Genomic DNA, 57671 nt, shown 5'->3' on the forward strand with positions numbered 1-57671 from the left:
GCGTACTAAACAGGATTTTATTGTTGCTAATGTTTGTGTCTTACCTATTAGACACCCGAGAGCAGCAATACAACGGAAGATAGATTGAGTATGCAGTTGCTTGCTAATTCTATTAGACGTTACCCTTGATGTTTTGTTAGCGCAAAACAGCTCTTGCAGATCACTTGCAACATAGAGCATTGATTAGCCCTTTAGAGTTTCGATTCTAAGGGGCTTTTTAATGCCCCTTATTGATGTCTTTCTTTATCTCAAGTTTCTATATCTAAACTTTCTTTATTTAAAGTAAGAAGTATTCAAACATACGTTTGATATTGAATGATTGATCAACTTTTGGCTGAGATTTGACCAATTGTCCAAAATCCGTTTGGATTAAGGTCAACGTCGTGGCGCTTCTGCTACACCAGATTTAGTGCGAAGAATTTAAACCTCCATTTCCAAACTTCGTTTGGATTAAGGCCAACGTCGTGGCGCTTCGCCCACACCAGACGAAAGGGAAACAACAGCATTTCCCTTTTCGATATCCCTTGCCGCCCCAACGAAATTACTCTTTCAAAACGAGTAAGCCTCATGCTTATTCGAAAATAGCTAACGCTTTAGACAGGCCATCCATGGCCAACTAAAGCTAGCCTGACCTCCTGTCAGGCTTACGCTATTTTCTTCAACGCATTTCAGCAATTTCAATGGGGATTTATTGCACCTACAGGTTCGTTTGTATCCACAATTATTTCCTGAAATTATTCTTAGTCTTGAATGCTCAATTTGAACTTCGTTTGTAGACCGAATAGATCCCTGATCTTTTTAGTTCTTTAAGTTGTCAACAATACAGTCAAATCGAAGAGACAATAATCCCAGTGTAGATGCAGCAGCGAGCTTCCAAAACATGGATGTTTTGGCAGAGCTTACAGGGATGTACTTGCTGCGTCTCGCAGTTGTATCTGCACATAAGCCTGCGGCAGGCAATGGATTAAGTTGAGGTGTAGGCCTTAAGTAAATGAGTCAATGTGAATGAGGTTTAAAGTTAGTGGTTGTAACTCGTTTATGCCCCATTAAGTGCTAACTCACGAAACCTAGTGGACTGAAGCTAGTCACGTTTGCCATACATTTTTTAATGTATAAGAAAAATAGAATGCCTAGCCTTGTACCTTAGACCCATCATTAAGTCGCTCCTAGAATTCACTAGATATCCACATGTATGCAAATGATTTAGTGCTTCCCTTAACATTCCTCCATTTAATATCGGTTGCATAGGCTTATCTAACCCTATACTATCAAACTCTAACAAATCAATAACTTGAATGCATAACTACGGAATATGGCATTAAAATTTGCAAGTGGTGCATAGCCTTAGGTATTAGCCGAATGGCACAGCAAATTTTTACAATGGACTAATATAAAATGAAAGTAATAGATGATATATGGTCATCAATTTGGGGCTCCAGTAAAACTAGAGTAACAGACCCATTTGTGGGGACGTTCATAGTTTCATGGGTTATTTGCAATTGGAACTATCTAGCTCTTCTTTTCTTGGGAGAAGGTAGTGCCACCGAAAGAGTAAGTGGCTTCTATATGTACTTATCTCATTCTGAAGTGATAGCTATTAACTCAATTTTCACAGTCCCTTTTTTGTTGACTATTTTATATCTATTCATTTTTCCTTGGATATCGTTGCTTGTAAAGTTTTTGCAAGCGACAGTAAATAATAGATTACATCAGCAAGCTGTTAACGTAGATCTTAGTAAAGTAATTCAACAAGAAGATCTCAATAAAGCTAAGTTAAAAGCTAATCCCGATAAGCAATTTTTAGAACAGAACCTACAGCTAGAAATTGACCGCAAGAAAGAGCTATCGGAGCAGAGAAAGCAAAGAACCTTACGGTTTGAAATCAAAGCTACTGAAGCTGCACTGAGAGCTAAAGAGGCAACAGCAAAAGCTGAGGAAGCTGAAAGTAAGAGAAATAGTGCAAAAATAGATGAAGAGAAGAAGAAGAGTCAAGCTGAATTAGAGCGCCAACGATTTAGTATTAGTAGTGCTGAAGTTAGAGCAACTTTAGCCTCCCATCGCTTTCCGTCAGCTTACCTGTTTATGTCGCTTATTTCTGATAGTGTTAATCAAGATGGAATAACTCTGTCTCTTTCGGCTACTAGCAAGGTAGTAGCTGCAATATTTGGCTATAAGGACTTTGAGTCGTTAATTGGTGATGACAATTTCAACAATGAACATTTTTCGAATGTTGAATATATCTATTACGATGATAGTGAATTAGCTAAAAGACTTGAAGGTATTGTCTCTGAAGAGGGAACAGAAAACGAAGACTTAACATCAGAAATGCTATTCGAGCATATTCGTATGATATTTGAAGAGTTGCCATATAAGTTTGTTGACCTTGATGAGCTAACTCAACTAAGTGTTGAGTTATGTGAAAATGATAGCTTCAGCTTATTGGATTACGAAGGCACGGCTAGTTCACAAGCTGAATCAGATACTGATTTCGATGAGGTATATGTTGAAGGTGCAGAGAATGCAGAATTTAATCATGGCTTTACAGCTAATATCAATGCGTCAGCGAGTGGTTCCCATCGAAAAGAAAGTGATATCACTGGAAGAGACATGTCAATATTAGCCCAAGTTACCAGCTCTGTTGTGCTAGGTGAATATGCTTTGGGCCCACTTGAACTTATACATGTTAACGGAGGTTTAGTTGACTATTGGGAAGATGAAGCACATCAGGATAGCTTGGATCCTAGCTTCGAGGTTGCACTAAAAAAGTATCAAGGATTTAATGAATTTGTTCGCTATATTAGTGAAAATATTAAAGTCGGAGGAAAGTTACCAGCTGAAAGAAAACTGTCCGAGATACTTAATTCAAATAGGTCCGTTATAAGAGAGTCTTTAGCAAGGTTGGAGTCTTTCGGGTTTATTTTTATTGAACATGGTAAATCTACAATTCTAATCAAGGAGCTTCCTGAAATAATATCAGAGGAATTAGTGGAGTAAGTGTAAACTAACTCCTCAAACTTACCTCTCAAGAGTCTCTATTTTCCCCACGATTTTGGTAAGAATTGAAATTTTCATGTTACTGTTACCAGTATTTTTCCGTAGTAGGTTGCCATACTTCCTCTAATGGCAATCTTAAGATTTAGAACCTTGGCACTAACGCATTTTTGTCCAAAAGTGAGTTAGCAATACTCTCAACACAAGTCCCATCCAATAAAAAAGGCGACCAAATGGTCGCCTTTAAGCTGTTAACTCAATACTAGGTTAAGTACAACTTAACCTAACTTAACGCGTGCATTACGGAACATACGCATCCATGGGCTGTCTTCTGCCCACTCGTCTGGGTGCCATGAATTAGCAACGGTTCTGAATACACGCTCTGGATGCGGCATCATAATGGTTACTCGACCGTCTGTTGTCGTTAGTGCAGTAATAGCATTTGGCGAACCATTCGGGTTTTGTGGGTATTGCGTTGCGATTTGACCGTTACCGTCAACATAACGCAGTGCCACTGTACCTGATGCTTCTGCTGCTGCTAGTGCTTCAACAGATTTAAATTCAGCGCGACCTTCGCCGTGTGATACAGCAATTGGCATGCGTGAACCTTCCATTCCTTCAAAGAAGATTGATGGACTCTTTTGCACTTCAACCAAACTCGCACGGGCTTCAAAACGCTCTGAACGGTTACGGACAAAGTGTGGCCAATGCTCACTACCTGGAATGATTTCTTTCAGGTTAGATAACATCTGACAACCATTACATACACCCAGCGCTAATGTCGCATCACGCTCAAAGAACTGAGAGAACTCACTGCGAGCACGATCGTTAAATAAGATTGATTTAGCCCAACCTTCACCAGCGCCCAGTACGTCACCGTATGAGAAGCCACCACAAGCAACTAGGCCTTGGAACTCTTCAAGACTGATACGACCCGATAAGATGTCTGACATATGAACATCGCGGCTTTCAAAACCTGCGCGGTCAAATGCGGCTGCCATTTCAACGTGAGAGTTAACGCCTTGCTCACGAATAATCGCCATCTTAGGTGCTGCGCCTTTTAAGATATAAGGTGCTGCTACATCTTCACTTGGGTTAAAGCCTAATTTAACTGTAAGACCTGGGTCTTTAGCTTGCTGTTTAAGCTCAAATTCTTCTTTGGCGCATTCTGGGTTATCACGCATGGCTTGCATACGGTAAGTGGTTTCTGACCACATAGTGCGAAGCGATACACGCGAATCACTGAATACTGCACGTTCACCGTCAACCACTGTGATGTTATCGTCAGTCGTTAATGTCGCAACGCTATGGCAATCAACGCCAGCGGCGGCAAATTGCGCTTTAATCGCTGCGCTATCTGCTTTAGCCACTTGGATAACCGCACCTAGCTCTTCGTTAAATAAACGTTCAAGGTCGTTACCTTTAAGAGCTGCTAAATCGATGTTTAGGCCAGTGTTACCAGCAAATGCCATTTCCACTAATGTGGTGAATAAGCCACCGTCACTGCGGTCATGGTAAGCCATCACTTTTTGCTCAGCGACTAATGGCTGAATGACTTCGAAGAATCCACGTAAGCTTGCTGCATCGTCCAAATCTGGTGCAACATCACCCAGTTGGCTGAATACTTGTGCTAAACAAGAACCACCTAAACGGTTTTGACCTTTGGCCAAATCAACCAATAACAGCTCAGTCTCGCCTTTATCAGTGCGAAGCTCTGGCGTGACAGTGTGGCGAATATCTTTCACCACACCAAATGCGGTAATAACCAATGACATTGGCGATGTCACTGTTTTGTCTTGACCTGCATCATTCCACGCAGTCTTCATCGACATTGAGTCTTTACCTACTGGAATGGTTAACTCAAGCTCTGGGCAAAGCTCTTCACCGACAGCTTTTACTGCTTCATAAAGACCAGCATCTTCACCTGGGTGACCTGCTGCTGACATCCAGTTAGCTGACAATTTAATGTCTTTGAATGAGCCAATATCAGTACCAGCAATGTTTAAGATTGATTCTGCTACCGCCATACGCGCTGATGCGCCGAAATCAAGTAGTGCAAGCGGTGTACGCTCACCAATCGACATGGCTTCACCGGCGTAGCTGTCAAAGCTTGATGCAGTAACAGCACAATCGGCAACTGGAACCTGCCAAGGGCCAACCATTTGGTCACGGTTAACTAAACCTGTCACTGAACGGTCACCAATGGTGATAAGGAATGATTTATCTGCAACCGTTGGTAAATGTAGGATACGAGAAACCGCATCTTTTACATTTATCTCTGCTTGATTAAGCGCTGGAGATTCAGCTTTAGTTGACACCACATCACGGCTCATTTTAGGCGCCTTGCCTAATAGCACTTCAAGCGGTAAATCAATTGGCTTGTTATCAAAGTGGCTATCTTCAAGGGTTAAGTGCTGCTCTGCTGTTGCATCGCCGACAACTGAAAACGGCGCACGTTCACGCTCACAAATTTTTCTGAAGGTTTCTAAATTCTCTGGCGCAACCGACATAACGTAGCGCTCTTGAGATTCGTTACACCAAATCTCAAGTGGACTCATGCCTGGCTCATCTGAAGGGACATTGCGTAAGTTAAACAATGCGCCACGGTCAGCGTCATTCACAAGCTCAGGGAAGGCATTTGAAAGTCCGCCTGCACCTACATCGTGAATAAATTGAATTGGGTTGTCATCACCCATTTGCCAGCAGCGATCGATCACTTCCTGACAACGACGTTCCATTTCTGGGTTTTCACGTTGTACTGAGGCAAAATCTAAATCTTCGCTTGATTGGCCTGATGCCATTGAAGATGCAGCGCCGCCGCCCAAACCAATGTTCATTGCAGGACCACCTAAAACAATAAGCTTAGCGCCTACGGTGATCTCGCCTTTTTGAACATGATCTTCACGGATGTTACCTAAACCACCAGCAAGCATAATTGGCTTGTGGTAACCACGAACTTCAACACCGTTGTGGCTTGAAACTTCTTGCTCGTAGGTACGGAAGTAACCCACAAGTGCTGGACGACCAAATTCGTTGTTAAATGCTGCGCCACCTAATGGGCCTTCAGTCATAATTTCTAATGGCGTAACAATACGGCTAGGTTTGCCGTAATCGCCTTCCCATGGTTGTACAAACCCTGGAATTTTAAGGTTAGATACACTAAAACCAGTTAAGCCCGCTTTAGGTTTTGAACCTCGACCTGTAGCGCCTTCATCACGAATTTCTCCGCCTGAACCTGTAGCTGCGCCTGGGTATGGGCTAATGGCTGTTGGATGGTTGTGGGTTTCCACTTTCATCAAGATGTGCATTGGCTCAGTGTGATAGTTGTACACGCCGTCTTGATCTGGGAAGAAGCGACCCGCAACGCTACCGTTCATTACCGCAGCGTTATCTTTATAAGCTGACAACACATTGTCTGGAGTAACTTCAAAGGTGTTCTTAATCATTTTAAACAATGATTTAGGTTGCACTTCACCATCAATAGTCCAGTCAGCATTGAAAATTTTATGACGGCAATGTTCTGAGTTCGCTTGAGCGAACATCATTAATTCAATGTCGTTAGGGTTACGGTTTAAGCGAACAAAGTTATCCACTAAATAATCAATTTCGTCTTCTGCTAAAGCCAAACCTAGCTGAACGTTTGCTACTTCTAACGCGCGGCGACCTTCGGCAAGAATATTAATACTCTTAAACGGCAGTGGCTCAGTGCGTTCAAATAACACTGATGCTGCAGCAAACTCTGGTAAAATCACTTCAACCATACGGTCGTGAATTAGGCCTTTAACTTGCGCTAATTGCTCAGTGGTCAGTGAGGCACCAGCAACGTAATAGGCAACACCACGTTCAAGACGTTTTACTTTGCTTAAACCGCAGTTTTTAGCAATGTCAGTTGCTTTTGAAGACCAAGGAGAAATGGTGCCTGGACGAGGAGTAACAAAAAATAATGAACCTTCTGGAGCATGAGATTCAATGGCAGGTCCGTAGGTTAAAATCGTTTCAAGCTGTTGATATTCTTTATCGTCAAGCTTGTCACTGATATCAGCTAAATGGACATACTCAGCGTAGATTTGCTCAACAGGAAGGGCTGCAGTTTCACAGGCCTCCATAAGCTTTTGGATTCTAAAAGCTGAAAGTGCTGGGGCTCCGCGAATGATCTCAATCACGTCAATTCACCTTATGATTATATTGGCAGGGTAAGAATTGGCGCTATTATAGGGAATCACACTTTATAAATCACCTAAGAAGGCTTGCTAGAACAGTGTTTCCCGTTAATGAAAACAATCAAAAATAATCGACTATTTTTAACAGTAATGTTTCAGCAACATTTTATTATTATTTTATTTTTTTAAATTCGATTTTACTAATGAATTCAACCGTATAATTTAACAGCCAATGGCATTCGACTAGGTGAAATAGAAAACTACTGCTACAGTATCTTTATAGAGTTAGATTTTTAAATGAAGCTTTGAAGTACAAATAGGCGACAAGCGAGAGAATTCGTAACTATCAAGTGCGTAATAACGACCAATTACAGCCTCCTGCTTACTCACTTCATTTTTCGAGGGACATGACCAAACTAATAACGATAGCCTCAATTATTTCAATAAGCTTGTTACTTAGCGCTTGCCATCAAGCGAATATGAATGCAACAGAGTTTATTGAACATACGCCTAATCGTACCGTATTAAAGGTAGGGACGCTTTACGGCTCGCAAACCTACCTTAACTCTGATCAAGGTGAAAGTGGCTTTGACTATGAAATGGCGGCTAAGTTTGCCAAGTACCTCGATGTTCCATTAGAAATGGTTCCGTATCATAGTCGAGAGTTGTTGTTTGATGCTCTGCACATGAATGAAATTGATATTGTCGCTGCAGCAATTACAACGACCAATAATCGTCGCGAACAGTTCTTGCTCGGCCCTACCCTATATGAAGTCAATCAAGTACTAATTTACAAATCAGGTAATCTAAAGCCTCGCGACTTTAATAACCTTCAGGGCGACATTATGGTTATACCTGAATCAGCAGCCGTTGAGACCGTCATTAAACTGCAGCAAACCAATCCCAATTTATCTTGGCAGCAAATTTACGATAAAAATAACGAAGAATTGCTCTCTATGGTGGCATCAGGCGAAGTACTCTACACCATTGCCGACTCAAACAGCTTGCTTATTAACCAACGGTATTTACCCGAACTACGAGAAGGTATCGTACTTGATGAAAAAACCGAGGTAGTGTGGTTACTGCCACCGATTAATAGCGATCACTTGTTAAGCTCATTGTTATCTTTTTGGCATATACAAAAGCGAAATGGCACCTTAGAACATTTAAATGAAAAATATTTTGGCCATGTAAAACGCTTTGACTATGTTGATACCCGTGCCTTTATTCGAGCGATTGATAATGTACTGCCTGAATACCAAGCTTTATTTGAAAAATATGCTGGTGATTTAGATTGGCGTAAACTAGCTGCTGCTGGTTATCAAGAATCACATTGGAACCCTAAAGCTCGCTCCCCAACCGGCGTTCGCGGCATGATGATGCTCACCCAACCTACAGCAAGCTCTGTGGGTGTTGATAACCGTTTAGATGCTGAGCAAAGTATTCGCGGTGGGGCGATTTATCTGCAAAAAATGATAGACCGATTGCCTGATTCTATCCCTGATAGTCAGCGAATTTGGTTTGCCCTTGCCTCGTATAACATTGGTTTAGGACATGTAGAAGATGCCCGTAAAATTACCGAAGGTATGGGCAAAGATCCCAGTGCTTGGCGTGATGTTAAACAGGTTTTACCCTTATTACAGCAACGTAAATATTATCAGCACACACGCTACGGTTACGCCAGAGGTAGTGAGGCGGCCCATTATGTTGACAATATTCGCCGCTATTACGATACGTTAGTCTGGGTTGATAACCAGAATAAACAGCAAGATTTGCTAGAAGAAGTTGAAAGTGAACTTGATGATGCAACCAGTCTCAATGCAGAAATTATAGAAAGCTCTGAAGATATTACCAAGTCGTCAGCAAAATAAGGCACCATCGGTGAAGTAAGACTGCCATCGACGAAATAAAGCAGTCATGAACGCAATAAAACAGTCATCAAAACGGTTTATCATCAACCGTATATACATATCTTAAAGTAGGTGAATAATGAGAAAACCGAATATGAATAATAATGCTCGCCGTCGCAGTAGTATTAAATTGAAACAGCGTAGAATGCTAAACCGTCAAAAGCTATTCTTTGCCTTTTTGCAGCAACAAGTCTGATTGCTGCTTTAGCAGCTGTTTAAGTGCTTTTTTCTCATCACGGCGACGTTTAAAAAACTGACTCAATTGACTCGCACACTCTTCAGCTAAAACACCAGAATCCACTGCTAACTGGTGATTAAAGTGCGAGTCTTGCAATAAGTTAATCACACTGCCCGCCGCGCCCGTTTTTAAGTCCTTGGCTCCAAATACTACCCGCTCTATTCGGCTATGGATCATAGCGCCTGCGCACATTGGGCATGGCTCTAAGGTGACATACAAGGTTGCCCCAAGCATGCGGTAATTTTCTAACACTTTGCCAGCCGCTCTTATGCACTGCATTTCCGCATGGGCACTCGGGTCGTGCTCGGTAATACTTAAGTTAAAACCTGATGCAATCATTTGATCATCTTTAACTAAAACGGCACCAACAGGTACTTCGCCCAAGGCTTCAGCTTTCGTCGCCAACCCTATCGCCACACGCATCCACTTCTCATCTTGAGCAGCAAGAATTACTAGCTCCTCAGGTGTTAATGGTTTGGCCTGACTCGCTTGCTGTTTTTGGCTGATATGGGCTTTGTTTTCTAACGTCATTAGTATCTCTTAGGCTTAGCTATGTTTAACTTATTGCATTTAGCTTAATCATTAAATCTTATAGCAAATGGCAATGCATCAACTTCTTTAAATTATACGGCAAACAACAATAAATTTATCCCAATAAAAAAGGCGCCTAAGCGCCTTTTTTCAATCTAATCGGAGGTTATTCCCATTCGATTGTTGCAGGTGGCTTACCTGAAATATCATATACCACACGTGAAATACCGTCGATTTCGTTAATGATGCGGTTAGATACACGACCTAAGAAGTCATATGGTAAGTGTGCCCAATGTGCAGTCATGAAATCTATCGTTTCAACAGCGCGCAATGAAACAACCCAATCGTATTTACGACCATCGCCCATTACGCCAACTGAACGTACTGGTAGGAATACCGTAAATGCTTGGCTGACTTTGTGGTAAAGGTCAGCTTTATGCAGCTCTTCAATAAAGATAGCATCAGCTAAACGTAATAAGTCACAGTATTCTTTTTTCACTTCACCTAAAACACGCACACCTAAACCCGGTCCAGGGAAAGGATGACGGTATAGCATGTCGTATGGCAGGCCTAATTCTAAACCAATTTTACGGACTTCATCTTTAAACAATTCACGTAATGGCTCAACTAATCCCAGTTCCATATCATCTGGCAATCCGCCAACGTTATGGTGAGATTTAATCACATGCGCTTTACCTGTTGCACTACCAGCAGACTCAATCACATCAGGATAAATAGTTCCTTGAGCTAACCACTTAGCATTAACGCATTTCTTTGATTCTTCATCGAAGATATCAACGAATACATGGCCAATGATTTTACGCTTAGCTTCAGGGTCAGCTTCGCCAGCCATTGCGTCTAGGAAACGGTTTTCTGCATCAACGTGAACAATGTTAAGTCCGAAGTGATCGCCAAACATATCCATCACTTGCTCAGCTTCATTCAAACGTAATAAGCCATTATCAACGAATACACACGTTAGCTTGTCACCAATAGCGCGGTGAAGCAGCATAGCCACTACCGATGAATCAACGCCACCTGATAAGCCTAAAATAACTTCGTCATCACCAATTTGCTTTTTCAGACGCTCAATTGCATCTTCAATGATTGATGAAGGTTTCCAGTTGGCATCACAACCACAGATATCAAGGGCGAAATGCTCAAGCATACGCTTACCTTGGCGTGTGTGTGTCACTTCAGGGTGGAATTGTACACCGTAGAATTTTTTGTCTTCATTTGCCATGGCAGCAAAAGGACAAGTTTCGGTTTTAGCGACAGTAACAAAACCTTCTGGAATTTCTGATACCTTGTCACCGTGGCTCATCCATACGTCAAGTAATGGCTTGCCTTCAGCGCTGATAGCATCTTCAATGCTTTTGAATAATGCTGATTCAGTTTGCACTTCAACTTGTGCATAACCAAACTCACCTTCACCCACACCTTGAATAACTTTACCGCCTAATTGCTCAGACATGGTTTGCATGCCGTAACAAATACCCAGTACTGGTATGCCTGCATTAAATACGTATTCAGAAGCGCGAGGCGAATTGTCAGCGGTCACACTTTCAGGGCCACCTGCTAATATGATGCCGTTAGGAGCAAATTCTTTAATTTGCTCTTCAGATACATCCCAAGCCCAAAGCTCACAATAAACACCGATTTCACGAATACGGCGGGCGATTAACTGCGTGTATTGCGATCCAAAGTCTAGGATCAGGATTTTATGCTCATGAATGTTGCTCATGGGATACCTTATATCTGGTTTTGCTTAGAGTAGGTGTACTTCAATCTGCATACCTTAAGCGCTTTATAAATAAATGCGTTAATTACATTATGCAGATTGAAAAAAGGCGACAATCACATTGCCGCCTTTATTTAATTAAGAACCGCTACGGTAATTCGGCGCTTCTTTACTGATAGTTACATCATGGACATGAGACTCACCCATACCTGCCGATGTAATTTTCACGAATTCAGCTTTTTCATTTAATTCTTTAATGGTTGCACAACCAGTAAGACCCATACATGAACGTAAACCGCCCATATGTTGGTGAATGATTTCTTTCAACTTACCTTTGTAAGCAACGCGACCTTCTATACCTTCAGGTACTAATTTGTCAGCAGCGTTATCGCTTTGGAAGTAACGGTCAGATGAACCTTGAGTTTGGGTCATTGCACCTAAAGAACCCATACCGCGGTATGACTTGTATGCACGGCCGTTGTATAACTCAGTTTCGCCCGGCGCTTCTTCAGTACCTGCAAACATTGAGCCTGCCATGATACATGATGCGCCAGCCGCTAATGCTTTAGCTAAATCACCAGAGAATCGAATGCCACCATCTGCAATCACTGGAATATCTAAATGCTTAATTGCTTCTGCAGCATCTGATACGGCTGTAATTTGCGGAACACCAACACCCGTTACGATACGAGTAGTACAAATTGACCCAGGGCCAATACCGACTTTAACTGCATCAACGCCCGCTTCAACTAAGGCTAAAGCACCTTCAGCTGTTGCTACGTTACCGCCAACAATTTGTAAATCAGGGAATGCAGCACGCGTATCACGAATACGTTGTAAAACGCCTTCTGAATGGCCGTGTGAAGAGTCAATTAGCAATACATCGACACCGGCTTTAACCAATGCTTCAACACGTTCTTCGTTGCCAGCACCAGCACCTACAGCAGCACCTACACGTAAGCGACCTAACTCGTCTTTACATGCATTGGGTTTACGTTCTGCTTTTTGGAAATCTTTAACTGTGATTAAGCCTTTTAGCTTGAAGTTGTCATCAACCACTAATACTTTTTCAACACGATGTGAATGCATTAAGGTTTGAACTTCATCTAACTTAGTCCCTTCAAGAACAGTAACTAGACGATCTTTCGGCGTCATCACTTGCTCAACGGTACGGCTCCAATCAGTGATAAAGCGAACATCACGGCCAGTGATGATACCGACAAGCTCATTCGCATCGTTAATCACTGGATAACCAGCAAATCCATTGCGTTCAGTTAATTGCTTAAGTTCAGCTAGCGTAGTGCTTGGTGTCACTGTCACAGGTTGTTGAACGATACCAGCTTCGTAAATCTTAACTTTACGTACTTCTTCAGCTTGTTGTTCAATCGTCATGTTTTTATGAATAAAACCTAAACCACCTTCTTGCGCCATCGCGATTGCTAAACGAGCTTCAGTTACGGTATCCATAGCTGCAGACACGATAGGTGTGTTTAATTCAATTTTTTTAGTCAGACGAGTTTTTAGAACAGCGGTATTTGGGAGGACGGTTGAGTGAGCAGGCACTAGTAGTACATCATCAAATGTTAGTGCGTCATTTCTTAATCTTAACATGCAACATCTCCCAGAAAGTGTAGGGTTTAGAAAGGGTAAATATTGCGGCGGGATTATACCTTGCATATTTAGGTTGGTAAATGGAAAATAGTGAAAAAATACTCTTGGTCGGTTGAATTTGATGAAAAGCTCGAAAAATAATGTTTACACCGTTTCCCAATTAAACGGTGAAGTCCGCCAGCTGCTTGAAGGTGAGCTAGGAAAGGTGTGGCTTGAGGCCGAAATCTCGAACTTTGTTTCCCCAAATTCAGGTCATTGGTATATGACATTAAAAGATAGTCGCTCACAAATTCGTTGTGCGATGTTCAAAGGTCGTAATCAAACTGTTCCTTTCACACCAGTTAATGGCCAACAAGTATTAGTTAAAGGCTCCATCAGTGTTTACGAACCCCGTGGTGATTATCAATTATTGCTTGAGTCAATGTTGCCAGCTGGTGATGGATTGCTAGCACAGCAATATGAAGCACTTAAACTAAAATTGGCGGCCGAAGGCTTATTTGCAACAGAAACTAAGCGCCCATTGCCACAAAATATTCAACGAATTGGTGTTATTACCTCTGCCACTGGTGCTGCCGTTCGTGATGTAGTTAAAGTACTTTCTACTCGCGACCCATCAATAGAAGTGGTGATTTACCCAACCCAAGTACAAGGCGCGACTGCAGCGAAACAAATCATTAATGCAATTACCACGGCCAACAGACGTTTAGAGGTCGATATATTATTGCTTACCCGAGGTGGCGGCTCATTAGAAGATTTATGGTGCTTTAACGATGAAGACCTAGCGCATGCTATTTATAATAGCGCCCTCCCCGTGGTCAGCGCTGTGGGCCATGAAATTGATACGACAATCAGTGATTATGTAGCAGATGTGCGCGCACCAACTCCGTCAGCAGGTGCTGAATTGTTATCGGACGATAAGGGCAATAAAACCCAAAAACTCAACCTGATGTTTTCACGGTTACGACAATCAATGCGCCATTACTTATTACACCAAAGCACGCAACTGACTGAACTAAGCCACCAGTTGCAACGTGAAGATCCTAAAAGGCAGCTACAACAACTTGAGCAGCGCTTTGATGAAATGCAGTTAAAGCTTGAATCTGCCCTGCGTCATAAGCTTGCTAATGCAAGATTAGCTCAGCAACAACTTAAGAGCCGACTGCAACAGCGCTCACCCGCTCATAAGTTAACCTTAGAGCAAAACAAAGTGGGTTATCTCACAAGTCGCTTAAAAGATGCCATGAAAGCAAGACTAGCCAGTGCCAATCAGCAAGTCAGTTACAGTGCGCATCAACTAGAAACCGTTAGCCCATTAGCTACATTAAGCCGTGGTTACAGTATTACCCGTGATGGTAAAGGCAAGATTTTGAATAGTGCTGAGCAAGTTAACACTGGCGACACACTGACCACGACCCTGAATCAAGGTAAGATTAAGTCAGTTGTTCAGTAGAGCAATGATGCAATAGCTTTATAATGCATCAGCTCAATTGCGCATAAAAAGATAAGTCATCCTGCTCATGTCGGGATGACTTTTGTTTTTAGGCTCGTCTAAAAACTTAACGTTTAATTTATGCTTTAAGACGATAAAGCCTCATCATCAATAGCATCAACAAAGCTGTTAATGACAAACTACCGCCACTGACAATCACTTCAGACTCGATTACTTCAACATATTCTTGTTCGTACACTTCATCTCTGTCACTGCTTTCCAATGGCAAGGCATATAAACCATCAGATTCATTGGCACTTAATGTCGCCACAATGTCTTCATAACCTAGCTCATATAAATCAATCAACACATCGTAATAATCGGTTTTATAGCCTTGAGCTAAGGTTGTGAGTACCTCGTAATCATCGTCTGTAGCATCTCCATAAATAGTAAATACTTCAGTGGAATAATAATGTTCCCATGGCCCACCATTACGACTTAAATAAAGCTCTGCATAAACATTGGCTGGTTCACCTTGCGTAAAACCGTAGACATCTGCATCAAAGGTCACGCTAAAAGTTTGGTAAAAACCATCTTCATCAAAATCATCGAATATACGGCTATAGGCATCATAAATATCAAAATCACGATAACCAATAATAGATTGCTGCTGGACATGATTAGATAAAGGGTTAGATTCTTGATTTAATCCAAGATTAGTGTCAGTCACGTTCCCTGACACTTTGGCCTTTTCAGCGGCTGCTTTTGCAATAGCATTAGCATCATTAACACTTCGTTGAGCTACCGCTGACAATATTCCCGCTTTACGCTCTGACATGATTTGCTCACGAGTAGCCCGCACAGCTATAGATTTACCTTGGGCGATATCACTTTTACGCTTTGCCCTTTCTTCAGCCACTAACAATTTTAATGATTGTTGCTGCTTTGCGGTCAAAGCTGGATTATCTTCAACAGCAAGCGCTACGTTATTCACTTGCCGTCCTTCACTCACCACAATGATATTTGGGTTAAACGTATTCTGTGCTGTTACGGGTAAACTGAGTGTCAGCATCCATACGCATCCAATAACTGCCGCCATCTGATTGAACCATTTTTGCTTATTAGTTTGAATATCCATCATTATTCCCTCTCATTCAGAGTCAGCACCAAAATCAATTAAATTAACCCATGGTGTGCGAATGTTATTTAACAGCCCTTATATAAGTTCCCTTATTTAAGAACACTTAAAATGAATGCAAGATGAACACTGTAAGCAGAAAGCGATAACTCAGAACGAATTACCTTACTTTCAATGGGACATAGAAGGGGAAATATTGAAGAGATTTATCACATAAAAAAGGAGCTTAAAGCTCCTTTTTTATAAACAATCACACTAGTGAGCATGTCAACCTTTAAGCATGCGCTTCAAGGTATTATCTTTATCAATAATATGATGCTTTAGCGCACCTACCACATGTAAAAATACCGATGCGATAATGACATATCCAGCCCAATGATGAACGCTATGAAAAAATGAAGCGATCTGCGGATAATGTGCCAGTGCTTTTTGAGGGTTAGCAGGGTCAACATTGCGCGCAACAATTTCAAGCCCGAAAACATCAACACCATTACCGCCTAATGAAGACATTAAAAAGCCAGAAATAGGCAACAATAAGGTCCCTAAAATTAATAGCCAGTGTACAAGTTTACTCAAACTATGTTCTATTTGGGTGTAATTACCTGCAGGAGATGGCCAACCATTTTTGATACGCCACAGCACGCGTAGCAGCACCACAAAAAAGATGATAAAGCCAAATGATTTATGCCAAGAATACAGGCTATAGGTTTTGGTTTCTGCCATAAATACGCCAATGGCAAGCAGAGAAATCATGCCAACACCGACAATCCAGTGTAGCATTCGAGTGATAGGGCTCAAAGTCGTAGAGGTGTCGAGTTGCATTTCATTTTCTCCGTGTAAATTTATTCAAATGCTCAACTGTATTTCAACTAGCGCCGCATTTTGAAACAACAAAATAATCACCCTGTAAACTTAAAGGTTACCGCCTAGTACTACAACTCAATTGACATAACTTTGCACATTTAAGTTGTTCATTTTCATCTGTATCCTCCAATAAAGCTTTTGCCATTCATCTTCTATTCATTTAACGCCCTCCATAATTTACATCGTCACTCGAGCTAAGCGATTTTCAGCTATGCAGATGTTTCTATATTGAAAGGGATCTTTTACACTGAGAACTGATTTTAAAGATGTATATTGATGTGGACGCCGCGAATGAGCAGATTAATCAACAAATTAGGCATTACCCTGTTATCTTTCATGTTGTTTTCAATGACAACATGGTCAGTTCAGGCTGCCCCATTGTCGGTGATAGGCAATATGAGTAGCGCTATGTCCATGTCATCTCCAGTGAACCTTAAACACCCAGGCTTTAATAACAAATCAAAGGGTGGCCCAGGTAAGTCTCAACCTTTAGTCATTAAAAGTTCTTCACAGGCGGCTCAACTCGCCAAGCGACAATATTCTGCAAAAGTGCTATCAGTTCAATCAACAAAAGTAGGCGGCTCGCCAGGCTACAGAGTCAAATTGCTTTCTAATAAAGGCATGGTGTTTTACGCCACCGTGAATGCACGTACTGGTTCAGTTTCGAGGAATTAACCATGAGAATATTGTTAGTTGAAGATGATTTAGGCTTACAAAGAAACCTAAGTGAGCATTTACAAGCTGCTAATTACAGTGTCGATATATCATCGGATGGCGAAGATGGCCTGTTTCAAGCTACAGAATATCAATATGATGCGGCTATTATTGACGTGGGGTTGCCTAAAATCGATGGCTTAAGCTTGATAACCCAATTACGTAATAAACAAATTGATTACCCTATTTTGATTTTAACCGCCCGAGATGGCTGGCAAGATAAAGTATTGGGCTTAGATTCTGGCGCGGATGATTATTTAACTAAACCGTTTCAACCAGAAGAACTGGTTGCCCGTTTAAATGCCCTAATTAGACGTTCAGCAGGACAAGCTAGTCCTATTGTGGCTAACGGGCCATTTAGCCTTAACACCCGTACCCTTGAATTGAAGCACTTACAAAATCCAATAATCCTTAGCAGCTCTGAATTTAAGCTATTTGAATACTTCATGCTACACCAAGGCGAGGTGATTTCTAAACCCACCTTAATTGAGCATATTTACGATCAAGACTTTGATTTAGACTCTAATGTGATAGAAGTGTTTATTCGTCGCTTACGAAAAAAGCTCGATCCCGATGGCGATTATAAATTGATAGAAACCTTACGCGGTCAGGGTTATCGTTTGCGACAGTTAAGTTAACTCTCATGATAAAGCTTGCTGCTATAAGTAAGTTAACCAGTGGGCTGAGTTCACTCAAAGCGCGGTGGTCTAACGCCCCTAAAAAAGCCTTTTTATCTGGTGGCGTAAACTCACTCAAGTTTCGGTTAATGCTTAGCGGTTTATTACTAATTTTAGTATTACTCCCGCTGATTGGCGTGACCGTTAATAGCGCGTTCCAACATCAAATTACTCAATCGATAAACAATCAATTGCGAGCTTATGTTTATTCAGTACTTGCTGTCGCCGAGGTTAAAGACGATCAAGTCGTCATGCCTAATTATCTGATAGAAAATCAGTTTAATGTCATTGGCTCAGGATTATATGCGCTGATCACCTCAGACAATCAACTGCTTTGGCATTCCGAATCTTTTTTTGGTTTAAACCTGCCAACAACTAGCTCAACAGCCTTAGCACTCCCCAGCCCGCAGATGGGACAAGGAGCCCTGACACAAGTTAGCTTTGACGATTTAGCTGGCAATGGCGATAACAACCACGTGGTTTATAGCTTTAGTGTTAGTTTTGAAACCAATCAAAAGCCACTGGCAATCACAGTTCACATTGTTAAAGATGACGCCGACTACCAACAACAAATTAGTGAGTTTAATACCACCTTATGGACTTGGCTGATTGTTTTAATGTTGGTACTGGCACTCGTACAAGGGATTTGGCTATTTTGGACGTTAAAACCATTAAATCAATTTACCAAAGAACTTGCACTGGTTGATAAGGGTCAGCAAACTCGGTTAAAACAGGATTACCCCAACGAATTAAATGCGGTGGCTAATCAACTCAATATATTACTCAACACAGAGCAGCAACAAAGGCTTCGTTACCGAAATGCACTCGCTGATTTAGCTCATAGTTTAAAAACACCCTTAGCGGTTCTGCAAAGCCAAACTGATTTAAGTGATGAGTCAAAAGAGCAAGCCACCAATATTAATAACATCATTAGCTATCAACTAAACAAAGCGAAATCCAGCGCTAATCAAGCTTGGCATATAGGTATCAGCATTGATGATGTGGCCAGTAAACTCATTAGAACCTTAGCAAAAATTTATCAGCAATCTTATGTGGATATTGATTATCGAGCTGAGCCAAAGCTAATGTTTAAAGGTGAAGAAGCAGATTTACACGAGATGCTTGGCAATTTATTGGATAACGCCTGTAAGGCTGCAAAATCCCAAGTGTGTTTATCTGTTGAACAAACCGATGCAGTATTACGTTTTATCATTGAAGATGACGGTGACGGACTCACTGAACAACAACGCCAAAATGTATTCGAACGTGGTATTCGCGCTGACACTTATCACCAAGGTCATGGTATTGGTTTGGCTATCGTTCAAGACTTAGTGAAAACCTATCAAGGTGAGCTGACAGTTTCGCAATCAGAGCAATTTGGCGGCGCTAAATTCATCTTAACCTTTGCCAGTTAGCTTACTCTATAAACTTGGGAGCATTATTAGTATTTACCTTAAATAACTCTCCTTGCACTATACGCTTTCATCCTACGTTCATTTTCACTTGGTTATGCTATCTCTAACATTCGTAAAGTACCGATGTTTGGTATCTGGAGATAAAATGATCCGATTATCTATCCCCACAAAATTGATTAAAGCTGGGCTTATTACTCTTTGTCTACTGTCACCAACAGCTGCGTTGGCTGTTGGAAGTAATGCTATTGGAAGTAACAGTGACGCGCAATATGAGCAAACTCAGCCTTCAGAGGCGCAGCTAGCACAGATGTTAGCGCCTATTGCCCTGTACCCAGATAGCTTGCTTACTCATATATTAATTGCTGCGACTTACCCACTTGAGATTGTTCAAGCCCGTCGTTGGGAGCAACAACATAATAGTTTGAGCAGCGAACAAAAAATGCAGCAGGCTGAACTTGAATCTTGGGACCCTAGTGTAACGGCACTGGTGGCTTTTCCGACCGTACTTGAAAAGTTAAATGAAGATTTAAACTGGACTCAAGAATTAGGTGAAGCTTTCTTACTAGATGAAGCAATGGTGCTTGCCAGTATTCAGATACTTAGACAACAAGCGGACGAAGCCGATAGCTTTAATGAAATGGATAACATGACTGTTACCCGTGTTGAAAAACAAATCATTATTGAGCCAGCACAGCCTGAAGTTATTTATGTGCCAGTGTACGATCCGCGAGTGGTTTACGGTCATTGGCGCTGGCATGCTTATCCGCCTGTTTATTGGCATTACCCGGCATACGCATATTATCGCCCGCACCGTCCAATATACTGGGGGCCTAGCGTATACATTAACTTTAACTACTTCTTTGGCGCTGTGCATTGGTCACATCATCGCGTCGTGGTAGTTAACCACCGTAATACTCGTTATTACCGTAAACCCCATAAAATTGCTTACAGCACTGGTTCACAACGTTGGAAACATAAACCTGCTCATCGACGCGGCGTTGCTTACAAAGCGCCAAAAGTGAGTCATCGTTATGACAAAAAACGTTATAACAGCGCCAGCATTGCTCATAAACCAGCACATAAAGCGGCTCATAAGTCTTCACATAAACCTGCACTAAAGCCGGTTAATAGTAAGCATAAAACGAACTACGCAAAACAGACGCAACAAAGTCGCGTAAACAAGGCATTAAAGGATAATAAGAGGAATACTGTAAGTCATAACAAAAGTGTTAAAAACAAGTCGGTCAACCAAACGGCGAAGGTGAATCACAACCGTTCTAATAACTCGAGCAATTACAAGTCGCCAAGTTATAGTAATTCGCAGCATAAGCAATCAAGCCAACGGGCTTCAACACAGCGTTCTTCGACACAAAGAGCGACAACTCAAAGGTCGTCGAATCAAAGAGCAACAACACAGAGGTCAACTGCACAATCAAAAAGTCATAATCGCTCTTCGAGTAAGAGTCATTCAAGCCATCGTTCATCTGCGCCTCAACAAAAGGCTAGATAACTAAAGTGATTGATTAACTCAATGATGAACTAGCGAAGCTGCTGGTTAGTTTATAAATTGATTAGCTTAGCGATTGATAAGCATAAAAAAAGCCTGAATTTTTCAATTCAGGCTTTTTTATTATCTTAATAAACGCTGTCAGAAGGTTACTTCTTACGGCTATTGATATGGCTCATAGCGCGTTTACGACGACGCTCTTGGCTAATCGTCAGTTTCTCAGTACGGCCTTGGAACGGGTTCGCACCTTCTTGGAAACGAATTTGAATTGGCGTGCCAATCACTTTTAACGAACGACGGAAATAGTTCATCATGTAGCGCTTGTATGAATCAGGTAACTTACTTACCTGATTACCATGCACAACAACGATTGGTGGATTGTAACCACCAGCATGGGCATATTTAAGCTTAACGCGGCGGCCATGAACCAATGGAGGCTGATGATCGTCTTGTGACATTTGCATAATACGAGTCAGCATTGAAGTGCTTACGCGGCGCGTCGCACTGTCATATGCTTCTTCAATAGATTCGTATAAATGACCAACACCTGTACCATGCAATGCTGAGATAAAGTGAATGCGGGCAAAATCAATAAAGCCTAGGCGACGATCAAGTTCGCTTTTAACGCCTTCTTTAAATGACTGGTCTAAACCATCCCATTTGTTCACCGCAATCACGATTGCACGTCCCGCGTTTAATGCAAAGCCTAATAAACCTAAATCTTGTTCAGAGATACCATCTTGTGCATCGATAACCAGTAAAACAACATTGGCATCTTCAACAGCTTTAAGGGTTTTAATGACCGAGAATTTCTCGATAGTTTCATGTACTTTACTGCGGCGACGAACACCCGCAGTATCAATCAATACATATTCACGATCTTCGCGCGTCATTGGAATATAAATACTGTCACGAGTCGTACCTGGCGCATCATAAACCACCACACGTTCTTCACCTAGAATACGGTTAGTCAGTGTTGATTTACCTACGTTTGGTTTACCGATGATAGCTAATTTAATTGGTAAGTTTTGCAGACGCTCTTGTTCTGCTTCCGCTTCTTCTTCGGTGTACTCGCGTACTTCTTCGCCTTCTTCATCGGAATCTTGGCGAGTAATACCCATTGCTTCAGCATAAGGTGCTAAAGAATATTCAATCATATTGGTCACGCCGCGGCCTTGCGCAGCTGCCATTTGGTAGACTTCACCTAAACCCAGCGACCAAAACTCAGCACAAGCTGAATCAGCGTCAATACCATCTACTTTGTTGGCAACAACAAAGGTAGTTTTATCACGGCTACGTAAATGCTCTGAAATCGCAAGATCAGCAGAAGTTAAGCCAGCACGTGCATCAGTTAAGAATAATACGACATCAGCTTCTTCAATCGCAGCAAGCGACTGTTCAGCCATTTTTGTTTCGATCCCTTCTTCAGTGCCGTCGATACCACCAGTATCAACCACAATAAATTCGTAACCAGATAAAAACGCACGACCGTATTTACGGTCACGTGTTAAACCAGGAAAATCGGCGACAAGCGCATCTCTTGTGCGAGTAAGACGGTTAAATAAAGTTGACTTACCAACATTAGGTCGCCCCACAAGGGCCACTACAGGGATCATGATTTTGCCTCTAAAAACTTTTAAATAAAAAGCCCCCGGAACACACTTCCAGGGGCTCTAATAAGGTTTACTGGTTAATTTATGGCAGGATTACAGTAGCTAGCTTCCCGCTGCGACCTTGCACATAAATTTTGTCTCCAGCCACAACCGGCTGCGAGAATAAACCATCACTATCAACCTCAACTCGACCAGCGACTTCGCCAGTGTTGCGATCGATAAAGTGTAGATAACCTTCAAAGTCACCTACCACAATATAAGAACCAATGACTGCAGGAGAAGTTAAACCACGGTTTGTTAACGTAGTATTACTCCAAAGTTCCAAACCATTACGTCTATCTACTGAGTAAATACGACTATGGTCATCAACGACATAAAGTCCAACACCTGCTGCGGCTAATTCATTAAAGCTTGAGTACTTACGTGTCCAAACAACACGACCCGTTCTTAGCTCCATTGACACCAAGTTACCATTGTAACTTACCGCGTATAAATTATCGCCCAAAATTAACGGTGTCATGTCCACATCGGCCATTCGAGTAAACTCGTTACCGCCAGTTGGGCTAAATACGGCTTGTTCCCAAGCCACTTGACCGTTGTTTTTAACGATAACTGATATTTTACCATCAGCTGTACCTAGGAAGAAACCACCTGAATCATATGCCGCGGAACCTGTACCTCGAAGAGTCAAGTTTGGCAGTTGCATTTCGTGGGTCCACAACTTGCTGCCATCTTCAATTGAAAATGACTCAAAGTTACCATCACTGGTATGCACAGCTACAGAATCTTCAGAAACAGTTGGTGGCGACAACAGCTCGCCACTGGCAATAGCATGCCAAGCAACATCACCTGTTTTTGCATCAAGTGCAACAAGCAAGCCTGATTCACCGCCAATAAAGACTTTATTACGGCTAACTGTTACGCCAGCGGCAATACGTGCTTCTTTGGTTTTAGCCAGCGCAGTATCTTTAAATTCTGACGCTAAGTCTTTACGCCAAGCGACCTTACTTGTTTCTTGATCGTAAGCAACAACAGTACCGTTACGGTCAGCGACATAGACATGACCATAAAAAACGGCTGGTTTAAGTTGTGAGTAATAGTCGCCCACACCATTGCCTACACTGACGCTCCAATCGACTTCAGGAAATACAGTTGCTTGAATTTCAGTAAGTTCTGTTACAACTTCTTCTTCAGTATCGCTCGAAGAACAAGCAGATAGCAACGCGACACTTAAGCCCGCTGCTAGCAAGGTTTTGCATAAAGACTTCATTCGGCTAATTCCTTATGCCTTGTTTAAATTGTCTAGCTTCATTTGTAGTGCAGGACTTGATAACGAGCCGCCATTGTCTACAGCTGCTTGGTATGCAGTTCTTGCCTTGTCCATGTCGCCTTGACGCACTAGGAAGTCGCCTTTTAATTCGTCACGTTGTGCATTAAATGCTTCATCGCTAACTTGGTCTAAAGTTGCTAACGCTGTGCCTAAATTACCTTGCTCAGCTTGAACTCGAGATAAACGAATCGTCGCTAAAGAGCTAAGTGCTGCACCTGGGTTAGCTGCGATGATTTTAGTGAAAGCCGCTTCTGCTTTATCTAAATCACCTGCATCTACTGCAGCTTTTGCAGACATAAGCTCAAGCAATGCTTGATAACCTTGTTGATCATGTTGCTGACCAAAATCGCTAACTGCAGCCATAACAGCTGTGCTGTCTGCGCTATTAGCGGCAATGCTTTGAAACGCTTCTGAAGCTGCTTCAGCATTTTCTATTTTTACGTCAGAATAATAATTCCAACCGTATAATCCACCTAGACCAACTACCGCACCTACAATGATAGAGCTGCCGTAATCTTTCCAGAACTGCTTAATAGCATCTACTTGTTGTTCTTCTGTGCTATAAATATCCACGCGCACTTCCCCTTTCTATTCAGTTCTGTTTATTAGCTAATAAGCCAATATTAAAATAATGATTTAATCGTGGTCGCCAAATCGTCTCGGGCAACCAAAAGTTGTTCGTTCTTATTTCTCAGAGGCTTAACTGCAACCTGTTGGTTTGCGATTTCGTTCTCACCAATGATTAATGCATACTCAGCGCCGCTTTTATCAGCACGTTTCATCTGCTTTTTAAAGTTACCGCCACCACAATGACTCATGACTTTAAGCTGTGGCAGGCTTTGACGCAACTCTTGAGCAATTTTAATTGCTTCAACTAAACAGTTTTCGCCCATTGCTGTGACATAAACATCAACAACGGGAGCAACGTCTTTGTTCAGTTCAAGGGTTTCAAGCAATAACACAATACGCTCAAGGCCCATTGCAAAACCCACTGCTGGAGTATCTTTCCCCCCAAGCTGACCAACTAATCCGTCATAACGACCGCCAGCTAATACTGTGCCTTGCGAACCTAAACTGTCTGTAACCCATTCGAAAACAGTGCGGTTATAGTAATCTAAACCGCGAACAAGACGAGGATTAACTGTGTATTGGATGCCAACAGCGTCTAAGAGTTCACATAAGGTTGAAAAATGTGTTTTTGACTCTTCACCTAAGTACTCCATTAATGCTGGCGCATCGGCCAGTAATGCTTGAACTTGTGGTGATTTAGAATCTAATACGCGCAGTGGGTTTGAGTACATGCGGCGCTGTGAATCTTCGTCAAGCTGCTCTTTATGCTGCTCAAGAAATGCAATCAATGCATCACGGTATGCTGCTCGTTCAGCTGGATCGCCCAATGTATTAAGCTCTAACTTAACGTGTTCGGTAATACCGAAAGATTCCCAAAGGCGCGCTGATAACATTAATACTTCAGCATCAATGTCTGCACTTGGAATACCATAAACTTCAACACCAAACTGGTGGAATTGACGGTAGCGACCTTTTTGCGGACGTTCATGGCGGAACATTGGTCCCATGTACCATAAACGCTGCTCTTGGTTATACAGCAAGCCATGCTCGTTACCCGCACGAACAGTAGAAGCAGTGCCTTCTGGACGTAAGGTTAAGCTGTCTTCATTGCGATCGGCAAAGGTATACATTTCTTTTTCAACGATATCGGTAACTTCACCAATAGAACGTTTGAAAAGATCGGTTGATTCAACGATCGGAGTACGGATTTCGCTATAGCCATATGCACTAACAGTAGAACGGATAACCGCTTCTACTTTTTGCCATATTGGGCTTTGCGTTGGCAGAATGTCATTCATTCCGCGAATTGCTTGGATCTGTTTAGCCACGTTTTGCCTACTTGAGTTAACTTGCCTTGGTTCAACATTAATCGATTTGTTCGATTTAAAATCGATGACCGAGGGCTTAAATTAATCTACATGCCTTACACAAAAATACACCTACCATCGCTGGTAAGGTGTATTTATTATCTAAAACAAACTTATTCTGTTGCGTCTTTAATATCGATTCTATTTTGCATTATCGCTGCTTTTGCACGAATTTTTGCTTCTAATGAATCCACTAAATCATTGTTATCAAAACGCTCTTTTTGACGTTTGCCGTCATCATAATAACCACTTTTACCATGGCTACCCGTTAAACCAATATCTGAAACTAGCGCTTCGCCCGGGCCATTAACCACACAACCAATGATCGAAACATCCATCGCGGTGGTAATATCTTCTAGGCGCATTTCAAGTGCGTTAACAGTGTTAATCACATCAAACTCTTGGCGTGAACATGATGGACAAGCAATAAAGTTAATACCGCGACTGCGAATACGCAGTGACTTTAAAATGTCAAAGCCGACTTTAATTTCTTCAACTGGATCGGCTGCAAGTGAAATACGTAACGTATCACCTATACCTTCAGCCAGTAACATCCCTAACCCGACAGCTGATTTAACAGAGCCAGCTCTAGCACCACCTGCTTCAGTAATTCCTAGGTGCAGCGGTTGTTTAATTTGTTTGGCCAATAAACGGTAAGACTCAACCGCTAAGAATACGTCCGATGCTTTAACGCTCACTTTAAACTGATCAAAGTTAAGACGATCTAAAATATCCACATGACGCATGGCTGACTCAAGCAAAGCTTCTGGTGTTGGCTCATGGTATTTATCCATGAGGTCTTTCTCTAAAGAGCCGCCATTCACCCCAATACGGATTGGAATATTTTTATCACGAGCGCATTCAACGACATTGCGAATACGTTCTTCGTTGCCGATATTACCTGGATTAATCCGTAAACAATCTACGCCGTACTCAGCCACTTTTAGTGCGATACGGTAATCAAAGTGAATATCAGCCACCAATGGCACATTGACACTTTGTTTAATTATCTTAAATGCTTCAGCAGCATCCATCGTCGGTACAGAAACACGCACAATATCCGCGCCCACTTTCTCAAGTGCACGAATTTGTGCCACTGTTGCTTCTACATCAGTCGTTTTAGTGTTCGTCATTGATTGAACCGCTATCGGGGCACCATCACCGATAGGTACATCGCCAACATAAATACGACTTGAAGGACGGCGAATAATAGGAGATTCGTTATACATAATCTATTGCTCTACTGCTTACTTAGTTACAGCTAACATTACACTCTTGGTAAGGTTAACCTAGCCACACGGCCTTCTGAGAAGTCAGCTAAACTGACATCTTCACCATTAAATTGAATTTTGACGACTTGCGGCGCACCTAAAATAAGTTTAAATGGCGCAACACCTTTAGCTTCTACCACTCGACTAGAACCTTTAACGCCATCAACTAAAGTTTTGCCAGTTGCATCAACCACGTTAACCCAACAGTCAGCGGTAAAACTCATCGATATGGCATCATTAGCTGCTAATGGCTCTACTGTACTTTGTGCAATTTCAGTGTTTACTACATCAGTAGTAACGGCTGAGTTAGTCACTAATGCACTGGCAGACTGCAGTGTTTCAATCGCAGGTTCTGCGCTTTGCGTTGCGTCATTAGCCAAGTCCGTTACAGTTTGTGCATCAGCACTTGCTGCCGACGTAGTCTCTACAGGCATTTGTGATGGTTCTATATAGGCCATATTAGGATCAATTTCTGGCTCTAACAAATCTTCTGTTTGACTGACAACAGGTACATTGGCGGCAGCAACTTCTTCAGCAGTCGGTTTTGATAAATCAATTCCGCTGAGTAAAGAATCCTTTTGCACCCACCAAACAACTAACAAGGCTAACAAAGCTAAAATGATCAGGTAAGTTACTATCGTTAAACGGCTATCACGAGCATCACGAGTCGTTTTACGAGAAAAACTTTGCATTGCAGCAGTTTCATCAGGCAGTTGTTGAGCTAAGCATTGTTGGAGCGCTTCGACATCAGCTTCTACATATTTTGCATAGTTTTTAGCGTAGCCTCGGGCATAAGTTGCCGACGAGATATTATCAAAAATATCGTTTTCAATATCTTCAATGACGCTTGGACGTAAGTGTAACTGTGTTGCAACGGCTTCAATCGATAAGCCTTTTGCTTCACGTGCTGTACGTAACAGCATGCCAGCAGTTGATACTTCTTCAAGTAACTCAGTTTGGTCCGTATCATTCTCGTCTAATCGGGACGTTTCATTGTTATTGTTTGTCATTAATGCAAAGTAGCCCTATATTCTTTCGCTTGCTCAGAGGCTGGATATTTGGCGATTAAAGTAATGCCATAGCGTTTAACCGCTTCATCATCCGCCAGCTCGCGCGATATTTTAATTCCTAAAGCTAAACTTTCAGGCGTTTGCTGCGCCACTCGATGAAAACGCTGTAGATTTGATTTAGCCGTATCGTAATCATTTTCTGCGATAGCTAAATCGATCAATTCCATCAATGTGGACTGTCTTCTTGGATCGTAACGTAATGCACTTTCAAAATACTCTTTAGCCTTTTCAGGCTCGCCATTCGAGAGACTACACACACCTAAGTTTTCATAGCTTGAAGCCGTACGGGTGTATTCTTTAGCGTTAATCGCATTTTTAAACATGACTTCAGCTTGGCTGTATTTCTCTTGTTGACATAAAAACACGCCAAAATTATTCATCGCATCACCAGTAGCATCACTGGTGTTTATGGCTTTGCGATAAGATTCTTCAGCACGTTCAACATCATCAACAGTTTGATAGTAATAAGCCATAGCAGTATGCACAGCACTTAACTGAGGGGCATACTCGACTGCACGATTCAAATTAAACTTTGCCTGCTCCATGTTGCCACGATTCAAGTAGGTCAAACCCAGCTGCATTCGCTCTTTTGCAGCTGAAGTTTTATCCAGTGTCCTTTCAGAAACTGGAATATCCGTACCACTATACGTTCTTTCGGTAACACAACCCACTAAAGGTAATGATATGGCAACAATAATTAAAAGTTTCGGCAATCCGTGCATACTTCTTACGCCTATTAATCTATACAAACAAACAGTTAATCCATTGTGACCGAAATAGCATTGTCTTGCATGCGTTTTTTCGCTAATCGTTTAGTTCGATCACGAATATCACCCGCTAATTGACCACACGCAGCATCAATGTCATCACCACGGGTTTTACGCACAATCACGGTTAACCCATATTCCATTAATACTTTCGAGAAACGGTCAATTCTAGAATTAGAAGAGCGACCATATGGAGAACCAGGATAAGGATTAAAAGGAATTAAGTTAATTTTACATGGAGTTTCTTTCATCAACTTAGCAAGCTCATGTGCTTGGTCTGTGCTGTCGTTGATATGATCAAGCATGACATATTCTACGGTCACGCGGCCACGGTTAGCATTAGATTTAGCTAAGTAACGACGGATACCGGCAAGAAATTCTTGTAATGGATATTTTTTATTAACTGGCACTAATACATCACGTAGCTCATCGTTCGGCGCATGAATACTTACCGCAAGAGCGACATCTAATGCATCGCCTAGCTTATCAAGCGCTGGTACAACACCTGAGGTTGATAATGTCACGCGACGTTTTGATAAACTGAAACCAAAGTCATCTAGCATAATATCCATTGCAGGAATCACATTAGCTAAGTTAAGTAGCGGCTCACCCATTCCCATCATCACAACATTAGTGATTGGACGGTCACCTGTGTCTTTTTGGAAACCTAAAAATTGTGATACTCGCCAAATTTGGCCAACTATTTCAGATACCGTTAAGTTACGGTTGAAGCCTTGCTGGGCTGTAGAGCAGAAAGTACATTCCAATGCACAGCCAACTTGAGATGATACGCACAAGGTCGCGCGGTCTTCTTCTGGGATGTAAACGGTTTCAACTTCTTGGCCTTGGCCTACATTAATCGCGAACTTAATCGTGCCATCTTCAGACTTTTGGAAGTTTGAGATTTCTGGCGCAACCACTTCACACTTACGTGCTAATTTAGCTCGCAATGCTTTGTTAATGTTGTTCATTTCTTCGAAGTCGCTAACACCAAAGTGATAAAGCCATTTCATCAATTGATCGGCTCTGAATGGTTTTTCGCCCATTTCGGTGAATAACGCTCTCATTGCCTTACGATCAAGATCCAATAAATTGATCTTTTTCTCACTCATGTTGTCTAACCTCAAAAAACCTAAAACCTGCTAGCGGGCGGCGAATTATACAGATCCTTACAAAATTTGGCCAGTGAACTCGCATTAAAGCTTTGATACTTTCGTTACTATTGCTAAAATTTATGTGGACTAATATTGGTCTGCCATACGGAGGTGTAATTCCACCTTTATGATAACTCTTATCATTATAGTATTTATCGCTATTACAATCTCATTTCTTTGTAGTGTGTTTGAAGCGGTACTACTATCTGTTACCCCTAGTTATATTGCCAATTTGGCAAAAACTAATCCTAAAGCTGCTGAGCGGCTTGATAAACAGAAACAAAATGTGGAATCACCACTGGTTTCTATTTTGACATTAAACACCATAGCCCATACCGTTGGTGCGGCTGTTGCAGGTGCACAAGCTGCAAAAGTTTTTGGTGATGAAATGCTCGGAGTATTCTCTGGTGTGCTTACCTTCTTAATTTTATTCTTTTCTGAAATCATCCCTAAAACATTAGGTGCAAATTACTGGCGTTCACTAGCAGCACCTGTGTCATTGATTTTAGTTTGGATGGAAAGGCTCACTAAGCCGCTAATTTGGATGTCATCTCAAGTGACCAAATTAATGGGCAAAGGTGACGAAGGCCAATATATTCGCCAAGAAATGAGTGCCATGGCTGAAATAGGCCTACGTTCAGGCGAGCTAGACAAGCAAGAGTCAGCGATTTTAACCCAAATGCTGTCAGTTAAAGAGATGCCAGTTTCTGCAATCATGACCCCAAGAACGGTTATGTTTAAGCTGCCATTACATTTATCTCAGGGCGAGTTTGTACAACAATATTTGGCCAAGCCTTTTACTCGAATTCCGGTTTATGAAAACGACCCAGATAACATCATTGGCTATGTTAACCGTAACAACATCATTCAAGCAGAACGCTATACGCCAAAGGAATCTATCGGGGTCTTGAAAAAAAACCTGTTAGTGATCCCTGAAACTGCAAAGATATTACCGATATTCGAATTAATGATTAAGCGCAATACTAAGATTGCCATGATTGTTGATGAGTATGGGTCTGGCGAGGGTATTGTTACTTTAGAAGACATTGTCGAATCTTTACTTGGATTAGAAATTGTCGACTCAAACGATCCTGTTACCGATATGCAGCAGTTGGCTCGCAAGTTATGGAGCACACGCATGAAACATAAAGGTATAGTATTGTCAGATGATGGTGAATTCTCTAAGCGAGAAGACATGAATAATGAGGAGCGCTTAAATGACAAACCCAAGCTCCAAATTACCAACACACAAGCAGCATCAAAACCTGTAAGTGATACGTCAATAGACTGAACAGCATATTGAAGTAAAGTAACCATCAAATAAAAGGGAGCATTGCTCCCTTTTTTGACTAAAAATAGTTTTTAAAGCGTAAATAACAGGTGTAATCAGACACTGCAAAAAATGTCACCTAGCAAGGGAACTTTTAATCGTTCACCTTGTAAATATAGAGGAAATGATGCCTAAAAATTACACGCTATCGCTCGCTCATATCAATGACACGCATTCAAATTTCGAGCCCAGCAAAATTCAATTTAACTTGACTGTTGATGGTCAAAAATATCAAGCGGAAACCAAAACTGGCGGCTATGCTCGCCTCAGTTATCAAATCGAAGCTGCCAGAAAAAGAGCCCAAAACACTGATCAAGCATTCATGTTTCTTCACGGTGGTGATAGCTTTCAAGGCACTTTATATTTTCGCGAATTTCAAGGCGCTGCCAATGCCCATTTATTAAATATGTTAAAACCCGACGCCATGGTGTTGGGTAATCATGAAATTGATGCCGGCAACAGCCCGGTGTTAGCCTTTTTAAATCGTATTGAATTCCCGCTATTGGCTGGCAATATGGATTTAACTGAAGAGCTATTAGATAAAGAGGGACGCTTAAAGAATCATCCGATGCTATTGGATTATGATAACAAGCAACAATGTGCCAAGTTTTTGCTAAAACCCTTTTATGATAAGCAAATCGCCATTGTTGGAATTACTTTAGATCAGATGCCTCTCATTGCTCGCCCAGATCCTGATACTCACTTTATTAATGCCATCGAAACGACTAAAAATACGGTCGACATCCTTAAAAATCAAGGTGTTGACCATATCATAATTCTTAGTCACCTTGGCCTTGACCAAGACCGAGAGCTTGCCGAAAAAGTTGACGGTATCAGCATTATTGTCGGTGGCCACTCCCACACCTTACAAGGTAGCTTTAGCGATTTAGGGTTAAGCCACACGGATTACGCAGAAACCATAAACAATACCCCGATTATTCATGCCAGCAAATACGCTGAAGTATTGGGACTTGCCGAAATTGAATTTGATGAGCAAGGAAGTTGCACTGCTATCAATGGCAATAACTACTTTATGCTTGATGAACAGATTGAAGTATCTCACTTACCATCAAGCAAAGAAGACGCTACCTCGAAAACACGAGAATCTATAAATGCCTCGTCAATAATAACTGCTGAGCCAATAATAACTGCTGAGAAAGTATCAAAAGTAATCACAACATTAAAAGCGCACCCTGGCGTGTTAGGCTGCGAGGCTTGTGCTGAAGTACACGAAACAATTATGCGCGATTACCGCCCTGCGCTTAATGCACTTGAAGAGCAAGTACTGGCACATATTCCAAGAGATTTAATCCATACCCGCTTGCCAAGTAAACACTTTCCTCATGGCAGCGAAATAGCTCCATGGGTGTGTCGTAGTATGTTCAAAGCGACCAAATTGTCTGAACCCAAATTAGACTTTGCCTTACATAATGCAGGCGGAGTTAGGCAGTCACTAAATAAAGGAAACTTATCGGTAGCTGATGTACTCGGTCGGATATTGCCATTCGAACTTCCATTAGTTAAATATCAAATCCAAGGTAAATATTTATATCAAGTGCTTGAGTCTGCTATTAACTCAGCAACGAATAATGGCGTTACTGGTACTGGTGCAGGTAGCTTCCCTTATACCTATGGCATACGCTACTTTTATGATGGCAATCTTGCGATGAACCATCGCATTACACTCATTGAAGAGTTCCAGCAAGGTGAATGGCGAAAAATCGATACTGAAAAGCTTTATATAGGTGTATCCAGCGCATATACCGCAGCGGGTAAAGAAGGCTATGACGCACTGTTAAAGGCACATTGGCAACAAGATTTGAATACCATGACATTACCTGAAGCATTTGTAGACTTTGTATCTCAACACGGCAACTTAATTGAAAATCCATTACAACCCAATGTGTACTACGTCAGTCACAGATAACGCGAATTAGGTGATACATTGCCTCAATGCCAGTTATCACTCATTCAGTAAATATCAACTATAAAACCTTATATATCAGTTAAGGTTAATATTATTTATGATAATGTAGTATTCACAAATCTGCAGCTGATCACAGACCCTGTGCTGGCTTCATGATTTAATGCTGTATCTTTATGTGGATTCATGACTTGAATCATTGCAAATATTAGCCTAATCAAATAGGAAACGGTTTCATGAAAGCAAAATTAATCAAATTAGCAGCTGCAGCAACATTAGCGTTAGGCGTATCTTCAGCTTGGGCTGCTGGTATCATGCACCAAGGTGAAGTTCTAGAAACAATGAACAGCGGTGGCTACACATACGTACAAGTTAAAGCTGAAGATAAAACGTTTTGGGCAGCAGGTCCTCAAGTTGAAATCACTAAAGGCGATACTGTTAGCATGAATGAGCAAATGTGGATGAACGACTTCACAAGCAGCACGCTAAACAAAACGTTTGAAGAATTATTATTTGTAGGCAAAATCGAGAAGAAATAACTCGTTTTAGTTTCAGATAAATAGATAATCGGCTAATTTATGTTAGCCGATTTTTTTTGACTCCATTTTGATGATGGGTTTTATGGTCTTTAATACAGTAAGCTTTAAAAATTATGAACAACCAATTAGCCATCACCTCTTTTAAACCTAAGTTTGCAGAGCCAGTCAGTTTACTTGTTCATCAATGTGTTCAGCATATTGTGCACCCAAGATACAGTGCGGAGCAATTAAATGCATGGTCAGAGTCCCCTCGCTCTAAAAAGCACTGGTCACAACGCTTACAGCGAAGTCAGAGCTGGATTATGATTAGAGATAACCAAGATAATGACTTGCCAGAGGTGGTTGGACTGATTAACGTTGAAACCCATTTTCATAGTCGTGGCTATATAGATAGCTTATATATTTTACCATCGCTGCAACGTCAAGGATTGGCTGGAGAACTTTATCAAACACTAGAGGCTTGGGCTCAACAACAAAATTACTCATCATTAAGTGTCGATGCTTCTTATTTATCTAAAGGCTTTTTTCTCAAGCAAGGGTTTAAACAGATTCAGCCGAGTTATCAGATAACCAAAGACCAAGTACTCAATGGATTCTATATGACTAAGGAGTTAGGTAAATGAATCTTTCGCTCACTAACTCATCGTACAATTCAAACTTCTAGCTGTTTAACCAGTATTACTTTTTCAATAAAGGCTGCAGCATTTCTTCTAAACCATTTAACTTTACTTCGTACATCAAAGCTAATTGCTCACCTAACTTCCCTTCGGGAAAGCCTTTACCATGAAACCAAACTAAATATGGCTCTGGCAGTTCTAGCAGCTTTCTACCAGCGTACTTTCCAAACGGCATTTTTTGATTGATTGCTTCTAACAATAAAGCTTCATTCATAAATTAGTAATCCCATAACTTTCTCTCAAGCTGGCGCAGAATAAGCAAAAATATAATAAACACAGCTTAATTATTAAGTGATGGATTTTTGCAGTAAAGGGATACCTAATCAAGCTTACTGTGATAATTCACTATCGATTGCACTTTATTATACAGAACTCAGTATATCGTTTAGGAATATCAACCAGATTAATAATACTATTTAGCTATAAATTAGGACGACAGTTAGCTAGTCGACAAGCCTTCATTGATGATTTAAATATTCGCGTCAATGTTTTTACGCCTTAAGCTACTCATAATTAAGGGGTTAAGCCATTCAATATTGCAGTGAACTCAATAAGTCAAAAAAACGCCAAACACATGTATTAGTCAAAAATTCACGGTTCAGTCAAAACGGCCATAACGTCAATTTACCACCAATTGACCTGTTACAACTCTCCACATAAAGTTAATAACATTAAAGCTAAATGTTGCCAATAAATAGCATTTGTTTTATTGACAATGCTGCATAATTTGGCTGATTTGTTCAAGACTGTGACTGTGGTAATACGTTCAAGACTGTGACTGTAGCAATACGTTCAAGACTGTGACTGTGGCAATACGTTCAAGACTGTGACTGTGGCAATACGTTCAAGACTGTGACTGTAGCAATACGTTCAAGACTGTGACTGTGGCAATACGTTCAAGACTGTGACTGTAGCAATACGTTCAAGACTGTGACTGTGGTAATAGGTTCAAGACTGTGTTTGATGCGTTCAAGACTGTGTTTGGATTATTTAAGACTGAGTATAACAACAACGAGTGTTTATAAAGCCGTTCTCGTTGTCCCATCAGGAGAAGTAAAGATGATCATATTAGTCGGTGGAGAAAAAGGTGGAAGTGGCAAGAGCTGTCTCGCACAGAATGTTGCTGTTTTTCTCGCGAAAGATGCTAAATCAAGCATCATCATGGTTGATTGTGACCCCCAAAGAACAACATCAGACTGGATCCAAGCAAGAAACAATAATCCTGATCTGCCCGCCATCAATTGCGTGCAGTTATATGGAAAAATCCGTAATGATTTACTCAGCCTTGAACAACATTATGACTATGTCATCGTCGATTGTGGTGGACAAGATAACTTAGCTTTACGCGCCACATTGTCAGTCGCCTCACATGCATTAATGCCTTTACGCCCAAAACGCCGTGACCTAAAAACCGTGGAGCATATGGATGATATCATCGCGACCTGTAAGATGATTAACCCAAAAATGAAAGCTTCATTTGTGATAACTCAATGCCCAAGTTTACCCAATCAATCGGGTCGAATTTTTGAAGCCAAAGAAGTGTGCAATACCTTTGATATCAATGTTCTTGAGTCAATAACATACAGTCGTAATATTTACGATGACAGTGAAGAGTCAGGTTTATCTGTTATTGAAATAGACCCTAGCGGAAAAGCGGCTAACGAAATTCGCAATATTGCCTGTGAATTGCTTGAAGTTAAAAATGCACAGCAACTTATCCAACAACGTAACGATGCCGGTAATGTTACGCAGCTGAGGGGGACTTATGGGGCTAGCAGATCTCAAGAAAAACGTTACGCCATGTAAATCTCAATTTTCGCCACAAATGTCGGTTGATGATTTTATTGAAGCAGCAAACTTGTACGCTATGGGTAAACAGCCCAATAATAGAACTCAAGATGATTCTAATAAAAAAGCAATGGAGCAACTTTTAGCGTTAACACAAGCCAATGAGCCATTAAATGAAACGTCGCAATCAACAGGTAAATCGCAGCCTTTTAGAAGGGCAACGTTTACATTAAGTGAGGCAGCTATCGAGCAACTTACGGCATTGAGTTTAAGCAGCCATAGCGCAAAATCGAAACTAATAAGGCAACTTATCCAACAGCACTTTCTATTATCCGAACCAGAACAGCGGGCAATAGAAAATGAAATAAATATAAAGTAAAAAATTATCCACTTCTTATTAAGTAACGTACTAGAAAAATAACAATCCCTCCCCCTATTTGACTGGCATCAACGTAAGTTGTTTGCCAGTTTTTTTTACTTCAAAAAATCATATTAAATTTAATTAGCATTAGTATTCACTAAACTGCCCTTGAATTTTTCTCTCAATCGCCCAATAACTTATTTAAGCTTATTACTCATCAAGGAAGGCATATGTTTGCATTGTTGGTTCTGATCATTATTTCAGTTATTGCCATTGGTCTGATTATCTCTAAACCAAAGCGAACTCAGCGCCGCAGAGAAAAAACCGTCCAACTACCTTTCCCCAAAGAGTGGCGTCAAATTCTTAAACGTCGATTTCCCTACTTCAAAGCTATGCCAACCGATCTGCAATTACAATTGAAAAAACACATCCAAATTTTTATCGAAGAAAAAGAGTTTGTGGGCTGTGATGGTTTTCAAATAACGGATGAGGTAAAAGTCACCATTGCAGCGCAAGCTTGCTTATTGTTACTGAATCGACAAACTGATTTTTATCCAAAACTCAAACAAATTTTGGTTTACCCATACGCCTTTATTGTCGAAAAAAGAGGAACCGATTTTGCGGGTGTTGAGTCAAATCAGCGTAATGTTTTGTTAGGCGAGTCATGGGGCAATGGTAAAATTATTCTCTCTTGGAAAAGCACTCTTGATGGAGCTGCAGATCCATTCGATGGCCAAAACGTTGTTATTCACGAATTTGCCCACCAGCTTGATCAAGAAAACGGCCAAGCAAACGGAGCTCCGCCTCTTAGAGATATAACAGATTACTCAGCCTGGTCAAAAGTATTAGGCCAAGAATTCGAAAGCTTACAGCATTGTGCAAGACAGCAAATCCCTTCTTTATTTAACTATTACGGCGCAACTAATCCTGCTGAGTTTTTTGCGGTTATTAGCGAAACCTTTTTTGAAAAGCCACAGGAATTTTACCAACAACACAATTTGCTTTATAAAGAGTTAAGTCACTTTTATCAGCTTGACCCTATCAACTGGCAGTAATTTCATTGTTAGTTGATTTATCATAAAAATGAACAAGGAATTTCCATGCAAAATGCACTGCTTACCTTCCTATTAACCAGCAGCTTATGGGTGATGTCATCGCTTCCCGCTGAAGCCAATGACATCATCTCAATAGAATCTAAACAGCAGGCTGATACGCTATTAGATCAACTGCATCAAGACGCCAGTGATGCTAACTGGGACAATTACTTTTCTTTGTACCATGCCAACGCTATCTTCCTCGGAACCGATGCCACTGAACGTTGGGATATGAAGCAATTTTCAGGCTATGCAAGACCTACAGATGGTTGGCATTATGAGGTTAAATCTCGCCAGTTATTGCAGTTTGACAATACCATCATGTTTGATGAGTTACTTGAAAGCGCCAGTTATGGATTGTGTCGTGGCACAGGAGCATTGCAATTAACCGATGATGGCTGGAAGATAGTGCAATATCATTTAAGCATTGCCGTTCCTAATGAAGATGCTCAAGCGGTGGCCAGGCTTATTAAGAAAAATTAACCTTTTAAAATAGAACAAATAGGTTCTCAAAGTGGAGAGCCTTTACCAAAAGGCCTGTGAATTAATCAACCCACAGGCCTTTTGTTTAATCATCAAATCCATTCAACAGCTAAAACTGCATATGCTCATCGATAATGCTAAGTATCCGGTCTTTTAACCACATAGGCCCATAATCATTCATATCGTTATGCCTTGAATCCTCAATCTTGACCACAGCGATATTTGTTGCATCTTCTGCCTCAGTAGGCAGAACGCCTTCATCCGCAGGATAGTCACTTGCTCTTATTGATAGCACATCAATTGCCTTATCTCTTGGTAAAGGCACTCTACGGTGATCTAAGGTAATAATACGGCTAATGTAATCCACTTGACTCTCTTCAAACTGGCTAGCATCCGATGATTCGCTCTTACCATTGGTTACAGCCACAGCTTTTTCATCAGGGTTCTTTATTTCAAGAGCATTTGTATCTAGATCATTTACATAAAGAGTAGTCGCACCATTGGTTGCGAGTAATACTGAGATATCACCACCATTTGAATGACCTATTAAGGTGATATGTTCAAAATCAAAATTTGAACTAGAGTAAGGGTAAACATCCGGCGTATGCAGTTGATTAACGTACTGCTCACTAAAGTAATACTGAATAAAATTCAGCGTATCAGCACCACGTTGCCAATTTTCAGCACGAGTTTGTGCAAACGGCTGAACTCTTGATAAAGGAGGATCTGAAGGTAACTCGTGGCGAACTGCAATAACCAAATACCCTTGCTGCTGAAAGTGCTGGCTTATAAATTGATACTCAGTGTGCAGCAGGCCATATCCCGAACTTAATATCATCACCGGACATTGGCGGTTATCTTTGCAATTATACTCTGCTGCTGGGTAATAAAGCTCAACTGGAATCAATCGTTGCCGTGAGTGATCTTCAACAACAATGCTGTCTGAATGAAGTTGTTGGGTTGAGGGTAAGTTATTTAACTCAGCTGCAATCAAGTTTGATATGAGCATGCTCGCTACTAATATACTTGTCATTAGTGATCTTGATATGAGAGTTCTAGTTATAAGGGCTTTGAGCGCAATCAAAAAATAGACGCTCGCAAAATTTAGTCGTTTGAACAATGTTGAATAACCTAAGTTAATTAACGATAAATGACTCAAGACTCTAATGGACTGATAGCCCAAAACAAAGGTTAGCTAACTGAGTTAAATGGCAAAAACTATCAAAATCTTGCTGGGTTACCTGTTTTGGGGAAATGTGTTTATCCGCATAAAACAAACCAATCGTTTTTTCATTAACAACAATCGGCGCAATCATGAAACCGTGTTTAAAGTGATTTGGGTCAAAATTAGCATTCACAAAAGAAGCTAATTCATTGAGTTCTCGTTCATCAAACTCATGTAACCAATTCGCTTGTTTTTGATTAATACTTTGCATAAATGGGTTACTCCCACCTTGCATCTCAATCAGTAACTCTTGCTTAAGCTTTTCAGCCCCCTCTCCAAATGCGATACGTGCTGATAATTGCTTTCGATTAGGTGACAACAGCATTACAGCACAACGATCAACGCCTACTCCATCTAAAATACCTTCTAATGTCGTTTGCACTACTTGGTTAAAGTCAGCTTTTTGAATAGCAAGTTCAGTCAATTCACGCAGTTTTTTTAGTTGTAGAACTAAATTAGCTTCACGAAATACCGGCTTTTCTGCAGGCTTATCTAGCTCTGAAATGATCTCAGCGGTTTCAGGCAAATGCTGCACTAACTCAATAGCACCATAATCTTCTGCTAAACGAACCGTCGCCTCAGCACAGCGACTGAACCTAGCTTTGCATTGTTCTAAGCTAATATTCTGAATTTCAGCAGCCGCGCTTAATAGCTCATTGAGTTTTTCAGTATTGATATGGGGTTGATTTAAAGCTTCGATGATTTCATTTGCCAAAAATATACTGCGTATTTCAGGCATCCTCTCATCTGGGTGTGACAATGAAGTGGTCAGTACATCACCTAAGCCCCAAGCTCTAGCTATGCTTTGGGTTAATTGAGAAAAAGATGTGCCTAGATATTCACGGACTATCGCTTTCTCATCTTTAGCCGAAGTAGCAGTAAGCAATGTTTGGTCTAAATTATCAACAAAATCACCGCCGACACTCCAAAAAGCACTTTCACCAATGCGATATAGCAACGACGCGATAAACACCTCTTCACGCAGCGCTTCATCATAGTCTTTTAACATCACTCTAGAGAGCATTGCGGCTTGAAAAGAATGGGCCATTAATTTGATTAATCTTTGATAAACGGATTCTGATAGATTGTGGTTTTCAAGCAGGCTAGTGAGTAATTTAGCAGTAATACAAATATTACGTATAGTATCAAATCCCAAAACCACAGCAGCACGGCTAACCGTGGTGACATGGCTGGTACCTTTATTGTAGATAGCACTATTCGCCACCCGTAAAATGCGAGTCGTTAACGCATTATCATGCATAACACTGCGCCCTAGAGAAGCTAAAGAGGACACATCATCCTTAGCTAATTTCTCTAAGTCTCTTATAGTGGAACATAAAGCAGGCATTTCTTGATCACTGATACGTTTAGTCCAGTAATCGACGCCTTTTGTTATTGGTAGTGAGGTTTTCAAGTCCATACTCATCAATTATGACAGTATTTTTACTATAACCTTTTACAAATCCCAATTGTATCAAATATGTAATCGATTCAACTTTTCTTCTGTTTTTTAGCAAAAAAAAACGGCTCCGAAGAGCCGCAACACAAGCGAATGGTTGAAAACTTACTGGGTAGGAAGTTAAAAATCCTCGCATCAAGAACCACAACTAGCTAGCGCTAATATTCCGAATACTGGATAAAAACCCGGTGTAACCTGTAGGTGAGTAACCCCGGGGGACATCAGCTGCAAAGCAGCTAAACTGGTCCAGAAATGAGCCACTTACTTAGGGCAACTCTTTCTGACTAAACATTTCTAACAATAAAACACGATTACATTCAGTTCGAATTAAGCCGTTAACAACTCATATCCAGGTAAGGTTAAGAAATCGACGAGTTCATCCGATGTGGTAATTTCATCAAATAGAGTCGCTGCTTGATTAAACTTTCCTTGGTTAAACCGTTCACTACCTAACTCTTGCTCTACTGTGTTGAGCTCTTCACTCAACATACTTTTAAATAAAGCTTTAGTCACAAGTTTGCCATTTGATAATGATTTCTCATGTTGGATCCACTGCCAGATGGAAGTACGTGAAATCTCAGCAGTTGCGGCATCTTCCATTAGACCGTAAATAGGTACACAGCCATTACCTTGAATCCAAGCTTCGATGTACTGTAGTGCAATACGAATGTTCAATCTCATGCCTTCTTCTGTACGCTCACCTTCACATGGCGTTAATAGCTCATCAGCTAAAATAGGCGCATCAACATCGCGGGTAATATGCAATTGATTAGTACCATTACCGATATAATCATTAAAAATTGTCATGGCAGTATCGGCTAAACCAGGATGCGCTACCCAAGTGCCGTCATGGCCGTTACGTGCTTCAAGTTCCTTATCACCTTTTACCTTCTGCAACACTTGCTCATTAGCTTCAGGTGTTTTTGCTGGTATAAAGGCAGCCATGCCGCCCATAGCTAATGCGCCGCGTTTATGACATGTTTTAACTAATAATCTTGAATAGGCACTTAAAAATGGCGTATCCATGGTGACAGCTTGTCTATCAGGTAACACGCGGTCAGCATGCTTATTTAATGTTTTAATATAGCTAAAGATGTAATCCCAGCGGCCGCAATTCAGTGCAACAATATTTGACCGCAGTTCATATAAAATTTCATCCATTTCAAACACAGCAGGCAATGTCTCTATCAAACAAGTACATTTGATGGTGCCAGGTTTTAAGCAAAAGCGCTCTTCAACATAAGCAAATACTTTGGCCCACCAACGCGCTTCAATGTGACTTTCAAGTTTAGGGATATAAAAGTAAGGACCACTGCCTTTCGCCAATAACTGGTGATAGTTGTGATAAAAGTACATCGCAAAATCGAATAATCCACCAGGGATGGGTTCGCCTTTAAATTCAACATGCTTTTCTTTTAAATGCAGGCCACGCACGCGACAAATTAATACCGCAGGGTCTTCTTCTAATTTGTAATGTTTACCTGTGTTTTCAGCAGTAAAGCTGATGTCACCTCTTACTGCATCACGAAGGTTAATTTGACCCTGAACCACTTTCTCCCAACTTGGAGCCAGTGAGTCTTCAAAGTCAGCCATGAACACTTTTACATTGGCATTCAAGGCATTAATAATCATTTTACGATCAACTGGACCCGTTATTTCAACTCTGCGATCAGTTAAGTCCTCAGGCATACCACGAATAGTCCACTCGCCATCACGAATGGCACGTGTTTCTGGTAAAAAATCTGGTAGCTCACCGTTATCAATACGCTGTTGCTTTTGCTTACGCTTAGCCAATAGTTGTGGGACTTCTTGGTTAAACTCTTCACATAATGCTGCAAGTAAAGAAAGCGCACCGTCATTAAAAATCGCTTCTTGGCCAGGGACCTTAGGACCGATTAGCGCAAGATCTACACTAGTAGGTAATTCAGTATCAGCACTTGGCTGTGATTTAGCATATCTAGCCATTAATTGTTCTGCTGTCATATTAAGCCCCTTGAGCATTAGTCAGTTTTCAAAGAGAGAAGTAAGCAAGTTTGAACTTGTCAACAGGATATTGCCGCGCTTAACCTTCAATGCCTTACTTTCTCTATCTCCAAACAAACCTGCCAATATTTAACCACCAAATGTTTGTTTCGAACTAAAACCTAACGAGAAATCTTTGCATTTGCAACAACATCAAATGGTATAAAAACAAGCAAAAACAATAGCTAAAATTGGTATTACCAAAACATCAACAACGATAAATCGCTGATAAAAAACAATATTTCCTTAAATCCCTTTCAATCTACATTGATATTGGTAAATTGTCTTACAACTTAACCAAAGGTTTAAAGTGAATATTAAAAAGGTTACTAAATTACTCGCTGTAAAATATTTTTTACACATTTTTTTAATATTTATACCAAAGTAGAATCAAGAATTTGTTTTGAACTAACCTTAAGGTAAACGAACCAACCAAAACTAAAACAACAACTTAACAACAAATCTTCCAATTACAGATTCAAACGACCGTTTAAAGCTGACGTTAACGTAAACTAGATGCGACCCCTAGAATATTTACTCTAGACTAAGATGGATGTAGTCCGATCAACATCACAAAATTTATTGGTTTCACTCAAAAAAAATCGAAATTTTTTATAAAAAAGTAAAAAAACTGTCACTTTTCGATTTATTAGCTAAAAACAAAGTAGATAAACAGTAATAAAAAGAAGAATTATCTTTATGATGTTTAAGGTGAATAGACCTTTCAATGATGTGTGTGTTTATTTAACCGCACTGAAACTACAATTTGATTAAGTAGTCGATATATTTCAGTGACTAAATATCAAAATTACGCTCAATAGTAATGAGCTATAGCACTAATATTAAAAGGCACGACTTAGGAATAGCACTCAGAGATAGCGATAAGGGGAAATATTAAGAGAAATACTAAAACTTAAGGTTATGGAATAAAACTCTCAATAAGGATTGTTTACGCAAGGAATTGATGTAGCTGATTGCGGTGTCCAGAACTTATTAGCCAGTCCCTATAATCTAATGCAAACCACTCAGCTAGAATTTAATATTAGATAAGTATCAAAAGTATTTTTTAATATAGCTTACAGATTATCAAGACTTAACCACTCGATTTCTACCTGCTGACTTGGCTTGATATAGCGCATTGTCAGCGCGATTTAGAATTGGATCCAAGCTTAAATCATCTTTAGTTAACTCACTAACACCAAAACTGCCAGTAATGGTAAATTGATGCCCAGAGTAACGCGTATTGATATTCGCAAAAGCATCACACAACTGTTGTGCACGTTCGTAAGCAATGTCGATATTTGTATACGGCATAAATATCGCAAACTCTTCACCGCCCAGGCGGCAAACAATATCACTAGACTTAATACAAGTATTAACCGTCTCTGAAACTTTTTTCAACGCCCAATCACCGGTAGCATGACCGAAGCTATCATTAATCTTTTTAAACCAATCTAGGTCAATCACAATAATACTAAAGCTTTCATCGCAAGCTTGTACTTGCACGAATTCATTCTCTGCTTTTTCAAGCCCTGCACCACGATTATATAATCCAGTTAACGCATCGATTTGAGCTTGTTTACGAAACTGATTACGTTGCATCCAGGCCGCCGATAACATTAAAGTCAAAAAAACAACCGTACCAACAAGCACCGTAGAGAACATGAAAGAGGAACTCTTTTCATTATTCAAAATACTTCGCTGTTTGGCTATCATTTCATGATCTTGTACTAATTGATTCAGCTCTCGGGTTTTCTCTGCTGAATCAAACTTTACCATTTGGTAAGCATTTTCTTTTACTTTTTTCTCATTGATTATCTGCATATCCAAGGCGTGAGCTTGGACTTGATATTGATAAGCTTCCTTATAATTACCTTGTCGACTTGCAAGCATTGATAATATTTCACTTACTTTTCTTTTGGGTAACATATAAATGGAGTCATTTGGTAATCCATTAACCAACTCGGCATAATACATCGAAGTTTCGTATTCATTTATATGATAATGGACCATCGCTAATAGTGCGTTAGTCCTTGATAGCTCATAGGTGAAATTGAATCTCTGATAAACGGTTAAAGCTATTTCAAGTTGTTGTTGCGCAGTGCTATATTCACTCATTTCCAAGTTAATTTCAGCTAAGCCTTTAATAGCCATAGCCGCAACAAGAGAAAACTCATGAGTTTGGCAATAAGCATATGCTTCGTCAAAAGTGGAAGAAGCTTCTCGATAGAGTCTCAAGTTCAAATTGCTGTAGCCTAGGCCTACAAGACCATAGCAATGGCTTTTAGGTGACTGTTGTTTATTCAAGGCCAATACTTTTTTAGAAATTCGTTTACTTTCTTTATATGCATCCATATCTAGGTATACATTTAAAATGCGTAAATATGACTCTAGTTTTAATTCGATGTCTTGGTAGGTTTCTACTCGAGCGAGGTTATTTTCTAATTCAATAAATGCTGAAGTGTAATTTTTTAACCCTATATATGAAGTGACCTTATACATATAGGATTGTGTTAATAGTATTCTATCTGTTGCTACATTTTGTACATCATCTAGCCGAATAAGTGCATTTTCAAAATTGCCTATCATTATTTGTCTTTGAGCATCAATCATCCATAATCTAGCAAGCTGGTCATTATTTAAAATCGAACTTTTATCTTGTAAGGCACTAAAGAGCACTTCCCCTTCATCAGGGGAAGTTTTCATTGTTTTTTCTAATTGCGATAACTCTAAGTCAATTTGCTGCTCAATATTGGCAAAAGCAAAAGAGCTTAGAAAAGTCAAAAACAACAAAATATTTTTCAAGTCAATAACCTAGGAGTGATGAACAAACAATATTTTAGATTTATCAACATCTCCAATTAACGCACAGACTTTACTTTCATCACATGACAACAAAGCCTCTTGCTCTTCTTTAGTCAATCCGTAATCTTGCATGACTTGTTGCGGCGATTTTTCAAATGCTTGTTTTAATTTTGCATCCGAGCTTAAATCCGTTAAAAAAGAGCTAAGTTTTGACATAGTAATTTCCATTTTAGTGTTGAAAGGTTTATCCAATATCGCATGCTTCAATCCCAAGGCGCTTTAATATGTCGAGATTTAAAGCTAATTGCTCTGAGGGAGGGATTAATAAAGTACTAATGGTGCTGAGTTCAACATAGGGCAATTGCTCAAGGCTGAACCGCTCAATTCTCGGTTTTAAATGAGGTAAAGTAGCAGCTTCGTAAATTACCACCTCATGCTCACGCGGATACCATTGTGATAAATGATCCACCAAGATCTCTAATCGTTCTGATGTTGTCGAAAATTCAGTTAAAGTATGTTCACCAGCTAACGATATTTGCCACAGGAGTAGATGGGTCTTAGGGTTGGGAATATGCTGATACAGCATGAATTGAGTCGCTTCATAACTCTGATGTCCAGATGTACCTGGGTCGATACCTAAATCAGCCCACAAGCAAGCTTCTGCGGATATTCCAGGTAGCATCTGCGCATGATGCCCTTCTTGCCTTGCTTGCTTAATCGATAAATGGGACACACAAGCAAATACCCCAGGGTGGCCATACAAGGCAACAACCACATTTAGCCCAGACCTTACCTGTTCAAGTATCGCTTCTACCATTTGCGAATAGGTATCCCGGCGATTTTTAACTTCATCTTTTTGAGCATAATAAGGCTGCAGGGAGCGATGATTTGGGTTCAAGCTTACAAGCCAGCGCTCAGTAAACCCATCAGGTACAAGTGAAAAAACTAAATCAGCATTTTCAATATAGCTTTTACTCAATACACTGACCTGTCCCGCAAGTTGCAAACCCGTACCAACAAAAGTCACCCGACCTGCATTTTGTTGGAGTGATAATGAGTCTTTATTAATTTCAGCTGCTTTTAATGACATTTTTAATCGTTATTCTTTTAAGTCAGATGGATTGGGCTGTATAGGTTGATGAATTGACTTAGGTAATAGATATTATCGAACTCAATTAACTTCCATAATTCAAACTTATATAATTACACAGGGATTTACCACGAATTTCTACAACTTCGTAACATTTGACCTACACATTTTGGATAAATAAACGACTTTCCTATCCTATTACGGAACTAACTCAGCACTACCGACTCTATTATTCACACAGTTATAGCATTCAACAGTTAATAGCCACTTGTCAGCATAGGGAAGCCTTGGGTATGATGGCGTCAGATTTTTAGGAAATAGCGCAGACAATGATAAACAAAAAACAAAGTCTTACCCTTTTAGGCGCCGTTGCGCTTTCAGTATCTTTAAGTGCGTGTAGTGTTTTTGATTGGTTAATTTATAAACCTGATGTACCACAAGGTAACTACATGGAGTTACAACAAGTAGAAAAACTACGTGTTGAAATGACCAAAGAGCAGGCTGAATATATTTTAGGCCGCCCAGTTCTTCGTGATAGTTTCGCTGATAATATTTGGTACTACGTTTATCACTTTAAAAGTGGCCGTGATGCCAGTGTGACTCATAAAGAGCTTATCTTGTATTTTGATGGTGATTTACTCGAACGAGTAGAAGGTGATTACAAATTAAGTGATGACTTTGATACACCGCTTAATGAAGGTGCCTTGCCAACAGTATCTGCTCCAGTTGTGGCTCCTTTATTACCAGAGCAAGAGCCTAATAAAGCAATTCGTGGTGATGCGAAGCCATTAGTTCAAGAAGAACGTATTGAAAATGAGAACAATGTACCAACTGGTGGTTCTCAAGGAAATGACAAAGCCGAATAATGGTTTTACACTTCTAAATATACAAGCTTGAAATAAAAAGCGGAAAGATAACTCTTTCCGCTTTTTTAATGCATGTAACTTGTTTAACTATCAATAAATATTCTTGTAACCACTAACTTAATTTGGCACCGGTAATTTTATTGCTACGCCCTTCTTCCTTGGCCTTTTCTGCACGCTTACGGCGCACATCTTTGGGGTCGGCAATTAAAGGGCGGTATATCTCAATACGCTGACCTTGCTGTAATTCTTCATCGTGTTTAGCTTGTCGGCTAAAAACACCCAGCTTTACTTTTTCAAGATCAATCTCAGGGAAAAAACTCACAATATTGCTTTGCTTAACCGCTTCAATAAAAGTGGTACCCGGTGTGACATTAACTGTAATAATTTTCTGCTGAGCTGGCAGTGCATAAATCACATCAACAGCGAATGTTTCAACTTCATTTGTCATTGTAAATCACCTTGGCTCTATCAGTAAAAGCCGTCACCATTGAGTTCATTAACTCTTTAAATACCCGTCCAAATGCCATATCTGCAAGTGGGTTTGAAAACTCAAAGTTTAAATCAAACTCAACTTTACAGGCATCATCTGTTAACTCTGTAAAACGCCAAATACCATCAAGGTTTTTAAATGGACCATTTTCGAGGGTTAGCGATACAGTTTTACCCGGTACAACCTGATTACGCGTGGTAAAGGTTTTACGAATGCCTGCTTTTGAAACATCAACCGATGCCACCATTGTTTTACCATCAAACTCAAGCACTTTACCGCCAACGCAGCCGGGGAGAAACTCATGGTAAGACTCAACATCATTAACCAGATCATACATTTGCATTGCACTGAAACGAACGAGTACATTTTTTGAAATTTTTGGCATGAATAACAACACTTTCGATAACAATCTGCCAATTTTAACACGCCTACGTTAAAACGCATCTATTACGATTAATGAATAAACTCGCATCTTTAAGTGGTTTGGGTATAATCCCTTGATTAGATTATTCTCTCCCCCATATCTGTCACATGTGAAAAATGATCAGATCTTTTAAATGGGATAACAGCGGGCAGTACACGCGATTATGGTAAAAAAGAATTCGAAAAAATCAAAGAATCCACCCGCTACGATTACACGTAATAAGCGCGCGACCTTTGAATTTAAAATTGAAGAAAAAATAGAAGCTGGACTTGAGCTACAAGGCTGGGAAGTTAAATCTCTGCGCATGGGAAAAGTCACTTTAGCTGACTGTTATGTCTTCATCAAAAATGGTGAAGCATTCATGCACGGTTGTACCGTTCAGCCGCTAAACACCGCAACGACTCATGTAGTGTGCGATCCTGTACGTACTAAAAAACTGCTAATGAAACGCAGTGAAATAGACAAACTTGAAGGCTTAATTGAGCGTCAAGGCTATACCTTAGTACCACTTTCCCTATACTGGCGTAAAAGCGCTTGGGTAAAAGTTGAGATTGGTTTAGGTAAAGGTAAAAAAGATCACGATAAACGTCAGGACACTAAAGAGCGCGAGTGGAAAGTAGAGCAATCTCGTGTGATGAAGAAGTCTAGACTGGACGGATAATGAACAAACGATTGTTAATTGGTGAAATGCATTAGGCTTTTTAGTGTTTACCCGATACAATCAACAAACTTTGGGGGCGATTCTGGATTCGACAGGATTCACGAAACCCTGGGAGCATGTCGAGGGGCGGTTGGCCTCGTAAAAAGCCGCACTGTTATAGTTGCTAACGACTCTAACTACTCTCTAGCAGCTTAGGCTAGCTAGCCATCTTACCCACGTCTCTCAAATGGGCAGGGATTCAAGATGGTCATATTACATTTGATAGCGAGGGAACTCCGTCCGAGGGTGAACCGCGAAATAGTATCGGACTCGCCAATTGCAATCCTGTCTTTCGGAGTGTACTTGGTTAACCAAAAGAGAGACTAAACATGTAGCGCCTTGGATGTAGGCTTTCTGGACGCGGGTTCAAATCCCGCCGCCTCCACCAAATACTTAAAAAAGACGTCTTAGGACGTCTTTTTTTATGCCTGAAACTAGTAATATCAATAACTTATTGTCTAATAACGTTTTCCCGCCCCTAATAGCAGCTTGAGGTTTATGTAACACCTAATGCAACACCGGAACCAAGTCTAGATTCAGCTGTCACAATAATGGCCAATACCACTAAACTGCTAACCGCTATGCAAGTTTCAATCGAAAACCTTAAGACAAAGAATACAGCCTAGATAGGTTTGGAACGACGTAAATTGGAAAATAGTTTGCGTTGTTCATTAGTGGTAGCAAGTTTAACCAGACACCATTTCTTTATCACATACTCGCAGATCTCTGCTTTTATCCAAAGTACTGAAAGGTCGATACACGCTCACCTGCGCGCTAATCAAATTTTTTGACAACTTTATGTAAATCAATATTTCCCTCCTGAATAAGATCCTAAAAAGGTAGACCATAATCCTTAAACCCTTTTCCAATATGAAGTACGAAAAGCTTCGAGCAAATTGAATATAGCTTTCTACGCTTGATGAATTAGAGGCTGAAATATTAAAACCTTTTATATATAAATTTTTAACCATTTCATACTTGGTTTAACAATATGACTGACACGAAAAACATGAATAGAGAGTAAAAGTATTGGCAAATCACTAGTGATTAAGCCTTGCCGTATTAAACATGGTGAGGAATTCTAATTTTGTTATAAATCGATATATAAACTAAACAAAATCAATTGCTAAAACTGTAACAACAATAAATCAAGCGATTGATAATAAAGCATTAAAATATAGGGCAGAAACAAGTAGCAATAAGATGAACTGTAGTGATAAAGCATAAAAATAGACCTTATTCATTGGTATTATCTAACTCTGATAACACAAAATATTTTGGTTTTGACACTGGAGCAAAGACGGATAGCTTTTCCCAACAACAAACTATAATCTGTTCAAGAGCAGATAGGAAAAGAGAAGAGTATGGATTTAAATTTATTAAAGACGTTTGATGCAGTAATGAAGAGTGAAAGTGTCAATGATGCAGCTGATATTTTGGGGATCACGGCTCCCGCAGTGAGTCATGCGCTTAATCGGCTTAGAGACCAATATCAAGATCCGCTTTTTATCCGACAAGGCCGCGGAATAGCGCCGACAAATTTTGCCATAGAGTTACATGTAGAGATCCAAGAACCATTATCATTGCTGCTTAATGGTGCCATATCCCGGCAAGATTTTGACCCATTAACCAGTCAACGAACTTTCCGTATTTCCAGTCACAAAGATATAGATCTTATCGTTGTTCCGCCAATTGTGGATTATAAACGAAAACATGCACCAAACATCATGATTAAGGCCGATGTGGAGCATCAATATTATCATGAAAGACAAGATGACTTACGCCACCGTAAGGTAGACCTTATTCTTGCTACTGCACTATTAGAAGATCATGGTTACCATAATCAATTCTTATTCGAACAGCAATTGGTTATCGCTGTCAGTAAGCACCACCCGCGAATCCAAGACAAGTTAACCCTCACAGACTTTTTTAATGAATATCATCTCCTCTGGTCTACAAAAACACTCGAGAATTACGTTCTTAACTCATTAGCTGATGAAGATATACCCCATCGAAAAGTCGCTTATGCCACAGGCTCACTTAGTACTGCATTAGTGATGGCATCGCAAACTGACTGGATTTGCGTAACAAGTAGCTGGCATGCAAACAAAATGTGTGATGCGTTAGATCTGAATATATTCCCTCTGCCCTTTGCATCTAAAAAAGTCCCCATTTATATGACGTGGCATCACTCGCAGCGACATGACGGCGGGAACAAATGGCTTAGAGAAGCGCTCATTGAAACTACAGCAGCACTTCGCTAACTTAGATATAGATTGAACTCAGATAAGCAGCCACACTATTTGCGTTCGTTTTGAATATTATCCATCGCACACATTCCAAAATTAGGATTGACTTGTTCGCAATGCTTTACCCAGCGTACAGGCCAGAATATTCGAGTCGATTTTCCAATTTGGATACATTGCAGTTGTATATTTTTATGTTCATACCTATCACCGACGGCAAAAGACTCTGTTTTAGAGACATAGCACTTCGGTTCTAGCAAATTATCATCCATGAGCTGGTAAACCCAGTTTTCATCTGCTTTGTTCTTAAAAGCGTCATAGTATGCAGAATTTGCAGAACTAACAGCGGATCGCTCTGCTTTAGTGGCTATGAGCATTCTAACGTCAGCGAAAGCACTATTTGCCAATAGTAAACTAACAATGCATAGCAGCAATTTCACCGATGCAGGTTTGAGTCTAATATTCATGTTATTCCCATTCTTTAAATAGCACTGCGGTAACTTTGTATACCAGACAAACTCATGACTTTAACTTCTGTAATAATTGTTCGACAGCATTTTTAGGTGCCACTTTTTTAAGTTCAGTCAAACAAGCATTAGCATTTACATTGTCAGTTTCTAAATACACTTCGCACAGTGCATACATTTGCTCTGGAGCACCAGACAACTGATACGCCTGCTCAAACAAAGGTACTGATGCAGCAACATCAAACTCTTTTTGCATTACTCCGTACAAATACCAATAGTAACTATTTGACTCAGCAAGTATGGCCGCGACTTTTATCTGTTCCATTGCCAACCGTTTCTCTTTGGCTCTCACCAAAGTCAGTCCTTTAGCAAAATGTAACTGTGAAGAGTTAGGATTACTCTTTAGCCCTACATTCAAAATATCCAAGCTAGCTTTATCTTTGCCTTGTTTATGAAACGCCTCTGCATAACTGACCCATACAGCTTGATTGGTGGGTACCTCCAACGTTAATTGCTTAAACAACGAAATTGCTTTTTTGTTATCACCGGTTAACTGATAAAACCTTGCCAGCCTATATCGTGCATATGATGTGTTGCCCTCTAACAAATATTGTTCAAGTCCAGCTAAGTAAGGCCTAATAATCTCTTTCTGTTCAGCGTTAAACTCTTGCTCACCCGATAACAAATTAAATACTGCTTCGTTGCTAGTCGCCGTATTTGAGTCAGCCAATAAAGGGGTAAGCATTTTCCAGCGCAACGCAACAGAAAAACCAGCGCTACCGATAATTGCAGCTTGCTTTATTTGAGTATTTTCTTCCTTCAAAGCTCTAGCAACGGCCACCAAACCATTTTTTGAAGGTCGCGTTTGTAGCGACTCAAGTGCAATTACCCTTTCATCGACTGTCCGTGCTTTATCCTGAGCAATGTAGGCAGGGTCTTCAACATTAGGCCGGTAATTTGTCGGCGGTTCTTCTGTATTAGCTTGAGTGCCAAATGACACTAGCAGCATTGAAACAACCATTATGATCTGCTTATTCATCATCAATCAACCGTTATGCTCTGGCTTGCAATTGCTTGTTAATTAATTCTCGGTCACTGTATTTACCGCGTGCTACCGGGTAGTTGAGTGTGCGTAGAATATACGCCAGCCCCGCATCTGCATGGGTATAAAACTTCTTCCAACCTGCACATAAATAATTAAGCCCATCTTCACCATCTTTGGTACGAATGAAGCGGTTTTTAGGACACTCACCAAAACAAGCAAATTGATATTCGCAGCGCTGGCATTGGCTTGGCAATGACTTGGTTTTTGATACCCCAAACTGCTGCTGCTGACTAGAGTAAGCCATTGATTCAAGTGTTTTATCGTTTATATTGCCAATCTTGTATTCGGGATAAACATAATGATCACAGCTAAAAACGTCGCCATTAGGTTCCATTGCTAAGCCTTTGCCACACATTTCCCCAAGTGTACATAATGGATTTCTTCTGCCTGCCCATGTCTCTAAAAAGGCTTCGAAATATTGAACAAAGACAGTCCCTACATCATTTTGAATCCATTCATCAAATACTGTAATCAGGAAGTTACCCCATGCGTCATCTGCGACACAAAATGACTCAACTATCGACTCTTTATGCGCTGGGTTTAACCTTGCATCGCCTTGCATTAATCGTTCATCGCTCGCCCATGTATGTGGAGCCGTAGAACGAAATGTCTTAGGTTCAACAATAGGAATAAATTGCATCTGTGGCGACTTTACTTCATCACGTAAAAAACGATATACCGTTAAAGCATTATGACTGGTTATGTTATTGACACAGGTCAAGGTTGCAAATTTAACCTGATGCTTATGCAGTAATTCAACAGCTCGCATGACTTGTCTAAATGAGCCTTTTCCTGATTTAGTCGTACGATAACTATTATGGATTAACTCTGGCCCATCAATACTTAACCCAACAAGGAAGTTGTTGTTTTTTAAAAACTCGCACCATTTGTCACTTATAAGTATGCCGTTTGTTTGTAGATCATTTGAAATAATGACGCCTTCAGGTTTATATTTTTTCTGTAGTTCTACAATTTTTTCAAAATAAGGGATTCCTAGCATTGTCGCTTCGCCGCCTTGCCATGAAAATATAATCTCTGGTGTATTTTGCCCTTCTATATAGCTGCGAATAAATACTTCAAGATCATGGTCACTTAATTTTGGTGAGCATCCCCTCTTATAATCCAACAGATCTTCTTTGCTTAAGTAGTAGCAGTAATCACAGTCAAGGTTACATGAAGCACCGATAGGCTTTGTCATTACATGCATGCGTTTTGAGGCTTTACCATTAAACTGTGGACCTGCTTTTAGAACTGTATTGTTGCTACTCATAAGTATCTTCATCTGTCAGTTAATTTGATGGGAGTGATGATAATTGCTAGTTAATTTATGAACAATCAACTCAAGTAAAATATGGATTGAACGGTATTTAATTGACGCCACTAACAGTGATTCAACTAGATACCGAGATATTGCCAAGTATCATCAGCTGAATTTCTTCTTGATTTATTGATTAGTCAAAAAGAACACCTTACTAATAGAGTTTATTGGCTTAGGACCTGTATCAACTTAATTTTTTGATCACTACTGAAACCAGTGCTAGTTAATAACACCGATATCGCATCGAACTGATTGCGGCTAACGCTACTAGAGCTAACTGAAATTGCTGCAGTCTTTGCTGGTTCAATATCGTTAAGCTGCTTGTTCGACTCGACGTTAACTTTAGATAAGTTGTGTTCTGGCATGCTATTGCTATAAACGCTAGACTTATCTTGCTCACTTGCTTGCTGCATATTCTGACTTGATAGATTGCGAGAAACTTGTCCAGCTGTTTGTTCATAACCATTAAAGCGATTAATATTTTCCAACACCGCACTTTGCACGTCGGTAGACTGCTGGGCGGAAACTGCGACGTTCTCGGTTCGGAGAGCTGAAACGTCAGCCCCCTGCATAGATAGTGTTTGAGGGGCACTTCCAGCTTGGACAAAAGGAGCAATGCAAAAAGTCGCCAATATAAGGGATTTAAACATAAGGTGTACCTATTTAAGGAAGTTGAGCAAGAAACTAGAGAATCCTCTAGTTTCTTGCTATTACAGGTTATTTAGTGGCAGTTTTTGAACCACCAGCTCCTATGCCAAAGTTTTTGTATACTGATTCACTCGCACCATCCATTGTAAATGAACCCGGGCGCTGTGATGGTGGAAAGTCTTTATAAGTAGCTAAGTGCTGTTTTACTAGCTCGTTGGCTTTATAAAATACAAAGACATTATCAAGCTCCCAAGACCAATAGTTATTCGAGTTGTGATCAGCACGCTCAAATGGATCTTGTCTAAGGTTAAAGATTTTAGGTAAACGCAACCAAGTAAACGGCTCAGCCCAAAGAGCCATCGTTTTCGCTCTTTGCTCACCGTAAACAACCTTCCAGTCAGTAGAGTGATCTTTACCACCGCCAACGTAATCTGCTTGGTTATAACGAATAGCTACGACTTGTGCGTCAGCGTTATATTCAATTACCTGCTTACGCGGGTCTTCTTTCGTACGACCTGCAAAATAATCATTCATGTCAAAGCCATCAAGATGGATTTTGAACTCTTTACCATTGGCTTTATAACCGCCTTTCAACAAGTCTTGCTTAATATTGCTATCACCAGCCGCTGCAGAAAGAGTCGGAAGGAAATCAAGCCCTGAAACCATGCCGTTTAGCACTCGACCACCGCTCCAGTCACCGGCAGGCCAACGTACAAATGCAGGAACGCGATAAGCGCCTTCCCAGTTTGTTTCCTTCTCACCTCGGAAAGGCGTAGTAGCCCCATCTGGCCACGCATTAAAGTGAGGGCCATTATCGGTTCCATACATAACAATAGTATTGTCCTTCAACTCATTATCATCAATATAGTCAAGTAGTTCGCCTACATTTCTGTCATGAGCCATCATTGCGTCATTATAGAAACCTTGTCCAGAAATACCTCTATCTTTAGGGTTTAAGTGAGTCTTGAAGTGCATCTTAGAAGAATTCCACCACACAAAGAATGGTTTATGTGCTGCTTGTGCTTTGTCCATAAATTTAATGGCATGCGCGGTCACATCGTCATCAATAGTGCGCATGCGCTCTATCGTTAGCGGTCCAGTATCTTTAACTTCACCATCAGCTTTGGCCGAAATGACGCCTCGTGGACCATATTTCTCAAGGTACTTTGGATCTTTCGGGTAGAAATCATGCTCTGGCTCTTCCATCGCATTTAGGTGGTATAGGAAACCATAAAACTCATCAAAACCGTGGTTTGTTGGTAAGTCACGGTCGCGGTCACCAAGATGGTTTTTACCAAATTGCCCCGTCATATAGCCTTGGTTTTTAAGTACTTCAGCGATGGTTAAATCATCATCAGCAATACCTTGAGGCGCTCCTGGAAGGCCAACTTTTGTCATGCCTGTTCTTAATCCATCTTGACCAGTAATAAACGCACTTCGACCAGCAGTACAAGATTGCTCGCCATAGTAATCAGTGAATGCAACACCTTCATTGGCGATACGGTCGATGTTTGATGTCTCATATCCCATCAAGCCACGATTCCAATAGCTGATGTTCCAGGTACCTATATCATCGCCCCACATGACTAGGATATTAGGTTTTTGATTCGATTTCGGTGCTGGAGCTTCAGCAGCAATTGCATGCATTGACGAAAATGCTGATAAGGCAAGCATCGCGGTTGAAAGTAGTGTTTTTCTACTCGGAATATTCATGTGCGTCTCTCTCTATTAACTTAAGTGAACACTCGATGCCTTACTCTTACTCAAGTTGGCAGTAATGTTTGTATATAAACTTACTGTCGACATCTCGATGTTCTATTTATTGTGGAGTCAATTAGAAAATAATCGCTCCAATTTCAATTCGAGAGGGATATTAATGTGAATATAAAAAAAGAAAAAACACTTTTGGTTAATAGTGAATTTAGTTTCATTCAACTAAAAAACATTATCTAGTAAGCAATAGAGAAACAAAGAAAAAACAGTTGACTAATTCACTTTTTTTATTTCATTAAATTAACTAGCTGCCATTTTAATTACGCCCTGCAAATAACCTTCTACAAATAGCATTCAGCTTATTAAACAATGCAAACACACAGAACAAATGCCGCAATAAACTTCAATTTAAATTAGTTTAACAACATGAATCATTTTGGTGTTCATGTTATTAGATAAGTTACTTTTATTACTGAGTGACTTACACTTTATAAATGCCAGTGAAAACATAGCCTCACAGTTTGATAGGCATTGTAAATTACATAAACACAAGATAGAGATATTTACATGTCGTATTATCATTATCCGATTCGCTACTGCAACTGTCTTTAGCACTAAGCAGACAAGTAGTTGGCAGGAACATGTCGTCAATGTACATCTTATAGTTTTACTTGCCGAAGCTCATGTATTACTTGATTCCATGCCAAGAACCACAAAAACACTCTGTAAGAGCAATATTAAATTGTTTGGTTGCCCTCACTCGGATGCGTAAATTTCACAGCCCAATAATGTAATAGCCTAAATGTCTCATATCCCATCAAACCACGAT

General features: G+C 40.5%; 46 protein-coding genes and 1 other RNA gene. 19 read left to right on the plus strand and 28 right to left on the minus strand.

The annotated features are described in order from the left end of the window. The first annotated feature begins 1395 nt into the window (after positions 1-1395). Entirely contained in the window at positions 1396-2994 is a 1599-nt protein-coding gene (locus QPX86_RS14935; RefSeq protein ID WP_285163104.1) for a GntR family transcriptional regulator, read from the plus strand. 275 nt (positions 2995-3269) lie between these two features. On the opposite strand, the gene purL is transcribed toward QPX86_RS14935, so the two are convergent. Further along, a complete protein-coding gene (purL, locus tag QPX86_RS14940) occupies positions 3270-7151 on the minus strand; it encodes a phosphoribosylformylglycinamidine synthase (RefSeq protein WP_285165176.1) in 3882 nt (1293 codons plus the stop codon). A 407-nt stretch (positions 7152-7558) separates the two neighbouring features. Between purL and mltF the strand changes: the two genes are divergently transcribed. After that, positions 7559-9022 (plus strand): membrane-bound lytic murein transglycosylase MltF, encoded by a 1464-nt coding sequence (mltF, locus tag QPX86_RS14945; RefSeq protein ID WP_220753063.1) that lies wholly within the window; start codon positions 7559-7561, stop codon positions 9020-9022. 202 nt (positions 9023-9224) lie between these two features. Here mltF and tadA read toward each other — a convergent pair whose 3' ends face one another. The 3 genes from tadA to guaB form a co-directional block, all read right to left on the minus strand. Continuing rightward, positions 9225-9830: a tRNA adenosine(34) deaminase TadA gene (tadA, locus tag QPX86_RS14950; RefSeq protein WP_220753064.1), complete on the minus strand. Its 606-nt coding sequence runs from the start codon at positions 9828-9830 to the stop codon at positions 9225-9227. 166 nt (positions 9831-9996) lie between these two features. Then, positions 9997-11574 (minus strand): glutamine-hydrolyzing GMP synthase, encoded by a 1578-nt coding sequence (gene guaA / locus QPX86_RS14955; protein WP_220753065.1) that lies wholly within the window; start codon positions 11572-11574, stop codon positions 9997-9999. A 135-nt stretch (positions 11575-11709) separates the two neighbouring features. After that, positions 11710-13182 carry an IMP dehydrogenase gene (gene guaB, locus QPX86_RS14960; RefSeq protein WP_220753066.1) on the minus strand — a complete coding sequence of 491 codons (1473 nt, stop codon included), beginning with the start codon at positions 13180-13182 and terminating at the stop codon, positions 11710-11712. A 121-nt stretch (positions 13183-13303) separates the two neighbouring features. Between guaB and xseA the strand changes: the two genes are divergently transcribed. After that, positions 13304-14632, plus strand: coding sequence for an exodeoxyribonuclease VII large subunit (xseA, locus tag QPX86_RS14965; RefSeq protein WP_285163105.1), 1329 nt, complete (start codon positions 13304-13306; stop codon positions 14630-14632). 118 nt (positions 14633-14750) lie between these two features. Here the strand turns inward: xseA and QPX86_RS14970 are convergent, their stop codons facing one another. Both QPX86_RS14970 and QPX86_RS14975 read right to left on the minus strand, forming a co-directional pair. After that, on the minus strand, positions 14751-15749 hold the full coding sequence (locus QPX86_RS14970) for a choice-of-anchor H family protein (protein ID WP_285163106.1): 999 nt from the start codon (positions 15747-15749) through the stop codon (positions 14751-14753). Between the two features lie 267 nt (positions 15750-16016). Further along, complete coding sequence (locus QPX86_RS14975; RefSeq protein WP_285163107.1) at positions 16017-16571, minus strand: cytochrome b; 555 nt, start codon at positions 16569-16571, stop codon at positions 16017-16019. A 333-nt stretch (positions 16572-16904) separates the two neighbouring features. Here QPX86_RS14975 and QPX86_RS14980 point away from each other — a divergent pair, with 333 nt between their 5' ends. The 4 genes from QPX86_RS14980 (at position 16905) to QPX86_RS14995 (ending at position 20929) form a co-directional block, all read left to right on the plus strand. Further along, positions 16905-17288 carry a PepSY domain-containing protein gene (locus QPX86_RS14980; protein ID WP_285163108.1) on the plus strand — a complete coding sequence of 128 codons (384 nt, stop codon included), beginning with the start codon at positions 16905-16907 and terminating at the stop codon, positions 17286-17288. 2 nt (positions 17289-17290) lie between these two features. After that, entirely contained in the window at positions 17291-17965 is a 675-nt protein-coding gene (locus QPX86_RS14985) for a response regulator transcription factor (protein WP_220753070.1), read from the plus strand. Between the two features lie 128 nt (positions 17966-18093). After that, the gene (locus tag QPX86_RS14990) at positions 18094-19419 is read left to right on the plus strand and encodes an ATP-binding protein (protein WP_285165178.1); all 1326 of its coding nucleotides are present in this window, start codon (positions 18094-18096) and stop codon (positions 19417-19419) included. 145 nt (positions 19420-19564) lie between these two features. Continuing rightward, positions 19565-20929: a DUF3300 domain-containing protein gene (locus tag QPX86_RS14995; protein WP_285163109.1), complete on the plus strand. Its 1365-nt coding sequence runs from the start codon at positions 19565-19567 to the stop codon at positions 20927-20929. A 146-nt stretch (positions 20930-21075) separates the two neighbouring features. Here QPX86_RS14995 and der read toward each other — a convergent pair whose 3' ends face one another. From der to QPX86_RS15035, 8 genes are all read right to left on the minus strand, one after another. Continuing rightward, the gene (gene der / locus QPX86_RS15000) at positions 21076-22542 is read right to left on the minus strand and encodes a ribosome biogenesis GTPase Der (protein WP_220753073.1); all 1467 of its coding nucleotides are present in this window, start codon (positions 22540-22542) and stop codon (positions 21076-21078) included. A 79-nt stretch (positions 22543-22621) separates the two neighbouring features. Further along, complete coding sequence (bamB, locus tag QPX86_RS15005; RefSeq protein WP_220753074.1) at positions 22622-23809, minus strand: outer membrane protein assembly factor BamB; 1188 nt, start codon at positions 23807-23809, stop codon at positions 22622-22624. A gap of 12 nt (positions 23810-23821) precedes the next feature. Beyond that, a complete protein-coding gene (locus QPX86_RS15010) occupies positions 23822-24442 on the minus strand; it encodes a tetratricopeptide repeat protein (protein ID WP_220753075.1) in 621 nt (206 codons plus the stop codon). A 50-nt stretch (positions 24443-24492) separates the two neighbouring features. Beyond that, the gene (hisS, locus tag QPX86_RS15015; protein WP_285163110.1) at positions 24493-25767 is read right to left on the minus strand and encodes a histidine--tRNA ligase; all 1275 of its coding nucleotides are present in this window, start codon (positions 25765-25767) and stop codon (positions 24493-24495) included. 152 nt (positions 25768-25919) lie between these two features. Continuing rightward, complete coding sequence (gene ispG, locus QPX86_RS15020; RefSeq protein WP_220753077.1) at positions 25920-27035, minus strand: flavodoxin-dependent (E)-4-hydroxy-3-methylbut-2-enyl-diphosphate synthase; 1116 nt, start codon at positions 27033-27035, stop codon at positions 25920-25922. A gap of 38 nt (positions 27036-27073) precedes the next feature. After that, complete coding sequence (locus tag QPX86_RS15025; protein ID WP_220753078.1) at positions 27074-28087, minus strand: RodZ domain-containing protein; 1014 nt, start codon at positions 28085-28087, stop codon at positions 27074-27076. Beyond that, the gene (gene pilW, locus QPX86_RS15030) at positions 28087-28869 is read right to left on the minus strand and encodes a type IV pilus biogenesis/stability protein PilW (protein ID WP_220753079.1); all 783 of its coding nucleotides are present in this window, start codon (positions 28867-28869) and stop codon (positions 28087-28089) included. The genes QPX86_RS15025 and pilW overlap by 1 nt, the downstream gene beginning before the upstream one ends. Positions 28870-28904: 35 nt before the next feature. Continuing rightward, positions 28905-30026, minus strand: a complete 1122-nt coding sequence (locus QPX86_RS15035) for a bifunctional tRNA (adenosine(37)-C2)-methyltransferase TrmG/ribosomal RNA large subunit methyltransferase RlmN (protein WP_220753080.1) — start codon at positions 30024-30026, stop codon at positions 28905-28907. Positions 30027-30195: 169 nt separating this feature from the next. On the opposite strand from QPX86_RS15035, the gene QPX86_RS15040 reads away from it, so the two are divergent. The 4 genes from QPX86_RS15040 to QPX86_RS15055 all read left to right on the plus strand — a co-directional run bounded on the left by QPX86_RS15040 (position 30196) and on the right by QPX86_RS15055 (position 34484). Beyond that, positions 30196-31359, plus strand: coding sequence for a CNNM domain-containing protein (locus tag QPX86_RS15040; protein WP_220753081.1), 1164 nt, complete (start codon positions 30196-30198; stop codon positions 31357-31359). A gap of 166 nt (positions 31360-31525) precedes the next feature. After that, on the plus strand, positions 31526-33325 hold the full coding sequence (locus QPX86_RS15045) for a bifunctional metallophosphatase/5'-nucleotidase (protein ID WP_285163111.1): 1800 nt from the start codon (positions 31526-31528) through the stop codon (positions 33323-33325). Between the two features lie 233 nt (positions 33326-33558). After that, a complete protein-coding gene (locus QPX86_RS15050; RefSeq protein ID WP_220753083.1) occupies positions 33559-33861 on the plus strand; it encodes an NrfJ in 303 nt (100 codons plus the stop codon). Between the two features lie 113 nt (positions 33862-33974). Further along, a complete protein-coding gene (locus tag QPX86_RS15055; RefSeq protein WP_220753084.1) occupies positions 33975-34484 on the plus strand; it encodes a GNAT family N-acetyltransferase in 510 nt (169 codons plus the stop codon). Positions 34485-34539: 55 nt separating this feature from the next. Here the strand turns inward: QPX86_RS15055 and QPX86_RS15060 are convergent, their stop codons facing one another. Beyond that, the gene (locus QPX86_RS15060) at positions 34540-34752 is read right to left on the minus strand and encodes a DUF3820 family protein (RefSeq protein WP_220753085.1); all 213 of its coding nucleotides are present in this window, start codon (positions 34750-34752) and stop codon (positions 34540-34542) included. An 845-nt stretch (positions 34753-35597) separates the two neighbouring features. Between QPX86_RS15060 and QPX86_RS15065 the strand changes: the two genes are divergently transcribed. The 4 genes from QPX86_RS15065 to QPX86_RS15080 all read left to right on the plus strand — a co-directional run bounded on the left by QPX86_RS15065 (position 35598) and on the right by QPX86_RS15080 (position 38264). Beyond that, complete coding sequence (locus tag QPX86_RS15065; protein WP_285163112.1) at positions 35598-36344, plus strand: AAA family ATPase; 747 nt, start codon at positions 35598-35600, stop codon at positions 36342-36344. Continuing rightward, complete coding sequence (locus tag QPX86_RS15070; RefSeq protein WP_220753087.1) at positions 36304-36705, plus strand: CopG family transcriptional regulator; 402 nt, start codon at positions 36304-36306, stop codon at positions 36703-36705. The genes QPX86_RS15065 and QPX86_RS15070 overlap by 41 nt, the downstream gene beginning before the upstream one ends. A gap of 212 nt (positions 36706-36917) precedes the next feature. Then, positions 36918-37742: a M90 family metallopeptidase gene (locus tag QPX86_RS15075; protein ID WP_285163113.1), complete on the plus strand. Its 825-nt coding sequence runs from the start codon at positions 36918-36920 to the stop codon at positions 37740-37742. 45 nt (positions 37743-37787) lie between these two features. Further along, a complete protein-coding gene (locus QPX86_RS15080) occupies positions 37788-38264 on the plus strand; it encodes a nuclear transport factor 2 family protein (protein ID WP_259651258.1) in 477 nt (158 codons plus the stop codon). A 109-nt stretch (positions 38265-38373) separates the two neighbouring features. Here QPX86_RS15080 and QPX86_RS15085 read toward each other — a convergent pair whose 3' ends face one another. The 6 genes from QPX86_RS15085 to QPX86_RS15110 all read right to left on the minus strand — a co-directional run bounded on the left by QPX86_RS15085 (position 38374) and on the right by QPX86_RS15110 (position 46865). Beyond that, positions 38374-39297: an alpha/beta hydrolase gene (locus QPX86_RS15085; protein WP_285163114.1), complete on the minus strand. Its 924-nt coding sequence runs from the start codon at positions 39295-39297 to the stop codon at positions 38374-38376. A gap of 130 nt (positions 39298-39427) precedes the next feature. Further along, on the minus strand, positions 39428-40903 hold the full coding sequence (locus QPX86_RS15090) for an HDOD domain-containing protein (protein WP_407696593.1): 1476 nt from the start codon (positions 40901-40903) through the stop codon (positions 39428-39430). A gap of 372 nt (positions 40904-41275) precedes the next feature. Next, positions 41276-42931 (minus strand): malate synthase A, encoded by a 1656-nt coding sequence (gene aceB / locus QPX86_RS15095; RefSeq protein WP_407696594.1) that lies wholly within the window; start codon positions 42929-42931, stop codon positions 41276-41278. Between the two features lie 1125 nt (positions 42932-44056). Further along, the gene (locus tag QPX86_RS15100; RefSeq protein ID WP_220753091.1) at positions 44057-45775 is read right to left on the minus strand and encodes a tetratricopeptide repeat-containing diguanylate cyclase; all 1719 of its coding nucleotides are present in this window, start codon (positions 45773-45775) and stop codon (positions 44057-44059) included. A gap of 9 nt (positions 45776-45784) precedes the next feature. After that, positions 45785-45991: a hypothetical protein gene (locus QPX86_RS15105; protein ID WP_220753092.1), complete on the minus strand. Its 207-nt coding sequence runs from the start codon at positions 45989-45991 to the stop codon at positions 45785-45787. Positions 45992-46019: 28 nt separating this feature from the next. Continuing rightward, on the minus strand, positions 46020-46865 hold the full coding sequence (locus tag QPX86_RS15110) for an SAM-dependent methyltransferase (RefSeq protein WP_285163116.1): 846 nt from the start codon (positions 46863-46865) through the stop codon (positions 46020-46022). Positions 46866-47194: 329 nt separating this feature from the next. Here QPX86_RS15110 and QPX86_RS15115 point away from each other — a divergent pair, with 329 nt between their 5' ends. Further along, complete coding sequence (locus tag QPX86_RS15115) at positions 47195-47731, plus strand: outer membrane protein assembly factor BamE (RefSeq protein ID WP_220753094.1); 537 nt, start codon at positions 47195-47197, stop codon at positions 47729-47731. A gap of 112 nt (positions 47732-47843) precedes the next feature. Here the strand turns inward: QPX86_RS15115 and QPX86_RS15120 are convergent, their stop codons facing one another. Then, positions 47844-48179 (minus strand): RnfH family protein, encoded by a 336-nt coding sequence (locus tag QPX86_RS15120; RefSeq protein ID WP_220753095.1) that lies wholly within the window; start codon positions 48177-48179, stop codon positions 47844-47846. Beyond that, positions 48169-48606 carry a type II toxin-antitoxin system RatA family toxin gene (locus tag QPX86_RS15125; RefSeq protein ID WP_220753096.1) on the minus strand — a complete coding sequence of 146 codons (438 nt, stop codon included), beginning with the start codon at positions 48604-48606 and terminating at the stop codon, positions 48169-48171. Before QPX86_RS15125 ends, QPX86_RS15120 begins: the two co-directional genes overlap by 11 nt. Before the next feature lie 202 nt (positions 48607-48808). Here QPX86_RS15125 and smpB point away from each other — a divergent pair, with 202 nt between their 5' ends. The 3 genes from smpB to QPX86_RS15145 all read left to right on the plus strand — a co-directional run bounded on the left by smpB (position 48809) and on the right by QPX86_RS15145 (position 51609). Further along, the gene (smpB, locus tag QPX86_RS15130) at positions 48809-49306 is read left to right on the plus strand and encodes an SsrA-binding protein SmpB (protein WP_220753097.1); all 498 of its coding nucleotides are present in this window, start codon (positions 48809-48811) and stop codon (positions 49304-49306) included. Between the two features lie 72 nt (positions 49307-49378). Then, positions 49379-49733: a transfer-messenger RNA gene (ssrA, locus tag QPX86_RS15135) on the plus strand. Between the two features lie 976 nt (positions 49734-50709). Further along, positions 50710-51609 (plus strand): LysR family transcriptional regulator, encoded by a 900-nt coding sequence (locus QPX86_RS15145; protein WP_285163117.1) that lies wholly within the window; start codon positions 50710-50712, stop codon positions 51607-51609. A 35-nt stretch (positions 51610-51644) separates the two neighbouring features. On the opposite strand, the gene QPX86_RS15150 is transcribed toward QPX86_RS15145, so the two are convergent. The 5 genes from QPX86_RS15150 to QPX86_RS15170 form a co-directional block, all read right to left on the minus strand. Further along, positions 51645-52058 carry a hypothetical protein gene (locus QPX86_RS15150; RefSeq protein ID WP_220753099.1) on the minus strand — a complete coding sequence of 138 codons (414 nt, stop codon included), beginning with the start codon at positions 52056-52058 and terminating at the stop codon, positions 51645-51647. A gap of 52 nt (positions 52059-52110) precedes the next feature. Beyond that, complete coding sequence (locus tag QPX86_RS15155; protein WP_220753100.1) at positions 52111-53100, minus strand: tetratricopeptide repeat protein; 990 nt, start codon at positions 53098-53100, stop codon at positions 52111-52113. A 10-nt stretch (positions 53101-53110) separates the two neighbouring features. After that, the gene (locus QPX86_RS15160) at positions 53111-54433 is read right to left on the minus strand and encodes an anaerobic sulfatase maturase (RefSeq protein ID WP_220753101.1); all 1323 of its coding nucleotides are present in this window, start codon (positions 54431-54433) and stop codon (positions 53111-53113) included. 212 nt (positions 54434-54645) lie between these two features. Then, on the minus strand, positions 54646-55131 hold the full coding sequence (locus tag QPX86_RS15165) for a hypothetical protein (RefSeq protein ID WP_220753102.1): 486 nt from the start codon (positions 55129-55131) through the stop codon (positions 54646-54648). A 67-nt stretch (positions 55132-55198) separates the two neighbouring features. Beyond that, positions 55199-56842, minus strand: coding sequence for an arylsulfatase (locus tag QPX86_RS15170; protein ID WP_285163118.1), 1644 nt, complete (start codon positions 56840-56842; stop codon positions 55199-55201). Positions 56843-57671: the final 829 nt, after the last annotated feature.

The organism is Shewanella goraebulensis (assembly GCF_030252245.1).
Lineage (GTDB): Bacteria > Pseudomonadota > Gammaproteobacteria > Enterobacterales > Shewanellaceae > Shewanella > Shewanella goraebulensis.

What these genes read in the sequence shown, in the direction of transcription:
- QPX86_RS14935 (WP_285163104.1), top strand. Translation starts at nt 1,396, where the DNA reads ATGAAAGTAATAGATGATATATGGTCATCAATTTGGGGCTCCAGTAAA.
- mltF (WP_220753063.1), top strand. Translation starts at nt 7,559, where the DNA reads ATGACCAAACTAATAACGATAGCCTCAATTATTTCAATAAGCTTGTTA.
- tadA (WP_220753064.1), bottom strand. Translation starts at nt 9,830, where the DNA reads ATGACGTTAGAAAACAAAGCCCATATCAGCCAAAAACAGCAAGCGAGT.
- guaA (WP_220753065.1), bottom strand. Translation starts at nt 11,574, where the DNA reads ATGAGCAACATTCATGAGCATAAAATCCTGATCCTAGACTTTGGATCG.
- guaB (WP_220753066.1), bottom strand. Translation starts at nt 13,182, where the DNA reads ATGTTAAGATTAAGAAATGACGCACTAACATTTGATGATGTACTACTA.
- xseA (WP_285163105.1), top strand. Translation starts at nt 13,304, where the DNA reads ATGAAAAGCTCGAAAAATAATGTTTACACCGTTTCCCAATTAAACGGT.
- QPX86_RS14970 (WP_285163106.1), bottom strand. Translation starts at nt 15,749, where the DNA reads ATGGATATTCAAACTAATAAGCAAAAATGGTTCAATCAGATGGCGGCA.
- QPX86_RS14975 (WP_285163107.1), bottom strand. Translation starts at nt 16,571, where the DNA reads ATGCAACTCGACACCTCTACGACTTTGAGCCCTATCACTCGAATGCTA.
- QPX86_RS14980 (WP_285163108.1), top strand. Translation starts at nt 16,905, where the DNA reads ATGAGCAGATTAATCAACAAATTAGGCATTACCCTGTTATCTTTCATG.
- QPX86_RS14985 (WP_220753070.1), top strand. Translation starts at nt 17,291, where the DNA reads ATGAGAATATTGTTAGTTGAAGATGATTTAGGCTTACAAAGAAACCTA.
- QPX86_RS14990 (WP_285165178.1), top strand. Translation starts at nt 18,094, where the DNA reads ATGCTTAGCGGTTTATTACTAATTTTAGTATTACTCCCGCTGATTGGC.
- QPX86_RS14995 (WP_285163109.1), top strand. Translation starts at nt 19,565, where the DNA reads ATGATCCGATTATCTATCCCCACAAAATTGATTAAAGCTGGGCTTATT.
- der (WP_220753073.1), bottom strand. Translation starts at nt 22,542, where the DNA reads ATGATCCCTGTAGTGGCCCTTGTGGGGCGACCTAATGTTGGTAAGTCA.
- bamB (WP_220753074.1), bottom strand. Translation starts at nt 23,809, where the DNA reads ATGAAGTCTTTATGCAAAACCTTGCTAGCAGCGGGCTTAAGTGTCGCG.
- ispG (WP_220753077.1), bottom strand. Translation starts at nt 27,035, where the DNA reads ATGTATAACGAATCTCCTATTATTCGCCGTCCTTCAAGTCGTATTTAT.
- QPX86_RS15025 (WP_220753078.1), bottom strand. Translation starts at nt 28,087, where the DNA reads ATGACAAACAATAACAATGAAACGTCCCGATTAGACGAGAATGATACG.
- pilW (WP_220753079.1), bottom strand. Translation starts at nt 28,869, where the DNA reads ATGCACGGATTGCCGAAACTTTTAATTATTGTTGCCATATCATTACCT.
- QPX86_RS15035 (WP_220753080.1), bottom strand. Translation starts at nt 30,026, where the DNA reads ATGAGTGAGAAAAAGATCAATTTATTGGATCTTGATCGTAAGGCAATG.
- QPX86_RS15040 (WP_220753081.1), top strand. Translation starts at nt 30,196, where the DNA reads ATGATAACTCTTATCATTATAGTATTTATCGCTATTACAATCTCATTT.
- QPX86_RS15045 (WP_285163111.1), top strand. Translation starts at nt 31,526, where the DNA reads ATGCCTAAAAATTACACGCTATCGCTCGCTCATATCAATGACACGCAT.
- QPX86_RS15050 (WP_220753083.1), top strand. Translation starts at nt 33,559, where the DNA reads ATGAAAGCAAAATTAATCAAATTAGCAGCTGCAGCAACATTAGCGTTA.
- QPX86_RS15055 (WP_220753084.1), top strand. Translation starts at nt 33,975, where the DNA reads ATGAACAACCAATTAGCCATCACCTCTTTTAAACCTAAGTTTGCAGAG.
- QPX86_RS15060 (WP_220753085.1), bottom strand. Translation starts at nt 34,752, where the DNA reads ATGAATGAAGCTTTATTGTTAGAAGCAATCAATCAAAAAATGCCGTTT.
- QPX86_RS15065 (WP_285163112.1), top strand. Translation starts at nt 35,598, where the DNA reads ATGATCATATTAGTCGGTGGAGAAAAAGGTGGAAGTGGCAAGAGCTGT.
- QPX86_RS15070 (WP_220753087.1), top strand. Translation starts at nt 36,304, where the DNA reads ATGGGGCTAGCAGATCTCAAGAAAAACGTTACGCCATGTAAATCTCAA.
- QPX86_RS15075 (WP_285163113.1), top strand. Translation starts at nt 36,918, where the DNA reads ATGTTTGCATTGTTGGTTCTGATCATTATTTCAGTTATTGCCATTGGT.
- QPX86_RS15080 (WP_259651258.1), top strand. Translation starts at nt 37,788, where the DNA reads ATGCAAAATGCACTGCTTACCTTCCTATTAACCAGCAGCTTATGGGTG.
- QPX86_RS15085 (WP_285163114.1), bottom strand. Translation starts at nt 39,297, where the DNA reads ATGACAAGTATATTAGTAGCGAGCATGCTCATATCAAACTTGATTGCA.
- aceB (WP_407696594.1), bottom strand. Translation starts at nt 42,931, where the DNA reads ATGACAGCAGAACAATTAATGGCTAGATATGCTAAATCACAGCCAAGT.
- QPX86_RS15105 (WP_220753092.1), bottom strand. Translation starts at nt 45,991, where the DNA reads ATGTCAAAACTTAGCTCTTTTTTAACGGATTTAAGCTCGGATGCAAAA.
- QPX86_RS15110 (WP_285163116.1), bottom strand. Translation starts at nt 46,865, where the DNA reads ATGTCATTAAAAGCAGCTGAAATTAATAAAGACTCATTATCACTCCAA.
- QPX86_RS15115 (WP_220753094.1), top strand. Translation starts at nt 47,195, where the DNA reads ATGATAAACAAAAAACAAAGTCTTACCCTTTTAGGCGCCGTTGCGCTT.
- QPX86_RS15120 (WP_220753095.1), bottom strand. Translation starts at nt 48,179, where the DNA reads ATGACAAATGAAGTTGAAACATTCGCTGTTGATGTGATTTATGCACTG.
- QPX86_RS15125 (WP_220753096.1), bottom strand. Translation starts at nt 48,606, where the DNA reads ATGCCAAAAATTTCAAAAAATGTACTCGTTCGTTTCAGTGCAATGCAA.
- smpB (WP_220753097.1), top strand. Translation starts at nt 48,809, where the DNA reads ATGGTAAAAAAGAATTCGAAAAAATCAAAGAATCCACCCGCTACGATT.
- QPX86_RS15145 (WP_285163117.1), top strand. Translation starts at nt 50,710, where the DNA reads ATGGATTTAAATTTATTAAAGACGTTTGATGCAGTAATGAAGAGTGAA.
- QPX86_RS15150 (WP_220753099.1), bottom strand. Translation starts at nt 52,058, where the DNA reads ATGAATATTAGACTCAAACCTGCATCGGTGAAATTGCTGCTATGCATT.
- QPX86_RS15155 (WP_220753100.1), bottom strand. Translation starts at nt 53,100, where the DNA reads ATGATGAATAAGCAGATCATAATGGTTGTTTCAATGCTGCTAGTGTCA.
- QPX86_RS15160 (WP_220753101.1), bottom strand. Translation starts at nt 54,433, where the DNA reads ATGAGTAGCAACAATACAGTTCTAAAAGCAGGTCCACAGTTTAATGGT.
- QPX86_RS15165 (WP_220753102.1), bottom strand. Translation starts at nt 55,131, where the DNA reads ATGTTTAAATCCCTTATATTGGCGACTTTTTGCATTGCTCCTTTTGTC.
- QPX86_RS15170 (WP_285163118.1), bottom strand. Translation starts at nt 56,842, where the DNA reads ATGAATATTCCGAGTAGAAAAACACTACTTTCAACCGCGATGCTTGCC.